Below are 57671 nucleotides of genomic sequence, written 5' to 3' on the forward strand. Positions count from 1 at the left end.
CGGGGCAACGGCCCTGGTGCTCAAGCTCAACGCCGGGCAGGACGCGGCGGCTCTGAAGGACCTGCGGGTGAGCCTCATCTCCTCGTCGGCCTCACCTGGATACATCGCCATGCAAGTGGAGCAGACCGCGTGGTCCAGGGCCCCCGACAGACAGTCCGTGGAGTCGCTGGTGTTCACCTTCGAAGGTGTGCGCGAGGCGGTGCGGCGCATGGCCCGCGCCGTCCCCGAGGACTATGACTCTCGCCCCCAGTCGCGCCTGCGGTTGGGCGTAGCGAGCGCCGCCGTGGTGTGCGCCCTGCTGCTGGCGCTGGTGTGTCTGGTCCCCGAGTCCCGACCTCCGAGCGACCCGGCGCCATCGACGAGCGCTCCGCCTGCACCCATGAGCTACGAGGAGCCCATGGCATCAGATGCGACCGTGGATGTCACGGTTCTTCTCGATGCGCCTGCCGTATTGGTTCAGACTGTTAGCTTGAGCCCCTCCGCCATCACCTATCCGATCCCCAAGAAGCCCTTCCGCAATCAGGCCAAGGTCCCCTGCCTGCCCAGGAAAGGCGAAGTGGAGATCAACGGCGGATGCTGGATCGAGTTGGCGAAACGCCCCCCCTGCTTCGAGGACCAGGCCGAGCACCAAGGCAAGTGCTACATGCCCGTCGCCGAGCGACCAAAGCCCGAGCCGAGTGCCATCCAACCGTGACATCAGGCTTCCCGCGTCGCATGAGCGCGGGGCTAACACGAACCGAGGGAGAGCCACACAGACGGGATAAGCCCGGCCTACTTCGGCGGCATGACGTCGGACACGTAGAGGTACGTCGGGCTCGGGTTGTTGCGACGCTCGACTCGGAACACGTCGGTGGCGAGTCTCCGGGCCTGTTCAGCCGTGGCCAGACCAAAGTCGAAGGTGCGTCGTGGATTGGAAACGAGGAACCCGACCCCCTCATCTAGCCTGATTCGCGCCTCTTGCCCATCCGCCCACCGAAGAAGCAGCGTGCGCGCGTGCGCGACCCCCTCCCTCGTGTCCACTTGCAATTGGAACGACCAGCCCTTGAGCAAGGCAGAAAGCACGGCATCACGCTCCGCCGTGCGCATCCAGTCGTGCTCCACCTGGCGTCCCGGCCTCAGGTTGGAAGACTCCTCGAGACGCGTGGTGCGCAAGAGCACCTGCGTGTTGGAAGTGATGACACCGGGCCGTTCAGCCAGGGCTTGCACCAGTTCCCGCACCAAGCGAACCGTGAGTGGGGAGCGGACGTACCGGTCTGTGTAGGAGACCTCCACGAGGGGCACCTTCTGCTCCAGGCGCGCCTTCAGGGTAGGCGCCTTCCGGCAGACCAAGTCCCAGAGACGCCGGCCGGCGGTGTGTATGGGGCCGTCCAACTCCCCACGGATGGGCAGTTCGTGCAGGCCTCCAGGCATGGCGGGGCGAAGACGTGCCTCGGAAACAATTGTCCCCTGAAGGCTGGGAAGCGACGCCTCCTCCGCAATGTGCACGCAGTGCTCGCCTCCCCCCCCCGTGCCCCAGCGCTCTCCGGGGGCCTGGGCACCACCCGAGGTCCATGCCCAGCGCCAGTGGCGTTTGTCTCCGCCCACCTCTGCGGCCAGCGCCAGCCCGTTCACGGAGGGCAATTGCTTCATGGTGCGAACCTCCACCCTCGCCACGGAAGCCAATCCCGCAAGAGGGCTGAGCACTGACTCACCCAATTGGGACAAGTGGGCCTCCGGCAGGAGGAGACGGATGACCCGCCCTGCCCCCGCCCACTGCAGGAGCCGCGACCGCAGAGGCCACATCACCACATCCCAATCCGCGGGAGTCCCCCCCAGGTAGAGCCGTAGTTCGGTCGCTTCCGCACGCTGCATTTCTCGCGCGAGGGCGTCCTCCAGCAGTTCGTACTCGAGCTGCGTCTTCGCACCAAACACATTCCAGGCGGATGGCAGCTCGAGTCCCTGGAGAAATGTCGGGTCGAGCAGGGACAGGGCCTTGTGCCGATCCAACCGCTCCACATCCCGCTGCGTGTCGTAGCTCAGCAAGCAGGCATGGCACGCGGCATCGCATTGACGAGGGCACTGCAGGATCTTCCGCGCCGCATTCAGAAGCGCCGGCAGGTGGACGCCAGCGTTCGTCGCGTACCCCGCTCCTCCCGAAGCAGTGTCGTACAGGATGATGGAGCGGGTGGGCTCCCCTCCGGCGGCGAGCGCGGGAACAGCAGCCCACCCGAGCTCGCGCTCATTGATGCCCAGCTTCTTCGCCAGGGCCTCGCGCAGGGCAACGGCCACGGACGCGGCCGTGATGTCGTCGATGAGCGGGAGAGCAGTCTGGGTGTCCGCGAGTTGCAACTCGAACACGTCGGTGCGCACGGTGGCACCCAGCCACTGGTGGCGCTTGACGCCGAATTCCCGGAGGTTGCCCTGGCACTGACCATCCTCCAACCGGGCCTTCCCGCCACGCAGCGGCGCGTGACCGCGAATCCCTGGAGGCAACTCCTCCCCATCGCTCTCCTCGGACTCGGTCCGGCCGCAGACCAGGCAGATAGCGAAGCCTTCCGCATGCGTACCACCGTTGCGGAAGAAGAGCTCTCCATCGTGTGCGGAGCGGAAGCGGCCCGCCTCGCTCCGGGGCAGGGCGAGCCAGGCCCCACCGCCGGTGGAAATCCAGGGGGGCCGGGGCGGCACGTATGTCTGGGCCGACAGGTCCGTATGCGTCTTGTAGGCCAGGGGGACGGCGAACCCCGCGGGCTCCAGGTAGGGAATGCGGCGCAGCAACTTCGCGTCAGCGCCGCACGCAGGACATGCCTCGACCTGGGCACTGCTGGAACCGGTGGCCCCACAATGACACCGCCAGGCCGTCCGGAAGGACTGCAGTTCGTTGAACTGCTGGTCCGAGGCCGGGATGTGCCAGTTCAGCGTCACGCCCCCTGAACGGTAGACAAGGCCGTCCACCACCACGTCCGTCCCCGGCGCGTACTCACGCAGCGCCATGGGCAGGTCTCGGGAGGGATATCCGCGACGACGTGTAAGCGGCTGGGCATTTTCCACGCCCGCCCCGTCCGCCTTCTTCTGCTTCCGGGCCTTCTCCTCGCGCTCGAGTTGCTCGCGCGTGGTGTTGACGAACGAAACCACCCCGGTGGGAAATCCGTAACCGGGCAGGAAGCCGAGCGAGGACAGCTCCCCCAACAGGTACTCCCCCTCGACACGGCCCAATTGTCGGGTGAGGGCGAGTTGGGGCGCCGATGCGGCCTGGCCGTCCTCCTTCACCGGACCGCCTGCAAGTTGGAGCTGCTCGGTGAGCGCTTCCCATTCGGAGCGCCAGCGATTGCGCGCGCGCTCCATCTGGTCCGCAGTGCCCGCGAGCAACCGCGGCTCGGGAATGCCTTCCAGGAAGGAGCCAGTGACGACACTTCGGATGCCACTGGTCAGCCACGGATCCGCCAGGGCGCCATCGTTCTGGCGCAGCCAAGCCTCGAAGTGCTCGGCGGGGCTGGAGCCCCCTGGCACCGGGCGGAAGAAGGTTCCCGCCCGAAGCGCCAGGCCGTTGGCCCCCTGGAGCGCAATGAAGCGAGTGAGCGCGAGCGCGTTGATGTGCCGCTGGACGATGGGCTCGCTCTGCAGCGAGACGCGGGGGACGAAGATGGGCGTGACGAAGGGCCACATCGGGTTGCGGAAGACTGCCTCACCGTGTGGGACGGCCTTGCACAGGGTGAGCGTCACGGCTGCGGTTTCCTTGCGCCGGCCCGCGCGGCCCGCGCGCTGCAGGAAGTTGGCGGGCCCGGGGGGAGCGTTGTTCATGGCCACCGCGGACAGGCCGCCGATATCCACCCCCATCTCCATGGTGGTGGAGCAACTCAGGACGTTGATGTCCCCCTGCTTGAAGCGGTCCTCCAGCTCGCGCAACCGCTTACCGCTCTGCTGAGCAGAGTGCTCCGCCGTCTCGAAGTACTCCGCCGAGGCCGCCAACCGGTCGCTGAACTCCGTCCACACGCCCCGCGCTCGAAGCGCCCGGACGCGCTCGTCCCCCTCCAGCCACGCCCGGCGCTCATGCATGGGGATGACCCGATCCGCCGCATCCCTCCCGTTGGGATAAGCGAGCTGCGGCATGAGGATGCGCTCGCACTTCATCTCCTCGGAACGCAACTCTGGAGTGAGGTAGGGCGTGAGGCCATAGAAGGCGGTGTCCAGCACCCGCCGGGTCACCGGACACAGCCACGCCTCGTTCACCGTCGCCAGTTCGGCATGCCGGGCGAGGTTCATCTTGCGGCCGTCCGCGAACTGCTCCAGGAGACCCAGGCGCAGAAGCGTCTGCCAGGCCTCGAGCAACAACTCGTTGATGAAGGCGCGATCCTCATCGGAGTCACGACTCAAGCCGAGCGCATTGGCGAGCAGGAGCGGTAGGCGGGCCCGGGTGTTCTTGGACGCGAGCGGCCAGAGGAAGAAGCGCTCCATCACGGGAGGCCGGGTAGCGTTCGGCCCGAGGAGGAACTTGGGCTTGATGGCCACGCCCATCCAACGGAGGAACTCGTCATCGAGGGTCACCGCCGTCCGGCCGCGGACGATGAAGTCGATGGCCACCTTGAGGAAGTTACGCCACTCCTGGATGGGGAGACTGCGCGCGCGCCAAGCAGCGGGGGCATCACGCGCATCCAGCCGATCCACCGCCGGATAGCGGATGGCCACCAACCCGAGCGTCTCCAGCGAGCTCTGCCGCTTGGGGCGGCGGATGAGCTCGCGGAAGAGCGAGAACCGGGCGAAGTCCTTCGGCTGCATCTCCTCACCCGCGCGCCGCTGCCACGCCGCATACATCCAGTCCTTCACGGCCGTATCCTGGAGCAGCACCTGGACCGCCTCATCCCAGGAGAGCCGGCCCTCCGCAGGAGCGGACAAGCGGTCCAGCTCAAGCTTCTTCTGGTCCAGCATGCCCGCGATGATGGGGTTGGTCGCCGCCAGCGGCTCGAGCGTGGAGACTTCCTTGCGGAGCAGCTCCACGGACGGGCCAGAGCCGGACCGGGCAGCGGCGCGATCCGCTTGGAGCTTGTGGTAGAGCAGTGTCCGGATGCGATTGCGCTCCGCCTCCAACTGCGTTCCGAGCGCAAACTGCGCGCTTCCCTGGCGGCTGTCCGTGAAGGTGATGAGGCGCCGCCCCTCGAAGGGATGCAGGCGCTTCGTGTCGTGGAATACGGGAACGTGTTCGAGCAGCGTCGGAATGGCCACCCCCAGGAAGAAGGGGCCGCCCGCTCGCAGCGCCCGGAAGAGCTGACCCGGTTCCTGCTCGCGCTCGAGACAACGGCCGCAACGCAAGGCGCCGTCAGGAAGCAGGTAGCGAACGACAGCACCCGCAGACGGATCCACCAATGCGCCCGTTGCTGGCTCCAGGTGGCCGGTCCTCAGCTCGCACAGCTCCGCGCGCCCGTAACGGCCGAGGAGCCGGAGGCCGACCGTCGATGCCGCAGACGGGCCCTCCTCCTCGTCGTCATTCTCGAGTTCGCTCTCCACGCTCTCGTCCAGGGCGGCGTCCTCCTGCGACAGCTCGTGCTGGATGAAACGCCGCTGGACATCCTCCCGAGAGCCTACCTCGCGCGCCAGGAGGTACTCCGCGCCACAACCGCCGCAGAGCACCATCTGGAAGACCTTCGCCCCGCACTCACAGTGCTCCCGGCGCTCGAAGTAGATGCGGCCAAATGGCCAGTCCGGGCTGGTAAGCGGACCCTCCCGCTTCGAGCAATCCGACCGGAAGCACGCCCACACCCCACGCTGGGTGCGGTGGAAGAAGTGTGCGCGCAGCGGAAGAAAGGGATTGTCCTCCAGCACCGCCGAGCGCGCCACGTCCAACAGGCGCAACGTCTCCTGCCTGTCCGTCTCGGTCACGTGCTCGACGGGCCGGCCACGCAGCTCAGCAGCCAACTCGGAGAGAGGACGAGCCTGCCCCTTGGCGAGCAGTGCGCGGATGCCGCGAGCCCTCGGAGAGCGGACCAGGGTGCGGAAGCGCTCCGCGGGCTCCTGCGCTCGGAGCGACTCCAGAGCCGGAAGTTCCTCCGACCGCGCGGCATCCGCTTCGGGCAGCGGAGGAACGAAGCGTTTGCCCTCCACGACGTGGACCAACTCCTCGCGAGTGCCCGCAATATCCGCGAGGAAGCGGCGAAGATCCCGGCGCGCGGTATCGCCGTCCGTCCCGCTCAGCGTCGCCGAGGTGGCCACGAAGCGCACGTCCCGAGGCCGGACGCCGAACGCATGCAGGACACGCCGCAAGAGCAGCGCGACCTCCGCAGCCTGCGAACCAATGTAAGTGTGGGCCTCGTCCAGCACCACCCAACGCAGCATCCCCTGGGACTGCTCGAGGATCGGCTGGTCCTCGTGCCGCACCAGCATGTACTCCAGCATGGTGGCATTGGTGACCAGGAGTGGCGGAGGTTCCTTGCGCAAGACGCGGCGACTCAGCACCTCCTCGGGCTTTGATTGCTCGAGCAGGGATTGGGCGTCGTTCGGAGTCTCGCCGTTGTAGAGACAGAAGCGCACCTTGCCCTTGAGTGGCCGCGTCCACCCGGACAGGCGCTCGCGCTGGCTGTTGATGAGCGCGTTGAGCGGGTAAAGGAAGAGAGCGCGCACTCCGGTGAGGCGTCCAGCGGTGCGCGCCTCTCTCAGCAACGAGCTCAGGATGGGAACCAGGAAGCATTCCGTCTTTCCAGAGCCCGTTCCACTCGACACCACGGCGGACTGGACCTGCTCCGCCAGGAGGATCCGCCAAGCCTCCTCCTGGTGCGAGAACGGGTGGCGGTCGCGAGGGAAGCAGACGTCCGGGTTCTCCGCCTCGGCCATGGCCTCCACCAGGGAGGGAGCCAGCAGACTGCCAGAGAGCGTCTGCATGACATGCGGGGAGGTGCGCCACCCGAAGGTAGCCTCCAGCACCGGCTCGGACAGGAAGCCGCCAGCCGTCCCGACCGGGACGTCCAACCGGCGGAAGAGCTCCCGCCGCAGTGGGTCCGAAATGGGCCCCAGCTTGCTGACCACCGCGCGCGCAGCACGGTGCCCGAGTTCCTCCGCCAGCGTGGTGAACAGTTGCGTACCGAGGACCTCGCTCATCACTTCTCCTCGTTGAGGCAGATGGAAGCCACGTAACCGAAAGCGAAAGAGAACCAGCTGGGGTGCAGCTCGCGCAGGGTGCGCAGGGCGAACTGCGTCTCTGCGGGTAGCCTCTGGTCGTAGACCACTGACAGCGCTGCGAGCACGGGGGCATTCAGTAGGGGAAGGGACTCGGCAATGCCCTGCAATGGAGCAAAGATGTACCGCTGCGCGCTAGCGGAGAAACGTCGCAAAGGCGCCTCGAAGGACGATCCGTAGTTCGACACGGACGGCCAGGGGACGTCCGCGTGCACGCGGCGCAGTTGCCGCAACTCATCATCGAGCGCCAACCGGAGGGGCTCGGCCACCGCAGGTGCCGGACCAGGACGCTTCCGCACCAAGGACGGGTCGCGGCCAACAATCCGGCGGCCCTCCCGCGCGGGAGGCATCAACTGCTTCCCCACCCACTGGAGGACCGCCTCCAGCCCGGCGAAGCGGCTCTGTGCCCCCCTGCATACGTCCTCATACCGCTCGCGGAGCATCAGTTCGAGGCTGGCGCGGAGTTCCGGGGTGAAGGCCGACGCCGAACCGAGCCAAGCCCTCGCCGCTTCCAGCCACGCCCGCGCGGGGACGAGCGGCCATTGAAAGGGAAGCTCCTCGAGCCCCACCCAGACGCGGCCGCGGTCCGGCTCCGAAAGGTGGAACAGGGCGAGCGTGGCTGTCCGAGGATGGTCTACCAGTTGCCGGACGGCGTCGAACGTCTCGGGGGGCAGTTGCCCCACACTGCGCAGATACGTGAGGAGCGTAGGCCAGTCGGGATGGTTCGCGTCGCCGCCAAGCGCCTCAAGGGCGGCGTCCAGTTCCGTCTTGCGCCGCTGGGGATGGGAGACACAAACCGCGCGCTGGAGGGGACCGAGTACGGGCGCCCCGCTCTCCTCCCCTCCGGAACGAACGCTCCAGAGCAGTGGGCGTGCGCGGTACCACCCCCCTTCCCGGCCCGTGACAAGCCAGGGGCCTGGAGCCAGGTCCGCGGGCACGCGCCACGTTCGGGGGCCCACTCGCTCCAGCGCGCGCTCAGGTGCCGCGGGATGGATGAGCGGACGGAACTCCACCGAGAGTGCCTCCGGCGCGGCCGCCCCCGCCAAGTCGTCATCCGCCAGCCGCACCACGGACGCCTCCCGGTCCGGAGTCAGCCGCAGGTCATAGCGGCCCACGCGGAGCACCGCGGGGCGCATATCGCTCGCCCCACGGACCCGGAGCCGCAGCTCGTAGAACGCGTCCAGGCCACCGAAGCTCGCGAGCCTCTTCGCCAGCGCGGACTCGAGTTCCCCGAGGTTCAGCTCGAGGGTTCCCGGGGAGATGCTGCGGAGGGGCACCTTGAGGCGAAAGAACGGATCCAGGTGATGGGCCGTCCCGCCTGGAGCCGCATCCAACTCTGCCGAGGCCTGGAGTTGTGAGGTCCTGACCAGCGCACGAACGCGCCCAAGCCGCTCCAGCGGCACGAGGGTCCCATCCTGGAGGGGGCGCGCCGAGGTGTCGGTGAAGCCAACCAACTGCCGTGGAAAAGGCACTTGAAGCGAGCAGGACTGCCCTCCGGGCCAACTCACATCGAGCAGCACATGGTCCGGTGCTTCGCCGTCGCAGCGAAGCAGGACCTCGCTCCCCGTCCCGAGTGTCTGGACGTCCGCGTGAACATGAGGGACGGGTGGCACCTTCACGGCGGCCATTCCGAGCCCACCGATGCGGAGGCGACCCTGACGGGCCCCCTCGGGATGCGATTGCAGCGAGGCCCCGGAAGGCAGGACGAGCGCCCGGGTCTGGAAACGCAGTGCTCCCCCGGAGACATAGCGAAGATGCACGTCGCCCAAACAGGCTCCGTCTACACGCTGCCACGTCTTCGTTCTCGCCGAGCGGTACTCAAGCTCTCCCTTGTCGCGGCGCTGCTCGACTCCCGTGGAGAAGCTCACCCGGAGAGCGGGGACGCCGAGGAACCCGTCCACTCCCGGGAGCAACTCCACAGGCTCCGTCTCCAGGCGGCAGTGCTGCGCCTCGTCCGTGGCGGCGCCTGTGCTCACCTGGCAGGTGCCGACATCCGCGAGCACCACCTCCACGCCTCCATGCACCCGGAAGACCTCACGCTCCAGCACGAGCGGACCGAGGCGCTCCCAATGAGCCCCAGGCCCCCGCATCGTCAGGATTGCGCCCTTGGGAACAGCGACCAGGAGTTCGGGGACACGAAACCGCCCGGAGCCCGTACCCGCCAGACGCCAGGACCCCTCTGCTCTGGCCTGAAGGTCAGGGACGAAGAGCCAGGGCAGCTCGCCGAGCTCCTCGCCCCGAGGCAGGACGTGCCGTCCCAGTTCCTGACCCGAGGACCACGCGGACAACAAAACCGGCCCGATCCACGTATCCCCCGACAGTTGCACGGAAGTGCCGTGGGACGTCTCCACCAGGTACTCGACATCCGAGAGCTGGGTCAACATGGCTAGCGGCAGCCTCGTGCCGTCGCGTGCGAGGGCGATGAGCTGCAGGCGTGCGGGAAGCTCCGCCTGCTTGAGGATATGGGCGAGCCCGGAGAGAGAGAGCCGGCGCGGCAGGGAGACGGCCCGTTCGAGGACGTAGCCCTGCTGCCACGGAAGCAGCCGTGTGGTGACCTTCAGCTCACCCTGACCGGCAACGGGCTCGTGGGCAGCCTGGATCAGACCGCGCAGCAGCATCTCCGCGGTCTTGTGATGCAGATCCAGGGGCAAACGCTCCCTCCAGTCCGGCACTCGAGCGTCAAGGGCTTGGTAGGGGTCCTCCTCGCCCCGGACCTGTCGCTGGAGAAGCACCACCCCGGCGGCAAGCTCGGCGCTGAGCGTGAGCACCGTGTCGTTCTGGAGGGACGTGGGCAGGACATGGCGGGAGCGCTGTGCCAACTCCAGCGCGGGCAGGTTCGGCTCGGGGAAATCTCGCACCTCCTGGATGAGACGAAGAAGGAAGCGCCCCACATGAGTGTCCGGCCGTTCCACGAGCCGGAGCGGCATGCCGCCCTCGAGCGCGAGTGACAGGAGGTACTCCTGACGTCCGCCGCGCTCACGGACGCGCCGATTCCAGAAGCGGAGCCCCCGTTCGGTCAGCTGGGCAAGCTGGGCGTGAGGCACCTCCCCCCCCACTCCCATGGCATCAAGGAGTCCCCTCCAGGTCCAACCCCCTTCGCGGTAGTCACGGCGCCACCACTCCGCGGCACAAAGGCAGAACAGGGCCGCTGTCGCACTGTCCGCGGCGCCATCCAGCCGTCCCCGAAGCCGTTCGCGCAGCAATTGCCGGAGTGCCTCAAACTCGGAGTTCTCGCAGCGATAGCGGAAGAGCAGCCGGCCATCCGGCAACCGCTGTGAAGCCACCCGGCGCCGCTCCAGGAAAGACTTGAGCCAGACGTCGAGGGCAATGGACATGCTGCCTGCTCCGGGCAAGTGAGGACATTTCAGGCGATCATCGGAAAAGAACTCCGTCCGATGAGGGGGCGAGCCCACGAGCGACGCTACCTACGCACCCCGTAGCAGCTCGACTCATGTCACCCAATCTAACATCGGCGACGATCCGGGCCATACCACCCAGGGAGTACGCGGGAAGCGCCCACATCACGGATAGAACCGTGGTCACCCACGAAACAACCGGGGCCGCTGGGAGGAACGCGGCCCCGGTGGGGTACGGCAATGCTGACAGAACTGCCTAGAAGATCTCCTCGAGCCACTCGCGCATGCGGCCCTTGACCTTCTTGTAGACGTTCTCCTCGCGGATCCGGAACATCCGCCGGTCCAGGTGCTTCGCCCCGTACACCACCAGGCCCACGCCCGTCGCGTACATGGGGCTCTTCACCACGTCCACCAGTCCGCCAATCCCGCGCGGCATGCCCCGGCGCACCGGCAGGCCAATCACTTCCTCGGCCAGCTCCGGCATCCCCGCCAGCAGCGTCGAGCCACCCGTGATCACCACGCCCGACGCCAACAGGTCCTCATAACCGCACTTCTGGATCTCCCGGTGCACCAACTGGAAGATCTCCTCCACCCGCGGCTCCAGAATCTCACACAGGATCTGCCGCCCCAGCACCCGCGGCTGCCGGCCGCCCACGCTCGGCACCTCGATGGTCTCGTCCTTGTTCACCATCGACGCCAGCGCGCACCCGAACTTCTGCTTGATCCGCTCGGCCTCGTGCGCCGGGGTGCGCAGGCCAATCGCGATATCGCTCGTCAGGTTGTTGCCGCCCAGCGCGATCACCGCCGTGTGCACGATCGACCCGCCCGAGAAGATGGCGATGTCCGTCGTCCCCCCGCCGATGTCCACCAGGCACACGCCCAGCTCCTTCTCGTCCTCGCCCAGCACCGCCTCGGCCGACGCCAGGGGCTGCAGCACGATGTCCGCCACGTTCAGGCCCGTGCGGTTCGCGCACTTCACGATGTTCTGCGCGCTCGACACCGCTCCCGTGACGATGTGCACCTTCGCCTCCAGGCGCACGCCCGCCATGCCCAGCGGCTCCTTGATGCCGCCCTGGTCATCGATGATGAACTCCTGCGGCAGGACGTGGATGACCTCCCGGTCCAGCGGAATCGCCACCGCCTTCGCGGCGTCGATGACGCGGGCAATGTCCGGCTCGCGGACCTCCTTGTCCTTCACCGCCACAATCCCCTGCGAGTTGAAGCCCTTGATGTGGCCACCGGCGATGCCGGTGTACACGTGGGAGATCTCCGCCCCGGCCATCAGCTCGGCCTCCTCCACCGCGCGGCGGATGGAGGACACGGTCGCCTCGATGTTGACCACCACGCCCTTGCGGAGGCCCTTCGACGGGTGCGTGCCGATGCCGATGATGTCGATCCCGTTGTCGGTCAGCTCGCCGACGATGGCGCAGATCTTCGTCGTGCCGATGTCGAGGCCGACGATGATCTCCCCGGACTTCTGCTTCGCCATGACAACCCTCCCAGGCCCCCCACTCTCGTGAAAGGGGCTCGTTCCCTACTGCGAGGCCCCGCTCCTCTCGGACGCGGGGCTCGAAAGCTTCACCGCCACCCAGCCGGGCCGCGCCCGGTTCTCCAGGTGGATGATCTCCGCGGACAGGCCGCGGGCACGCAGCTCCTCGCGCACGCGCGAGAGCCTCTGAAGTTTGGCGTCCGTGTCCCCCTCCCCCAACCGCGCCTCCGTCCCGTCCGCCAGCACCAGCACCAGCCCCTCCGCCCCCACCCGCACCTCGCTCAGCCGCTCGCGCTTGACGGGCTCGGTGGCCGCGTAGGCCCTCGCCACCTCCAGCGCCTGGCGGAAGCGCTCGCGCGTCTTCCCCTCGTCCGCCAGGTACCCCTCCCGGTCCATGCCGGAGATGAGCGGCAGATCCAGCTTGTCGCCGGGCTGCAGCCGCTTGAAGGGCTCGCCGTCCTCGTCCACCAGGTACAGGTCCCCCAGCACCGCCAGCGCGGCCGGCACGTGCTCGGACACCTCCACGGACACGCTCGAGGGGAAGTGGCGCCGCACCTCCACCGTCCGCACCCAGGGGTGGGCGGCCATGGTGCGCTCCAGCATCTCCACGTCCAGCGCCCACAGGTTCTGCCCCACCGTCAGCCCGGACAGCTTGAGCAGCTCGCCCGGCGCGGCCCGCTCCAGCCCGCTGAAGATGGTCTCCTTCAAGAGGAACGTGGGCGAGGTGAGCGCCCAGCGGCGCAGCTCGATGCCGCCCCACACCAAGGCGCATGTCAGACCGGTCAGTAGAATCGCCTTGAGCACGCCGGGTCCGTGCGAGCGCACGGCTCCCTTCACCGCCTCCTTCGTCTGGGCGGCATCCTGGCGACGACGATTCTTGGACTTACCGAAAGCCATGGTGTGCGTCGGCGCATGCTGCGCCGGGTTGGATCTCCACGCCAGTTTTTCGCTACAGCCACGTCGCTGTAGCGCCCGGGAGCCCTGAAGGGGCCCCGTACGTCCACTTCCACTCTGGGGAGGGGGGCCCTCTCAGGCCTTGAGGCAAGCGCCTTGCAGGAGGCGCTCGCACAGGCCCGGGAAGTCGATGCCCCGGCCCGCGGCGATCTTCGGCAGCAGGCTGGACTCGGTCATTCCGGGCAGCGTGTTGATCTCCAGCAGGAAGACCTCACCGGACGGCGTCAGGATGACGTCCGAGCGGGAGCCTCCACTGCACTCGAGCGCGCGATGGGCGGCAAGGCAGACCTGGTTCACGCGCTCATACTGATCCGGCGGGAGGGGGGCGGGGAAGAGGTACTGTGTCGTTCCGCCGGACTGGTACTTGGCCTGGTAGTCGTAGAACTCCCGGGCGGCCACCACCTCGATGACGCCGAGGGCCTCGTTGTCCAGGACGCCGCCCTGCACCTCGCGGCCCTTGATGTACTGCTCCACGAGGATGGAGCCGGCCAGCTTGGAGGCGTCCTCGACGGCGGCGAGGTACTCGTCACGGCTCTTGCAGATGTGGACGCCCACGCTGCTGCCCTCGCGGGAGGGCTTGACGACGACGGGGAGGCCGAAGGGGAGCGAGTCCACGGCGGCGCGGGCCTCGTCGCCGGAGCGGAAGGCGCGGTACGGGGGGGTGGGGATGCCGTGGGCGATGAAGACCTGCTTGGCGAAGACCTTGTCCATGCCCAGGGACGAGGCCATGACGCCGCTGCCCGTGTAGGGGATGAACATGCACTCGAGCAGGCCCTGGACGCAGCCGTCCTCGCCGTAGCGGCCGTGGAGGGCGATGAAGGCGACCTCGACCTTCTCGGCGGCGAGGCGCGCGGGCAGGTCCTTGCCCACGTCGATCTCCACCACGTCGTAGCCCAGGCCGCGCAGGGCCTTGGAGACGGCGGCGCCGGTGCGCAGGGACACCTCGCGCTCGGAGGAGAGGCCCCCGAACAACACACCCACCCGCTTCCGCTTCAGCTCGTCCTTGGAGAAGCCGCTCATGGCTGGAAGACCCCTACACGCTTGACTTCGGGTTGGAGCTCGACACCCCGCTCCTCGCGCACGCGAGTCTGCATCAGGGTGAGGAGCGAGAGCACGTCGTGGGCGGTGGCCCCGCCCAGGTTGACGATCCAGTTGGCGTGCAGGGTGGACACCTGCGCGCGGCCGATGATGTGGCCCTTGAGGTTCACCGACTCGATGAGGCGCCCGGCGAAGTCGCCCGGCGGATTGGCGAAGACGCTGCCGAAGTTGGGCTGGCTCAGCGGCTGGCTCCGCTTGCGGTAGGCGAGGTCCTCGTCCATGGCCTTCTTGGAGGCCTCGAGGTCGCCTTTCGGGAGCAGGAAGCGGATGCGCGTCACCACGCCGCCCCTGGGCAGCTCCGTGTGGCGGTAGCCGTGGGGAATCTGGGACTTGGGAATCCACCCCACCCCGTCCGCGGTGGCGACCTCCACCGCCTCCACCACGCGGTAGCACTCGCCATTCTTGGTGCCCGCGTTCATGGTGACGGCGCCGCCCAGGGTGCCGGGGATGCCCGCGAGGAACTCCGCCCCCACCAGGCCGTTGGCCCGCATCTGGTTGCAGAGCCGGACGATGGCCGCGCCCGCGCCGAGGGTGAGTCTCCCCTCCTCCGCGCCCACGTCGGCCAGCTCGGGGAACAGATCGCCCGGGAGCTTCACGGTGACGCCGGGGATGCCGCCATCGCCCACGAGGGTGTTGGCACCGCCGCCGAGCACGGTGAGGGGCACGCCCTCCTCGCGCAGGAAGCGCAGCAGGGCCACCAGGGCGTCCGGAGAGCGCGGGCGGACGAGCGCCTCGGCCGGGCCGCCCACGCGCACGCTGGTGAGGGGCGCGAGCGGCGCACCCGCCGTCACGTCAACGCCGGACAGGCGCCCCAGCCGCTCGGGCAAGGACGATGAGGAGAATCCCGCCGCCATGCCCTAGTCGCCCTTCGCCGTGCCGTGTTGCTTGAGGAGCTCGACGAGCTCGGGGCCCACCTGGGTGATGTCGCCCGCGCCCAGGGTGAGGACGATGTCGCCCTCGCGCAGCCGGGGCAGCAGCGTCTTGGCCAGGTCGGTGCGCTTCTCCACGAAGGTGACGTCGCGGTGGCCGTGGGCGCGGACGGCGTCGGCCAGGGCGTCGCCGGTGGCGCCGGGGATGCGATCCTCGCCCGCGGCGTAGACGCTGGTGACGAAGACGACGTCCGCGTCGTTGAAGGAGGTGGCGAACTCGTTCAGCAAGTCATGCGTGCGCGTGTAGCGGTGGGGCTGGAAGGCCACCACGGTGCGCCGGCCGAAGGCGCGCCGGGCGCCCGCGAGCGTGGCCTGCACCTCGGTGGGGTGGTGCCCGTAGTCGTCCACCACGGTGACGCCGGCCACCTCGCCGCGCACGGTGAAGCGCCGCTGCACGCCGCCGAACTCGGACAGGGCGCTGCGCACCACGTCCAGGGGAATGTCCATCTCCTCGGCCACGGCGATGACGGCCAGGGCGTTGAGGGCGTTGTGCGCGCCCACCATGCGCACGCGGAACTCACCGAGCGGCTCGTCGCGCCGGAAGGCCTCGAAGCGGGTGGTGAAGCCCTCCAGCCGGATGCCCTCCAGCCGGTAGTCCGCCATGTGCGAGCTGCCGTAGGTGACGAAGCGCTTCTCCAGGCGCGGCAGCAGGGACTGGACGTTGGGGTTGTCCAGGCACAGCACGTTGAGGCCGTAGAAGGGCACGCGGTTGCAGAAGGCCGTGAAGGCGTCCTTCAGCTTGTCCAGCGTGCCGTAGTGGTCCATGTGCTCCGGGTCGATGTTGGTGACCACGGTGATGGACGGGTGCAGGTGCAGGAAGCTGCCGTCGCTCTCGTCGGCCTCCACCACCATCAGCTCGCTCTGGCCCAGGCGGGCGTTGGAGTCGAGCACGTTCACCTTGCCGCCCACCACGGCCGTGGGATCCAGGCCCGCGGCGGACAGGACGGTGGCGACCATGGAGGTGGTTGTGGTTTTGCCATGGCTGCCGGCGACGGCGACGGCGTACTTGAGCCGCATCAGCTCGGCGAGCATCTCCGCGCGGGGGATGACGGGAATCTTCCGCTGGCGCGCGGTGACGACCTCGGGGTTGTCCTTGCGCACCGCCGAGGAGATGACGACGACGTCCGCGTGGACGAGGTTCTCCGCGCGGTGGCCCTCGAAGATGGTGGCGCCCATGCCCTGCAGGCGGCGGGTGATGTCACTGGCCTTGAGGTCCGAGCCGGACACCTTGTAGCCCTGGTTGAGCAGCACCTCGGCGATGCCGCTCATGCCGATGCCGCCGATGCCCACGAAGTGCACGTACGCGGCGTGGCGCGTCTTGAAGAGGCTCGCGGGCCTGGCGGGGCGGGTGTTCGTCACGGATGTCATCTCCTCAGACCTGCTTCTCGTTGCCGCCCGGCTGCGTCTCGCCACCGCCGGGAGGCTTCTCGCCGCCGTTGGACTTCTTGGGCTTCTTCGGGTTGGGGTCCTCGCCGCGGGCCTCGGCCCGGCCGTAGGGCCCATACGTCTTCACCATCAGGTCCACGAGCACGTCCGCCAGCTCCTTGGCGGCCTCGGGGCGCCCCAGCAGGCCCGCCTTCTTCTCCATCTGGCGGCGCGCCTCGGGGTTGTCCTTGAGGCGGCGGATCTCCGTGGCCAGCTGCTGCCCGGTCAGCTCCGACTCGCGGAACATGAGGGCCGCGCCCGCCTTCACCAGCGCATGGGCATTCACCTCCTGGTGATTGTCCGTGGCGAAGGGGAACGGGATGAGGATGCTGGCCTTCTTGGCCACCGTCAGCTCGGACAGCGTGGTGGCGCCCGCCCGGCAGACGACGAGCTCCGCCTTGGCGTAGGCGCTGGACATGTCCTCGATGTACTCCACCACCTGGGCCTGGCCGTCGAAGCCCTTGTCCGCGTAGCCCTTGCGCACCGTCTCCAGGTCGTTCTTGCCCGTCTGGTGGATGATGTGGAGCTGGTCCTTGATGTCCTGGAGGTGGTCCAGCGCGTCGATCATCCGCTGGTTGATGCCGCGGGCGCCGAGGCTGCCGCCGAAGACGAGCAGGGCGAACTTCTCGTGCGCCACGCGCGAGCGCAGGAAGTTCTCCATCAGCTTGCGGCGGATGGGGTTGCCCACGAGCTGCACCTTGCGCGAGGGGAAGAAGCGGGCGGCGTCCTCGAAGGCGGTGAAGACGACGCGCACGAACTTCCCGAGCACCTTGTTGGTGAGCCCCGGCAGGGCGTTCTGCTCCTGCACGGCGGTGGGGATGCCCATCAGCGCCGCGGCGAGCACCACCGGGCCGCTGGCGTAGCCGCCCACGCCCACCACCACGTCCGGCTTCTGGCGCTGGAGGATGCGGATGGACTCGATGAAGGCCATGGGCAGCGCGAGCAGGCCCTTGATGAGGCCCACCAGGCCCTTGCCCTTGAGGCCCTGCGCCCGGATGGTCTCCAGCGGGTAGCCCTCACGGGGAACCACGCGGGCCTCGAGGCCCCGCTCGGTGCCCACGAAGACCACCTTGTTGGCGTGATGGCGCGTGACCACCTCTTCGGCCAGGGCAATGCCCGGGTAGAGATGACCGCCCGTACCGCCTCCCGCGATGAGCACCTTCACGCCGCCACCTCCCTCATGTCACCGCCGGAGCGCAGGGTCCGGTTGCCAGCACCTTCCGCGCTGGCACTGAGCGAGAGCAATACACCGGCCGCCCCCATGAGCACCACCAGCGAGGTGCCTCCGTAGGACACGAAGGGAAGCGTCAGTCCTTTAGTGGGCAACAGCCCCATGGCCACGCACATATTGACCGTGGCCTGGAAGGCGATGATGGAGGTGAGGCCCAGGCCCAGGTACGTGCCGAACGCCTCCGGCGCCGCGAGGCTCGCGCGGATGCCGCGCCAGATGACGATGCCGTAGAGCGACACCAGCAGCACCACTCCGACGAGCCCCAGCTCCTCGCCGATGATGGCGAAGATGAAGTCCGTATGGGCCTCGGGGAGGAAGAAGAGCTTCTGCCGGCCATCTCCCAGCCCCAGGCCGGTGAGGCCGCCCGAGCCGATGGACATGAGGGACTCGGCCACCTGGTAGCCGATGTCGTGGCGGTGGGCCCAGGGGTCCAGGAAGGCCAACACGCGCTTCATGCGGTAGGGGCTGGTGGCCACGGCCGCGTACGCCAGGGGCAGCGCCAGCAGCACCGAGCCCACCAGGTAGCTCAGCTTCGTGCCCGCGGCGAACAGGAGCGCGAAGAGCAGGAACACCAGGAGCACCGAGCTGCCGAAGTCCGGTTGCAACATGCACAGGCCCACCAGCAGGCCGCACAGCATCAGGTGCGGGAGGAAGCCCACGGAGAAGCTCGCCACCTTCTCGCGCTTCTTGGCCAGCGAGTAGGAGAGGTAGACGACCCAGGCGAACTTGGCCACCTCGGCGGGCTGCAGGCCGAAGCCCGGGAAGCGGATCCACCGCCGCGCGCCGCCCGCCGTGGTGCCGACGCCCGGGATGAGCACCAGCACCAACAGCACCAGCGTCACCAGCAGCAGCGGGTACGCGAGCCGCGCCAGCCGGCGCCAGCCCAGCTTCATCCCCACCGCCATCGCCACCACGCCCATGCCGGCCGCCATCAGCTGCCGGTTGAGGAAGTAGAGGCTGTCACCCAGCTTGTCCTGGGCCATGACGGCGCTCGCCGAGTACACCATCACCAGGCCGAGCGAGACGAGCGACAACACGGCGCACAGGAGCAGCGGGTCGAACCGCACCGGGGCGGAGGACGGAGCGGCGATGGCCTTCATGGGCTCAGAGCTCCCTCACGAGGCGTTTGAACGTGTCGCCCCGGTGCTCGAAGTTCTGGAATTGATCGTAGGAAGCGCATGCGGGCGACAAAAGTACAGTGTCGCCGGATCCTGCCAGGGCCTTGGCCCGCCGTACAGCTTCCGCGAGCGTTTCGCAGGCGTATACGGGACAGCTGCCCTCGTACGCCTGGGCGATCGTCCCGGCGTCCTGGCCGATGGTGAGCACGCCCTTCACCTTGCCGCGGCCCTCGTCGACCATGGGCTGGTAGGGAGCGCCCTTGCCCTTGCCACCGGCGATGAGGAGCACGTCCTTCTGGAAGGCGCGCAGGGCCACCAGCACCGAGTCCACGTTGGTGGCCTTGGAGTCGTTCACCCACTCCACGCCATCCAGCACGCGCACGCTCTCCAACCGGTGGGGGAGGCCCGGGTAGCTGTCCAGTCCGGCCTGCACCGCCTCGTGCGCCACGCCGGCCAACCGCGCCAGCAGCGCCGCCGCCATGGCGTTCTGCGCGTTGTGGGCCCCGCGCAGCGCGCGGTTGGTGAGGGAGAAGGACTCGCCCTTGTCCCCTGCCCCCTCGAAACGGAAGCCGCCGGGCTGCACCACCGCCATGCCCGCGAGCTTCGGCGCCGCGGCCACCGGACGCCCGGTGAGGCTGAAGCCGTAGACGGGCACCTTCGCCGCCTCGGCCAGCCGCAGCACGTGCGCGTCGTCCGCGTTCACCACGACGAAGTCACCCTGCGCCTGGTTGCGGAAGATGCGGGCCTTGGCCTCGCCGTAGGCCTCGTGGCTCGCGTACCGGTCGATGTGGTCCGGCGTGAGGTTGAGGAGGGTGGAGCCCCGGGGCCGCAGGGTGTCGATGCCCTCGAGCTGGAAGCTGGAGAGCTCCACCACCAGCGCGTCCCAGTCACCGGGGGACAGGGCCGCCTCGGCCAGCGGGCGCCCGAGGTTGCCACCCACGAAGGTGCGCCGGCCGCTGCGCGAGAAGAGCTCCCCGGTGAGCGCCGTGGTGGTGCTCTTCCCGTTGGTGCCGGTGATGCCGATGAGCGGCAGGTTCGAGAGGTAGCGCCAGGCCAGCTCCACCTCGCCCCAGACGGGCACGCCCGCGGCGCGAGCCTTCTGGATGTCCGGCAGCGCCAGCGGCACGCCCGGGCTCACCACCACGAGCTGCTGCGACTCCAGCAGCCCCGGCGGCGTGGGGCCGGTGACGAGCGTCACACCCTGCGCCTTCAGCTCGCGCGCCGTGTCGCCCAGGGCCTCCTCGGTGCGAGCGTCCAGCGCCGTCACCCGCGCGCCCTTCGCCTGCAGCAGGCGGATGGCGGCCAGCCCGCTCTTGGCGAGCCCATACACCACTACCTTCCGGTCCTTCAGGTCGGGCGTCATGCGCGCCACCCCTCCACACTGCCTACCGAAGCTTGAGCGACAGAATCGCCACGCCTCCACAGAGGATGGCGACGATCCAGAAGCGGACGATGATCTTCGGCTCGGCCATGCCCTTCAGCTCGAAGTGATGGTGCACGGGCGCCATCTTGAAGACACGTTTGCCGGTGAGCTTGAAGGACGTCACCTGGATCATCACGCTGAGGATCTCCGCGAAGAAGACCCCGTGGATGATGGCGGACACCACCTCGTTCTTGGACAGCACCGCCAGCCCGCCCAGGGCACCGCCCAGCGCGAGCGAGCCGATGTCCCCCATGAAGACGGAGGCCGGGTAGGCGTTGAACCAGAGGAACGAGATGCCGGCACCCACGATGCTGGCGCAGAAGACGGCCAGCTCCGCGCCGCCGGGCACCTCGGGGACGCCGAGGTAGCGCCACAGGGGCACACCCACCAGCCGCGTCACGCCGTTCACCGTCTCCACGTCGGCGATGCGCGTCAACGAGCCCGCCACGTAGCAGAGGATGGCGAAGGTGGAGGCCGCGATGATGGTGGGCATGATGGCCAGGCCGTCCAGACCGTCCGTCAGGTTGACGGCGTTGGAGGTGCCCACCACGACGATCCACGCGAAGAAGACGTAGAACCAGCCGAAGTCCGGGTTGAACCAGCGCGTGGGCACGAAGGGCAGCGTGAGCTTCGTGTCGATGAGCAGCCTGGGCCCGGTGAAGGCGCCATCCGGCCCCGTCCACGCGCACATGATCCCGAAGACGGCCACCAGGTAGAAGACCGTCTGGAGGACGATCTTGTACCGGCCGGCGAGCCCCTTGGAGTTGCGCTTGGACAGCTTGAGCCAGTCGTCCAGGAAGCCGATGAAGCCGTAGCCCATCGTGAGCACCAGCGCCGCCCACACCGCGCGGCTCTTCAGGTCCGCGAACATGAAGGTGCCGAACGCGATGCACATGAGGATGAGCGCGCCACCCATGGTGGGCGTGCCCTTCTTCTTCTGGTGCGTGTCCGGGGTGTCCTCGCGCACGTTGCTCTGCCCGTGCTGCTTGAGGCGAAGCCGGGCGATGAGCCGCGGGCCCACGAACATGCCCAGCAGCAGCGAGGCCACCGCCGCCGCGACGATGCGGAAGGTGGGGTAGCGCAGGAAGTTGAGCAGCCGCGCGCCTTCCGTGCCCTGAATCCACTCGTAGATGAGGAGCAGCACCTAGTGGCTACCTCCAGGCGCGGCGGCACCCGTGAGGCCCGCCACGACCCGCTCGAGCCGCATGCCACGGCTCGCCTTGACCAGCACCACGTCGCCCGCCTTCAACCGCGGCTGCAGCCAGGCCAGCAGCGGCTCCACCTCGGTGAAGTGCGCCGCCTTGTCACCCAGCCCCGCCGCCTCGTAACCCTTGCGCGAGCGCGGCCCGAAGAAGGCCACCAGCTCCGCCTTGCCCGCCGCCAGCGTGCCCAGCGCCGTGTGCTCCTCCAGCTCGCCGGGCCCCAGCTCCAACATGTCCCCGAGCACCGCCACCTTCCGGCCACCGGGCTGCACCAGCGAGCGCAGCGTATCCAGCGCCGCCGCCATGGAGGCCGGGTTGGCGTTGTAGCAGTCGTCCACCACGGTGATGCCGTGCAGGCCGTCCACCACGTTGAGCCGGCGCGCATACGGCCTCGCCGCCTCCAGGCCCTTCACGCACTCCTCGGGGGAGTACCCGAGCGCCACCGCCAGCGCGAAGGCCCCCGTGGCGTTGAGGGCGTTGTGCTCGCCGATGAAGGACAGCTTCACCGGCCAGTCCTTCCCCTGGTAGTGCACCGTGACGGCCAGACCCTCGCGGCCTCGCGGCGTGACGCCCGCCAGCCGCACGTCCGCGTGGGCGGCCCGGCCGAAGGTGAGCTTCTTCGCCCGGCTGCGCGCCGCCTGCGGCGGAATCAGCGGGTCATCCACGTTCACCACGGCCACGGCCTCGGGCGGGAGCTCGCGGAACATCTCGCCCTCCGCCTCGGCCACGCCCTCGATGCTGCCCAGTCCCTCCAGGTGCTCGGGCTGGATGATGGTGATGACGGCCGCGTCCGGCTTCGACACGCGGGTGAGCCGCTCCATCTCCCCGGGACGGTTCATCCCCATCTCCACCACGGCCGCCACGTGCGAGGGCTCCAGGCGGAACAGCGTCAGGGGCACCCCCACCTCGTTGTTGAGGTTGCCCTCCGTCTTCAGCGCGGGACCCCGGACGGCCAGGATGGCGCCCACCATCTCCTTGGTGGTCGTCTTCCCGTTGGAGCCACCCACCGCGCCCACCGGAATCCGGAAGCGCTCGCGGTGCGCGCGCCCCAGCCCTCCGAGCGCCGCCAGGGTGTCCTCCACCTCATAGAGAGCCAGGCCCTCCGGGAGTGGGGGAAGCGCCCTGCCCTTCTTCACCACGGCGCCGGCCGCCCCACCCCTGACGGCCTGCGCGAGGAAGTCGTGTGCATCGAAGCGCTCGCCCTGCAGCGCCACGAAGAGGCACCCGGGCACCAGGGCCCGCGTATCGGTGCAGACGGCCGGGAACTCCGCCGCGGGCGTACCGCCGCGACGGGTGGCCCCGGTCGCCTGCACCACCTGCTCGTCCGAGAATCGTACGGGCATAGAGAGGGTCCGCGCTCTCCGTCAGGTGCGGATGGCGAGCGCCCGGGCCGCCACTTCGCGGTCATCGAAGGCGCGCTTCTCGGTACCGATGATCTGGTACGTCTCGTGGCCCTTGCCGGCGATGAGGACCACGTCGTCCTCCTTCGCCAGGGAGATGGCCGTCTCGATGGCGGCCTTGCGGTCCGCGTCCACGAGGTACCCCTTCTCCCCGCTCTTCGCCTTGCCCGCGGAGATGCGGCGCATGCCGCTCTTCTCCAGGCCCGGCGTCACCTGCGAGATGATGTCCTCGGGATTCTCGGTGCGCGGGTTGTCGCTCGTCACGACAGCCAGGTCCGCGGCCTCGGCGGCCGCCGTGCCCATGAGCGGACGCTTGCCCTGGTCCCGGTCCCCACCGCAGCCGAACACCACGATGACGCGGCCCTTGGCCATGGCCCGCGCCGCCTCGAGCGCGCGCTTGAGCGCGTCATCCGTGTGCGCGTAGTCCACCAGCACCGCCGGAGCCTGCGCGGGGCCGTGGTTCTCCACCCGCTCCATGCGGCCGGGCACGCCACCCATGCGCTCGATGCCCAGCTGCACGTCCTTGCGCCGCGCGAAGCCCGCGCCCAGCGCGAGGCCCGCCGCCGCGAGGATGTTCTCCAGGTTGTGCGGCCCCAGCAGCCGGCTCTTCACCGGGATGTCACCGGCCGGCGTCTTCAGCACGCCCTTGATGCCCTGCAGGCTGAAGGACGCGTCCGTGGCGGAGATCTCCCCGTTGCCCAGGCGGCTGAACTTCCACGCCATGCGCTTCTGGCCGCGCAGCTCGTTGTAGATGCGGGTGCCGTAGGTGTCGTCGCCGTTGACCACCGCCACGCCCGTCTGGGACAGGTTCTCCACGAAGAGCTTCCGCTTGGCCTGGAAGTACTCCTCGATGTCCTTGTGGTAGTCGAGATGGTCGCGCGTCAGGTTGGTGAAGGCGGCGGCCTTGAAGGTGATGCCGTGCACGCGCTCCTGCAGCAGCGCATGGCTGGACACCTCCATCACCACCGTCTCGATGCCCGCGTCCACCATCTCCTTGAGGATGCGGTGCAACTCCAGCGGGTCCGGCGTGGTGTGGGCCGTGGGGTGGAACTGGCCCCCCACCTTGTAACCCAGCGTGCCGATGACCCCCGTCGAGGAGTAGGCCGCGGTGGCCATGGCCTCGAGCAGATAGGTGGTGGTCGTCTTCCCGTTGGTACCCGTGACCCCCAGCATGGTGAGCTTGTCGGCGGGCCGGCCATGGTAATTGGCCGCGATGAGTGCCAGCGCCTTGCGGGCGTTGGACACCTTGAAGAAGGGCACCTGCGAGGACAGGGACTTCTCCGACACCACCGCCACGGCCCCGCGGGACACGGCCTCACCCACGAACTGGGCGCCGTCCTCCTTCGTACCCGGCACGGCGACGAACAAGTCGCCCGGCTTCACCTTGCGAGAGTCCTGCGACACCCCCGTCACATCGGCCGGGGTCCGGCCGCCCGAGGTCTGCTCGGCACCACACCCTGCAAGGACATCCGTCAGCTTCATCGTTTCCCCTTCACATGCAGCCGCAGCGAGGCTGAGCTGTCCCGCGGCCTCATTGCCGCGCCGCCAGCTCCAGCGTCACTCGCGCACCCTTCTCCACCAGCGCACCGGCGGCGGGACTCTGCGAAACAACGCGTCCACTACCTAACAATCGAGGCTCCAGGGCCGAGGAGAGCAGCTTCGTCACCGCCTCGCGCCCCGCCTGACCAACGACATCCGGAACGCGGACGGAGCCAGGCTCCACGTTCTCGGTGACAGCCTCCGACACCACGGGCCGGGCCGTCTCCGCGCTCGCGGGAGGGGGCTGGGCGGCCGCCACCGGCATGGCGGTGGGCGGCAGCGGCACCTCTCGAGAGGGAGGGACGGCCAGGTGGGCCATGGCGGCGGTAGCGATTTCCTTGAAAGCGGGGGCGGCCACGCTTCCCCCGTACACGTCCGTCTTGGGCTCGTCCACAATCACGAGAATGACGGCGCGAGGATTCTCGGCCGGTACCACGCCCACGAAGGAGGCGAGCCGCTTGTCGGAATACCCCCGGGCCACCGGATCCGCCTTCTGGGCGGTGCCCGTCTTGCCAGCCACCCGGTAATCCTCCATGGCGGCCTTGGGAGCGGTCCCCTCCTTGGTCACCACGCTCTCGAGCATGGAGACGACCTTCTTCGCCGTCGCCGCGGAGACGGCCTGGCGCACCTCGGTGGGCCGGTTCTCCAGCAGCACCACCCCGTCCGGGTCTACTACCTTGGAGACGAGGTAGGGGCGCATCAGCACGCCATTGTTGGCCAGCGCGCCCCAGGCGGCGGCCATCTGCACGGCGGTGGCGCTCATGCCCTGCCCGAAGGACTGTGTGGCCAGCGACACTTCCGCCTTGGGGAACGGGATGGAGCCCCGTCCCTCTCCGGGCAGCGCCAGCCCGGTGCGCTCGCCGAAGCCGAAGTCCCGGTAGGCCTTCACCATCCGCTCGCGGCCCAGCTGCTGGGCAATCTTGGAGGAGCAGATGTTGGAGGACTCGCGCAGCACCAGCTGCGGGGTGAGCCAGCCCAGCGGGTGGGTGTCGTGGATGGTGTGCCGGCCGATGGTCCACGCGCCGTTCTCGCAGAAGAACAGGTCGTCCTGCTTGATGACCTTTTCATCCAACGCGCTGGCCACGACGAAGGCCTTCATCGTCGAGCCGGGCTCGAAGACGTCGAGCGCGGCGCGGTTGCGCATGCTGGCACGCGCCTCCTTCTCGGGGGCGTTGGGATTGAAGCGCGGGTGGTTGGCGATGGCGAGGATCTCCCCCGTCTTCGGCTCCAACACGATGGCCATGCCGGCCACCGCCTTGGCGTCCTCCACCGCGCGGCTCAGGGCGCGCTCGGCGACGAACTGGAGGTGCCGGTCGATGGTGAGGGTGACGGAGGCGCCCTGGCGCTCGATGGTGTCCGGAGCGCCGGAGACGAGCAGCTTGCGGCCCTTCGCATCGCGGAAGCCGGACAGGCGCGAGTTCTGGCCGGACAGCTCGTCCTCGAAAGCCAGCTCCAGGCCCTCGAGGCCGTGGCCGTCCAGGCCCACCATGCCCACCACGTGCGCGCCCAGCTCCTTCTGCGGGTAGAAACGCTTGGGCTCCTTGGTGAAGCCGAAGCCGGGCAGCCCGAGGGCCTTCACCGCCTCCACCTCGCGGGGCGTCACCTGACGCTTCACCCAGGCGAAGCGCCTGGCGCGGGTGAGCCGGGCCTGCAGGTCCTCCACGTCCAGCTTCAGCACCTTGGCGAGCAAGCGCGAGGCCTGCTTCACATCGGGCAGCATGGAGGGGTCCACCCAGATGGAGTCCACCTCCACGCTCTGGGCGAACGGGGTGCCACGGCGGTCGAAGATGTCACCCCGGCGGGCGGGGATCTCTATCTGGCGGACGTACTGGTCCTGGGCGAGCCCGCGCAGCTTGTCGCGCTCGAACACCTGGAGTTGCACGGCGCGGCCGAAGGCGGCCATCAGCAGCAGGACGAAGAAGCAGGCCATCAGCTTCACGCGAAGCCGCAGCCACTTCTGGTTGGGCTCGGGCGCCCGCGCTGATTTGAAGTCCCTCACGGCCAGTCCCCTCAGTGCGGTGCACCGCGCTCGGCCACGCGGACGCTCCGGGCGTCACGGGCCTCCACGCGGGCGTTGCGCTTCTTGCCCGGCATCTCCGCCGGCAGCGCGATGACGAGCGAGCCCGCGGGCATGGACATGCCGAGCTTCTCACGCGCCAGCTTCTCGAGCCGCGCCGGGTTCTTCAGCGTGGCGAGCTCCAGCTTCAGCCGATCATTCTCCCGGATGAGGGCACGCTCCTCGGCCTCGGCCTTGGAGAGGCGGTAGCCCATGTCCACCACCAGCACGCGGCTCGTCACGTGGACGAAGCCCACGGCGGCGAAGAGGGCGAAGAGGAACACCGCGGGCAGCAGGTGCAGCAGCACCTGGCCCACCGACACTCCACTCCCACTGCCACGGGACACGGGCTTGATGCGGCTCATCGGATCTTCTCCACCACGCGCAGGTGCGCGCTCCGGGCACGGGGGTTGGCGGCAATCTCCTCGTCCGAGGGGGCAATGGCCTTGCGCGACACCAGGGCGAAATCTCCCTGGCCGCCACAGACGCACACCGGAAACCCGGGAGGGCACTTGCAGCTGCCCACCATGTCCCGGAAGGTCTCCTTCACCTTGCGGTCCTCGAGCGAGTGGAACGAGATGACGGCGGCGCGGCCCCCCACCTTCAGCAGCCGGGGCAGCGCGGCGAGCAGCGACTCCAGGGACTCCAGCTCCTGGTTCACCGCCATGCGCAGCGCCTGGAAGGTGCGGGTGGCCACGTGGATCTTGTTGGGCCAGGCCTTGCGGGGCACGGCGCGCTTGACGGCCTCGGCGGCCTCCAGGGTGCGCGTGGGCAGCGCGCGCTTCAGCTCCCGGGCGATGGGCCGGGCGAAGGGCTCCTCGCCGTACTCCTCGAGGATGTGGCGCAGCTGCGCCTCGTCCTCCTCGGCGATCAGCTCGGCGGCGGTGCAGCCCGTGTCACCCATGCGCATGTCCAGCGGGCCCTCCTTCTGGAAGGAGAAGCCGCGCTCGGCCACGTCGAGCTGGGGCGAGGACACGCCCAGGTCCACCAGCACGCCATCCACCGGCAGCAGGTCCGAGGCCACCTCGAGCAGGTCCCCGAAGTTGCCCTGCCGGGCGCTGAAGGCGGGGTACGCGGCGAGCCGGGCGCGGGCGGCCTGGAGCGCGACCGGATCCCGGTCCACCCCCAGGACGGTCGCACCCCGGGCGAGAAGCGCCTCGGAGTGACCCCCACCACCCAGTGTGCCGTCGATGATCACCTTCCCCGCTCCCGGTCGAAGGACGTCCACCGATTCACTCAGGAGGACGGTCTGATGGCTGAAGTCAGCCAAGGGGCGCCTAGACGAACGGGGCCCGCGCGAGCGCGAAGGCGGCCCGGGCATCGTTCATATGCGGGTAGAGCTCGAAGACATCGTGAGCCCCCGCGGCCCGGAGGATCGCGGCCAGGTAGGGAGACAGCCCGGACAGCTTGATGTCTCCGCCGGCCTTGCGGAAGGCCTCGGCACGGGCCACCAGGGGCTTCACGCCGCGGTAGTCCAGGTGCCGCACCTCGGCGAGATCCAACACCACGTTGCGCAGGCCCCGCTGCATGCGAAGCCCGAGCTGCTCGCAGAGCTGGGTGAGGTCCTTCTCCAGAAGCTCCCCCTCGAGCATGAGGGTCTCCACGCGCCCACTGGAGACCGCGCGGATGCCCTGTGCTTCGGCTGCCTGGTTCATGACACCACCTTCCCGGGTTTCCCGCTTCCCGTCGAAAATTCAGCCCACTACTGGCGCAGCTCGGTGAGCACGCGCATGACGTCCGCGCTGGAGGCTTCCTTGCGGGCCTCCTCCTGGGCTCTGGCCCAGCCCTCGCGGCTCCACAGTTCGATCACCTTCACCATCCCCGCCCACACCACGTCCTTGTCCAACCCCGCGTGGGAGCGCAGCGACGGCGGAATCAGCACGCGCCCGAGCTTGTCGAGCGGGCACTCCTGGGCGCTGGCCACGTAGAGCCGCATGAGCGTCTTCACCCCTGGCTCCATCGGGTTACGTTTGGCGAGCGCCGCCTCGAGCTGCTCCCACTCGCGCACCGGGTAGGCATGGAGACAGGGGTCCAACGCCGTCGTGATGATGAGGCGCTCGTCGTACGAGCCCACGAGCGTCTCGCGCAGCCGGGCCGGGAGGCTGGTGCGCCCCTTCGCGTCGATCTGGTGCTCATAGACGCCTCGGAACACGCGAAGAAGTCCACCTTGTCAGCCCGGCCGATCCACATTACGCCACCCCTTCCCACTCCGATCCACTTGGGCGGCGGAAAATACGCGCGGCCCCCTACCCGGTCAAGAAATGCAACAGGCGCGTACAGGCCCGTGTCACACGGGGGAAACATGGACGAGAGGGGCCCGACTCTGCATAACTGCCGCCGCTGAGCGCCTGTGCAGGGCCGCTCACGCCTCGCGTCCTGGCCGGGGGAGCGGGGCCCTCACTCGAAAACGTAAGGTGGACACATGACCCGCTTGACTCGTCTGACGATGCTCGCCGCGATGACCCTGGGCCTGGTGGCCTGCGGAGGCGGCGCGAAGCTGGGGGGTGGTGAGAAGGGGGCGGCGCAGGCCGCGTTCCAGGCCTCCCAGCCGGTGGGTCGCAACGGCAACACGTCCGCGAACGCCCTGGTGCGCCAGGCCCTGGCCAGCGGCGCCCTCACGGTCTCCGACTCCCACCCCTGCTACAAGGGCGGAGAGGTGAAATGGAGCGTGGATCTGACCAACTCCGGCCAGACCGGCACCTTCAACTACGACGTCACCTACGACGGCTGCAACGAGGACGGGAAGAACGAGTACAACGGCAAGATGGTGTACGCGATGCGCTTCGACCTGCACCCGGACTTCACCGGCTTGTCGGTCATCACCACGATGAAGGGCCGGCTGACCATCGAGGGGGAGATCTCCGACTACATCGAGGCGGACGTGGCGCTGACCATGGCGCTCACCGCCACCTCGGCGCACTCCGGCAACGTGACGATGGTGCTCGACGGCAGCATCAAGACGTCGGAGGGCAGCCACGTGTACACCCAGGACACCCTCTCCATCGTTGCTGGCGAGCTGCCGAAGGCCTAGTTGCCCGCCCGCTGTCGCTTTTCCGAGGCCGGACTTCCAAACTGGAGGCCCGGCCTTGCCACGCCATTCCAGGGGAGTACCGCTGCCATGAGCCAGACCGCGACGAACCGAGCCCAGGGCGAGGTACGCCTCAAGGTGGCCTACAAGAAGCCCGAGGCGCTGCTGAGCGAGTACACGCGCAGCATCGGCCGGGGAGGCGTGACGCTGCAGACGCAGAAGAGCCTGCCGGTGGGAACGCGCTTCGTCTTCGAGATGCACAACCCCGGGGTGGCCACGCCCGTGGAGGTGGTGGGCGAGGTGGTGCGGGTGACACCGCAGCCTAACGGGCGCCACATGATCACCGTGAAGTACGACCCGGGGCAGGATCGGGGCGGACTGGACGCGGTGCTGCAGCGCATCTTCGATCTGCAGGAGTTCGAGAAGCTGCGCCGCTACCCGCGCATCCCGCTGCACCTGCCGGCGATGGAGGAGGAGACGCCCTTCGCGCCGCCCTTCTTCGTGCGCGACCTGTCGCGGGGAGGCGTGGGGCTGGAGGTAGAGGCGCCCGCGCTGCCGGCCGCGGTGAAGGTGGGCATGCCCTTCATGCTGGAGATGGACCTGGCGCTGGGTCCGATGATGCTGCACGGCGAGATCGCGTGGACGTCGGCGGGAGGGCCCGAGGTGCTGCCCACGTTCGGCGTCACCTTCGGCACCCTGAGCCCGGAGTCGGCGGAGCGGCTGGAGAAGCTGCTGTCGCTCGAGTCCATGCCGCCTCCGCCCTGGCGCGCCCGCGTCTGCTTCGGCATGGACGCGGTGATGCGCATGCCGTGAGCGGTAACGCTCCTCCGGGCCCTACACCGCGGACAACGGATAGCCGCTGGCCTTCTCCACGGCCTGGAGGATCGTCTCGCGCAGCTCCACCGGATCGTACGGCGTGAAGAGCTCCAGCCGAGCCACCTTCGCCAGGTGCTCCTTGAGCGTGTCACCCTTCACGGTGGCACACAGCGCGCGCCGGGTCCGGGCGTAGGACTGGACGTTGGCCTCGGTGGCGTACTGCCGCGCCATCGCCACCCGCACCGCGTCCAGCTTCCCGTCCACCGCCGCCTGCCTCGTGCGCGTCACCATCGAGTCCAGCGCGTACGCGTCCATCACGATGTCCGCCACCGTCGCCAGCACCTCCTGGCGCTGCTCGATCTCCGCCCCGAACGTCTCCGCCGCCACCTTCAACGCATAAATCGCCAGCCGCTTGAGGTTCTCCGCCGCCTGCTCCTCCGCGGCCAGCTCGTCCTGCACCCGCGCCTTCGGCAGCCGCCCCGCCCCCAGGTCCTCGTCCACCGCCTGCGCCACCTCGAAGAGCGGCAGCGTGCCCTTCATCGTGCGCTTGAGCAGCATCCCCGCGATGAGCATCCGGTTGATCTCATTGGTGCCCTCGAAGATGCGGTTGATGCGCGCATCCCGGTACGCCCGCTCCACCGGGTACTCCTCGATGTAGCCCGCGCCGCCGTGGATCTGCACCGCGTCATCCGCCACGTACCCGAGCGCCTCCGAGCCGTACACCTTCATGATGGAGGACTCGATGGCGTACTCCTCGATGGCCGCGATGAGGCGCGCCGGGTAGTCGGCCGCCGACTTGTCCGCCCCCGCCAGCACCGCGTCCACCAGGCCCGATGTGCGGTACGTCATGCTCTCCACCGCGTGGATGAGCGTGGTCATCCGCGCCAGCTTCTCCCGGGTGAGCGGGAAGCTCACGATGGCCGTCTGGAACTGCTTGCGCTCCTGCGCGAAGAGCAGCGCGTTGCGCAGCTGCAGCTTCATGCCACCGAGCACCCCCGCCCCCAGCTTCAACCGGCCATAGTTGAGGATGTTGAAGGCGATCTTGTGCCCCTTGCCCACCTCGCCGAGCAGGTTCTCGCGGGGAATCCGCGCGTCCTCGAAGTAGAGCGGGCACGTGGAGGAGCCACGGATGCCCATCTTGTGCTCCTCGGGCCCCACGGTGAAGCCGGGCGTGCCGCGCTCCACGATGAAGCCGGTGAACTTGTCGCCGTCCACCTTGGCGAACACCACGAACACGTCCGCGAACGCCGCGTTGGTGATGTAGAGCTTCGAGCCGTTGAGGCTCCACTCCTTGCCGTCCGGAGACAGCACGGCCTTCGTCTTGGCCCCGAGCGCATCCGAGCCACTGCCCTGCTCCGTGAGGGCGTAGGCAGCCACCAGCTCACCGGTGGCCAGCTTCGGCAGGTACTTCTGCTTCTGGGCCTCGTTGCCGAACCAGACGATGGGGAGCGTGCCGATGCCCGTGTGCGCCCCGAAGGACACGGACCAGGAGCCCTGCAGGCTCATGGCCTCGGCGATGAGCAGTGAGGTGGTCTTGTCCAGGCCCAGGCCGCCGTAGGCCTCGGGGATGTCGATCATCAACAGGCCGAGCTCGCCAGCCCGGCGCAGCAGGTCGCGCAGCAGCGCGTTGTCCTTGGCCTCGATCTTCTCGGCCTGGGGGAGCACCTGCTCGGTGGAGAACTGGAGCGCCGTCTTCAGGTAGAGGCGCTGCTCCTCGGTGAACAACTCGGGCGTGGTGATGCGCACCGAGCCCACATCGTTGAACAGGAAGGCACCCCCGACGGGGACCGCACCGGAACGGGGCTGCTCGAGCACTGCTGCCATTCGGAATCCTCCAGGAGGTCGCCTCCTCGCTCGGGAGGCAGTTGTGCCACCGCGCCGGGCAAGATATGGCGCGGTGCATCAGGGCGGTAGTAGCCACAGGCCCGCCCCTTCTCAACCGAGTTGGACTCGCGGAGGAAGTGACGCCATGAAGCTGCGCTGGAACGTGCTGGGAGCCGTGCTGCTGGGAGTGGGACTCGTGGGCTGTGGCGCGACGGTGGGCGACGCCTGCACCACGGACGCCGACTGTGGCGACAAGGGCTTCTGCATCAACAATCAGACCTTCACGCCGGGAGGCTACTGCTCGCAGTCCTGCGTGCCCGGCAAGGACGAGACCTGCCCCACGGGCAGCAGCTGTGTGAGCCAGGGCTACGCGGAGGACGTGTCCGCCTGCTTCCTGAAGTGCCGCTCGAACGATGACTGCCGCACGGGCTACAAGTGCGAGGGCGGTTTCCGGGGCAATCCCGGCTCCGTCTGCGTGGCCACGAACTGAGCGCCCCCGAGGCCGTGCGCCCCGAGCCGCGCGGCCTCCCCTGTACGCTGCCCTACGAGCCAGCCGCGGGCCACGCGCCACGGCTGCTCATCCCCGGAGACGGGCCGGAGATCTCTGCTAGGAAACGCGGGCATGAAGAAACTCGTGCCGCTCCTCGCCCTGGCCTTCACCGCCTGCAAACCCGCCACCCTCGACCGGGACCTGAAGGACATCCCCGGACTGACCTTCCACGCCCTCTACGACGGCGCGGGTGACGAGACCGTCCTGCTCCAGTACGACAGCCCCGCGGGCTCTTCGTGCTACCGCATCCCCACGGACACCACCCTCACCGTCAACGGAGAGGTCTTCACCCTGGAGAAGCGGGGCGAGTCCTACGACACCCCCAGTGGCTTCTTCGATTGCGAATTCCCCCGGTTCAAGGGCCCCGCGAGTCCGACCGAGGAGTCCCTGACGGACTACGTCCTCACGGATGGCAAGTCGACCCTGCGCGCCGCCTTCAAGCAGCTCCACGCCACGCGCAGCATGCGGGTCAAGGTGAATGGCACGGAGCAGACCTCGCTCCGCAACGGGTCGGCCGTGGACATCGAGTGGTTGCCGGTGAGCGACGTCCTGGAGAGCGCGCAGGTCGCCTTCCGGCTGGACGGGACGCCGGAGGGAGAGGAAGACACCTATACGATGCAGGGCGTCCGTCTGGACGCCAACCACATCCGCTTCATCCTGGACGTGCGGAAGACCGGCGACTTCACGCTCCGCGTCACCGCCAGGGGTCAGGCGGGACTGGAGTCCTGCGAGGGCTTCACGAAATGCGAGGCGGACTTCGTCGCCGAGCTGCGGGTCCCCATGCCCATCGAGTAGCGGCCCGGGCCCTACTGTCCCGCCGGAGCCCCGGCCACGGCGGGCGCCCGGGGCGTCGGGTAGATGAAGCACAGCGTCTCGAAGTAGGGCTCGCCGGGCGCCGCGTACACCCCACCGAGCGCCCGCGCCGCCTGCGCCAGCTCCGTGCCGAACGAGGGCACGAGGCAGATGTCCTCGGAGGTGGTGAAGCGCCCCTTCAACCTCCCGAGCCCCTTGCGCAGCGTGGCGATGTCCTGCCTTCCACCGCGCACGGGGACCGAAGGCCCGTTGGCGTCCGGGCCCGGCAGCTTCCCCACGCTGGTGGTGAGCTCGAAGCCGTCCTGCCGCTGGATGATGCGCAGCTTGCCGGGAGCGGCCTCGGCCAGCCACGCCTGGAAGCCCTGCTCGTCGCGCAGCACCAGCGGGTAGGCGACCGGGGCGTCCGGGTGGAGCAGCCACACCTCGCGCGCGGACTCACGCAGGACGGCGAGCAGCTCGGAGGTCTGCGCGAGGAACGTGTCCGCGTCCGGCACGAGCAGCACGCCCTGCTCCTTCACCCGCTCGCGCAGCCGGGCCTGGTCCTCGGGTTTGGAGGGCACGAACCGCTCCCCGCCGAGCCGCACGGCCTCTCCCGCCAGCTCCACCCGCAACACCTTCCCGGGCACGGGCTCGCCATACACCTCGGCCGGAGCCACCTGGAAGCGCGCGTCCTCCTCCGCGACGAGCGCCGGGAGCGGCGCCGGCTTGAGCGACGAGAGCGGCTCGGCCGGCTTCTCCTCCGTGCACCCCATGGCCAGCACCACCACCGGCCCCAGCACCCACCTCAGCCTCATGGCGCGTCCTTCTCCACACGCGCCGCCGGGGCAAACGCGGCGGTGACGCACTCCTGCCGGGCGAGTCCCGCCTGCGCGGCATGCAGCGCGGCCGTGCTCGCGTCCTTGAAGAGCACCATGTCGTGGAAGCGGCTGGCATCCGCGGTGGAGGCGTTCACCAGGAGGAACCTCGGGCAAGTGTTGAGCGGCGCATGATACCCGGAGCCCACGCGCCAGAGGGCTCCCGGCGCTTCGGACCTGTGGCGTCCTGTAGCGGAAAAAGACCCTCCCCATCCCTCCGGGCCCCGGGGCGCCCGCCCGGCTGGACGCCCGGATCTCCTGGGACCGGACATCCGCCCCTCGTAAGTCGTGGCATCCGTTGAGGGTTGATGCTACGACCTCTCACTGCTCTCGCGTCTCATGAGGGGGACATGCCAGAAGGCTCCGCGTCACTCCAGCTCGCGGTTGGCGACCGGGTGGTCTACCCGAATCAAGGGGTCTGCCGCGTCTCGGCCATCGATGTGAAGGAGGTGGCTGGTCAGAAGCTCACCTTCGTCACCATGCACCGGGAAGAGGATGGGGCGAAGGTGATGGTGCCCCAGACCAAGGTGATCTCCATCGGCGTCCGCAAGGTGGCGGGCCCCGAGGACGTCAAACAGGTCTTCGAGTTCCTGCGCTCCGACAGCGACAAGGCGGACCTGGACTGGAAGATGCGCGCGCGCACCAACCAGGACCGCATGGCCCAGGGTGGCCTCATCGGCATGGCCGAGGTGGTCAAGGGCCTGCAGGTGCTCAGCGAGCTGCGCCCGCTGCCCACCAAGGAGCGTGAGCTGTACGACAACGCTCGCCACCTGCTGGTGTCGGAAATCGCCGCCGCGCTCAACACCTCGGACTGCAACGCCGAGGACGCCATCGACCTGGTGCTCTTCCCGCCCGGCCGCGAGCGTCCCAAGCGCACCGCCGCCGAGTTCGCGCCCCGTCCTGGGGAGGGCGACGAGGATCTCGGCCTGGACGCCGACCTGCTCGGGCTCGACAGCGAGCTGGACCTGCCTCCGGACGAGGAGGAGGCTCCGCAAGAGGAAGAGGAGTCCTCCGAGGAAGCCGGCGAGGAGGACGAGGAGGGCGAGGAGAAGCCCCGCAAGAAGGCCGCCGCCATGCCCGCCGAGGGTGGCGCCGACGCCGCGCCCAAGAAGCGGGGCCGTCCGCCCAAGCCCAAGCCGGAGGGCGCCGAGGCCGCCGCGCCCAAGAAGCGGGGCCGTCCGCCCAAGCCCAAGCCGGAGGGCGCCGAGGCTCCCGCGCCGAAGAAGCGCGGCCGCCCGCCCAAGGCCAGGCCCGCCGAGGGTGCCGAGGCCGCCGCGCCCGCGCCCAAGAAGCGCGGCCGCCCGCCCAAGGCCAAGCCTCCCGAGACCGAGGAGGCAGAGGACCAGGATGCCGACCTCGATGACGACATCGAGGCCGATGATGAGTGAGACCCGTCTTTCGAGGTGACGCCCCGTGATTCGCGTCGTGACGCTGGACTCCTTCGACGAAAAGCAGATCGCGAAGCTCTGCCAGACGCTCTATACGGCGTTTGGCGTGGGCAGCGAGCACTCCGGCCAGAAGGAGGTGCCCGCGGGCATGTCCGACCCGCTGGATGCCGAGAAGCTGCTCACGGAGATGAAGGGCATCCGGGCCTATGAGGACGACAAGGTCCTCTTCATCACCTCGCGCAAGCTGAAGGAGCGCGAGCTGGCCGGAGGCAAGGGGCCCACCCCGGGCTTCGCCTGGTACAACAAGAGCCGGGCCATCATCAGCACCCACGGGTACAAGGACCTCGAGACGTCCTTCAAGCCCGTGGCCCGCAACGCGCTGCAGCAGATTGGCCACCTGTGGGGCCTGCACCACTGCCTGGATCCGCGCTGCTCCATGTATCCACCCTGGACGCCTTCGTTCTCCGCGGGTGAGCCCACCTTCTGCACCTTCTGCCGCGACAAGAGCGAGCAGAAGCTCCGCCTTGCGAAGTCCTAGGTCCCTCCCGCGCGCCCTTCCCCTGGTGGAGCTGGGGGGGTTGCTGCTCGTCGCGCTCGTCTGCCTCGTCTTCCAGCTCCGCCTGCCCGGCCGCCTCGTCTCCGAGGCGGACTACCGCGAGGTGGAGGGCTGGCTGCGTGCCGAGGCCCGTCCCGGCGACGCGGTGCTGCTCTTCCCGTGGTGGACCGAGCGCGCCCGGCTCTACATGCCGCCGGAGCTGCCGGTGTACGGGTACCTCGGCTCGGACAAGGACGACCTGAGCGCGCACCCGCGCATCTGGGTGCTGGGCCAGCCGGAGCTGCCTCGGGCCGGGGAAGCGGACTTCCGGGCCGCATTCCTGCCCGGGCGCACCGCCGTGGGAGCACCGCGTCGCGCGGGAAACCTGGAGCTGACGCTGTACGAGAACGGCCGCTACCGGCCCCGGCGCTTCGTGGCGTCGGAGGCGTACGCGAAGGCCCACGTCTACCTGGAGGCCCAGGACGGGACGAGGACCGACTGCCCCTTCGACGGACGGGTGCACCGTTGCCCCGGGCCGCCGCACCTGTACGTGGCGCCCGAGTGGCATGAAATCCACTTCGAGCCGCGCCGCTGCCTGTGGATGCACGCGCCGGGCGGGACACAGCGGCTGGTGGCCGAGTTCGCCGGAGTGCCCGCGGGCACGGAGCTGCGGCTGGAGGGCGGCCTCATCTCCGAGTTCGCCTCGAACCACGACGCGCAGCTGAGCACCGCGTATTACGGCGTGGAGGACGCGGCCACCCGCGAGCCGTTGCTGGAGATTGCGCAACCGCCGGGCCTGGAGGGCCTGCAGAAGGCATGGCGCGCGCTGCCGCCGGGCGAGCCCCGCACGGTGAAGGTGTGGGTGCGGGCGCAGAATCCGGAGCGGCGGCAGGTGTGCCTGGACGTGTTCGCGCTCGGAGACGGGGCGGTGGTTTCCAGGGAGGGCACATGACGGCGGGCCGGGCCGCGACGCGGGACGAGCGCTGGCTGGCGCTGGGGCTGTGGGTGCTGGGCTTCGTGGCGCTGTGGGTCACCGAGTCGGCGGTGGGCTTCACGCGCGACGAGAGCGTCTACTTCTACGCGGGCGAGGGCTATGCCCGCTGGTTCCAACAGCTCTTCCACGAGCCCGCGCGGGCGCTCACGGACGCGGCCATCGTGCGCGCGTGGGACTACAACCACGAGCACCCGGCGCTGATGAAGGAGCTGTTCGGGCTCTCGCACCTGCTCTTCCACGAGACGCTCGGGTGGCTGCGCCCGGCGGCGGCCTTCCGGCTCCCGGCCTTCGCGCTGTCGGCGCTGGTGCCCGCCCTCACCTTCCTGCTGGGCAGCGCGGTGTATGGCCGCACCGCGGGACTGTTCGCCGCCCTCTCCTTCCTGCTCGTCCCGCGCCAGTACTTCAACGCGGAGCTGGCCTGCTTCGACATGCCCATCGCGGCCATGTGGCTGCTGGTGGTGTACGCCTTCTGGCGCGCACTGGAGGACCGGAACTGGGGCGTGCTGTGCGGCGTCTTCTTCGGCCTGGCGCTGTGCACCAAGCACAACGCGCTCTTCCTGCCCTTCATCCTCGCGCCCTTCGCGCTGTGGCGCGCGTGGACCACCACCGTGGACAAGCCGGAGGCGCGTGTCTGGTTGTGGCGCGTGCTGGGGCTCTTCGTCGCGGTGGCGGTGCTGTATGGGCTGCTGGTGGTGAGCCTCGGGCTCGAGGACTTCCAGCGGAAGTTCTTCCTGCTCAGCCCGCACACGCTGCTCTTCGCGGTGCTGGCGGTGGGCGCCCTGGGGATGCTGCACCTGCAGAACGAGGTGCACCCGCCCTCGGCGCTCGCCCTGCTGCCGCTGGCCACCATGGCGGTGTTCGGGCCCATTATCTTCTACCTGCACTGGCCCTACCTGTGGCACGCGCCGGTGGACCGGACGGCCTGGTACCTGAACTTCCACGCCACCCACAACCACTACACCTGGTTCTACCTGGGGAAGCTGCTGCGCGAGCCGCCCTTCCCGCTCGAGTACGTGGTGGTGAAGACGGCGCTCACCGTGCCCACCAGCCTCTTCGTGCCGATGGTGACGGGATGGCTGGCGCTCGCCGGCCGCGCGGTGCTGAGCCGCTTCGAGCGCACGAAGTCCCTGGTGCGCGTGCCCTCGATAGCCGAGTGCCTCATTGGCCTCAACGCGGTGGCGTCCCTCCTCATCATCAGCCACCCGCGGGTGCCGCACTTCGGAGGGGTGAAGCACTGGCTGCCGTCCATGCCCTTCCTGGGGATTCTGGCGGGCGTGGCGGTGACGCGGGGCTGCGAGGCGTGGGTGGAGCGGCTGCGCGTGCGCTGGCCGAGGCTCTCCCTGGCGGCGGTGGCGGCGCCCGTCTTCGCGCTGCTGATGCTGCCGGCGCTGCTCGGGCTGGTGCGCGTGTTCCCATACGGGACGAGCTTCTACTCGGAGCTGGCGGGAGGCCTGCCGGGCGCGGCGTCGCTGGGGATGCAGCGCCAGTTCTGGTCGAGCAACGTGACGGCGGTGCTGCCGTGGATCAACGAGCACGCACCGCGCAACGGGCGCGTCTTCCTGCACGAGGTGCACGGCCTGTCGTTCCGCGACTACCAGAACAACGGGATGCTGCGGAGCGACCTGCGGCCGGGTGGGCCCTTCGACTCGGACGTGGCGGCGTACCAGTACCACCAGGAGTTCCGTGAGCACGAGTTCAACGTCTGGCAGGCCTACGGGACTCGGACGCCGAGTACGGGTCTGTACCTGGACGAGACGCCGCAAATCGTCGTCTACCAGCGCCGTTGAGCGATGACGCGGCGCGTAGGCGCGCGGTGGCGATTTCACTGACTGTTCAAGGCGAGACGGCGGGTAGCCCCCCGGGGCAGGACGCATGAGTTCCGGGTTAGGCTCGGGTCACGACCATGGTGGATGTCTTCTGGAGGGGCACATGACTCGGTGGATGAAGGCCGTAGCGGTGGTGGCACTGGGCGCGGTGGGCTGTACGCAGGAGCAGAAGCCGGCGGTGGCCAGACGCGCGGAGCTCAAGGCGGTGAGCGGCTCCACGATGGAGATCGTCCCGGCGCCGGGGCAGTACCCCTACTGCATGCTCTTCACGGTGTCGGAGAAGGGCATCATCCGGCAGCTGACGATGACGCGGGAGAACCGGTCCATCAAATGCGAGGCCGGCAAGCGCATCTACAACTCGAGCTTCCGGGTGCCGGTGGAGGAGGGAAAGGTCAAGGCGTACATCCTCTTCTCGGACCAGCGCATCCAGGCGGGTTCGGTGGCGCAGCAGCTGTATGACCTGAGGGACAAGCCGCGGTTGACGGCGATGGACTTCCGGCTGCCGGGCTCGGTGTCGGTGGAGATGCTGGAGTTCACGCCGAAGCCGGGAGGCGAGCCGGTGACGGGAGCGGTGGTGGGCACCACGGACATCGAGGGAGCCGCCGAAGGCAGCCAGACCGAGGAGGCCGATGTGGAGGATCCGGGGCAGGACGTGGCACCGCCGAAGATGACGCCGCCGCCGAATGGTGGAGGCAGCGGCACGGCGACGGCCACGGACGCCGTGAAGTAACGCCGTCCACCCCTCAGCAGTTCCAATCGCCCCACTCGCCCCAACATCCCCTCTCCCTTCGGGAGAGGGACGGGGTGAGGGTATCCGGGCCCGTCCTCCCCGCTGTGACAAGGAGAGGGCCCGGAGCCTGACTAGAACGACTCGCGGAGCATCGCGAGCAGGTCCTGCTGGGTGCACGGGCGCGGGTTGGCGCGGTGCGAGGCATCCACGAAGGCCTTCTCGGAGATGCGGACCAGGTCCTGCTCCTTCACGCCCGCGTCACGCAAGCGCGAGGGAATGCCAATCACGGCGTTCAACTTGCGCACGCGCTCGATGGCATTGCCCGCGAGCACCTCTTCCCGAGCATTCGAGGTATCCCCCATGGCGAGCGCCACGCGAGCCAGGCGCGCGGTGCTGACGGGGCGGTTGAACTCCATCACCACGGGCAGGACGATGGCGTTGGCCAGGCCATGGTGCACGCCGGAGATGGGCGTGAGGGCATGCGCCAGCGCGTGGCAGGCCCCGAGCCCCTTCTGGAAGGCCATGGCGCCCTCCATGGCGGCCACCATCATGTCGGTGCGGGCTGTGAGATCACGCCCGTCCTCGAACGCCCTGGGCAGCGAGCGGGCCACGCGGGAGATGCCGTCGATGGCCACCGCGTCCGCGAGCGGGTGGAAGCCGTTGGACAGGTAGGCCTCCAGGCAGTGGGTGAAGGCATCCATGCCCGTGGCCGCGGTGGGCCCGGGAGGCAGGCCGAGCGTCAGCTCGGGATCGCAGATGGCCGCCTTGGGCATGAGGAACGGGCTGAAGATGACCGTCTTGCGCCCGGTGTCCGAGAGCGTCGCCACGCCCGAGCGGCTCACCTCCGAGCCCGTGCCCGCGGTGGTCGGGATGGCGATCAGCGGCGGCATGTTGTCGCGCACGTACTGGTCCCCGCCCGTGGCGTCGTCATAACGCGACAAGGGCGGCTCGTGCGTGGTGAGCACCTGCACCAGCTTCGCCGCGTCCAGCGGACTGCCACCGCCAATCGCGATGATGCCGTCGCACTTGTTGGCCCGGTAGGCCTCCAGGCCCGCGAAGGCATCCCGCTCGGTGGGGTCGGGCTTCACCTCCTCGAAGGTGGCGAAGCCGACCCCGGCCTCCGTGAGGACACCGTACAGGCGCTGAGCCAGTCCGGCCTTCACCACGCCCGCGTCGGTCACCACCAGGGGGCGCTTCATGTTCAGCCGCGCCACCTGTGCGGGAAGCCGCTGCAGGGCTCCGGCCCCGAGGACGATCTTCGTGGGCCAGGACAGCTCGGTGATGCGCGGCTCGCTCGGCATGTCGAACGGTTTCATCGATATCTCCTAGATCAGCTCCATGTAGCGCTCGAGCTCCCAGTTCGTGACGGCGCGCTCGTACCGCCGCGCTTCCCAGTCACGCGTGCGCACGTAGTGGTCCACGAACTCCTCGCCGAGGATCTGCCGGGCCCGCTTCGATTCCTTCAGGAGCGTCACGGCCTCGCGGAGCGAGCGCGGCAGCACCGGCGCCTCGGCCGAGTACCCGTTGCCCGCGCACGGCTCGGGGGGCTCCACCTCGTTCTCGATGCCCCACAGGCCCGCCGCGAGGCTCGCCGCCATGCCGATGTACGCGTTCATGTCCGCGGCCGTCTGGCGGTACTCGATGCGCATGGACTTGGGGCTGTCGCCGATGACGCGCACCGCGGTGGTGCGGTTCTCCTTGCCCCAGGTGGCCGACACGGGCGCCCACGTGTTCTCCACGCTGCGCTTGTACGTGTTCACCGTGGGCCAGTAGAGCGCGGTGAACTCGGGCATCAGCTCCAGCAGGCCGCCGATGTAGTGCCGCATCGTCGTGCTCATGCCGTCGCGGGCATCGGGGTCGTGGAAGGTGTTCTCGTGCGTCTTCAGCGACCACAGCGACTGGTGGATGTGGCCCGAGCACCCCGGCAGCTTCTCGTTCACCTTCGCCATGAAGCAGGCGGTGAGCCCGTGGCGCGAGCAGATCTCCTTCACCACCGTCTTGAAGAGCGCCGCCTTGTCCGCGGCCTTCTCCAGGTCGTCGTAACGGATGGCGGCCTCGAAGACGCCCGGGCCCGTCTCCGTGTGGAAGCCCTCCAGCTCCAGCCCGAAGTCCCGGCACCCGTCCATGATGGCGTGCACCAGCGGCGCGTTCATCGAGGTGCGCAGCCACGAGTAGCCGAACATGCCCGGCGTCAGCGGCGTCAGATGCTCGTAGCCCTTCTCCTTCAGCGACTGTGGCGTCTCCTTGAAGATGAAGAACTCGTACTCGGCGCCGAACTTCGGCTGGAAGCCCATCTCCCGGGCGCGCGCGCTGATCTTCTGCAGGAGCTGACGCGGACTGGGCTCGAAGGGCGAGCCGTCCGGGTTGACGAAGTCGAGGAGGAAGGCGGCGGTGTCCGGCTCCCAGGGGATGATGCGGCCGGTGGACATGTCCACCCGGGCCTGCCCGTCCGGGTAGCCCGTGTGCCAGCCCGTCACGCGCGTGTTGTCGAGCAGCTCGTCGGTGATGTCCCAGCCGAACACCACGTCACAGAAGCCGAGCCCGCCCTTGCACGCGGAGAGGAACTTCTCCACGGACACGTACTTGCCGCGCCAGACGCCGTCCACGTCCACTCCGCCGATCTTCACCTGGCGGACGCCGTTGTCCTCGAGCCACTTGTGCAGCACGTCGATGTCGGACGGCTCGCGCAGGGGCCTGACATTGCCGCGATCCTTGTCCTTGGAGCGCGCGCGCCTGCCCGCTGGCTGCGGCAGGGTGATGACCTTCGCCTTGGAACGGTTCGCCATTGGCCTCTTCCCTCTCCTTCGCCCGACGCCCATGACCGCGCCCGGCCTTTCCTCAAATCTCCGAAGGCAGCTTCGTCCACACCGCCTTCGTCTGGAGGTAACCCTCCAGGGCGTGATGCGACAGGTCCCGGCCCCAACCGGACTCCTTGTAGCCACCGAAGGGCGCGGCATCGTCGAACTCGTTGTAGCAATTGATCCACACCACGCCGCTCTTCACCCGGCGCGCCATGGCGTGCGCCTTGGCCACGTCCCTCGTCCAGATGGAGGCCGCCAGGCCGTATTGTGTGCCGTTGGCGATCTCCAGCGCCTGGGCCTCATCCTTGAAGCGCAGGCAGGCGAGCACCGGGCCGAAGATCTCCTCCTGCGCAATCCGCATGTGCGGCTGCACGTCGCCGAAGATCGTGGGCTTCACGAAGTTGCCCCGGGCCTTGGCGCCCTCGGTGTCGCGCGAGCCGCCGGCCAGTACCTTCGCGCCCTGCTGCTTGCCGCTCTCGATGTAGCCGAGGATGGTCTCCAGCTGCTTCGCGCTCACCTGCGCGCCCATCTCGGTGCTCTCGTCGAGCGGGTTGCCCACCTTCATCCTGCTCGCGCGCTCGGCCAGCCGGGACACGAAGGCGTCATAGGCCTGCTCGTGCACCAGCACGCGGCTGCCCGCGTTGCAGATCTCCCCCTTGTTGCTGAAGATGCCCCAGAAGCACGCCTCCACGGCCTTCTCGAAGTCCGCGTCCGGCAGGATGATCTGCGGGCTCTTGCCGCCCAGCTCCAGCGTCAGCTTCTTGAGGTTGCTCGCCGCCGAGGCCTGCAGCAGCCGCCGCGCCGTGCGGCCCGAGCCGGTGAAGGAGATCTTGTCGATGTCCGGGTGGCGGGCCATGGCCTCGCCGGTGGGGTCGCCGTAGCCCGTCACCACGTTGAGCACGCCGGGAGGAATCCCCGCCTCCAGGGCGAGCTGCCCCAGCCGCATCGCCGTGAGCGGAGTGATTTCGGAGGGCTTGAGCACCACCGTGCACCCGGCCGCCAGCGCGGGGCCGAGCTTCCAGCACGCCAGACAGGTGGGGTAGTTCCACGGCACGATGGCGCCCACCACGCCCACCGGCTCCTTCAGACAGTAGGTGAGGAAGGGCCCGTCCACCGGCAGCACCTCGCCGCGGATCTTGTTGGCCCAGTCGGCGAAGTAGGACAGCGTCGCGGCGCCCGGCCCCACGTCGCCGCGCATGGCCTCGCGCAGCGTCTTGCCGTTCTCCAGGGACTCGAGCAGCGCGAGCGACTCGCGGTTCTGCCACAGCAGCTCGGAGAAGCGGCGGATGATGCGGCCGCGCTCGCTGGCGTTCATCCGCCCCCAGGGGCCGGACTCGAAGGCCCGCCGAGCGGCCTTCACCGCCTTGTCCACATCCGCCGCCGTGGCGGAGGGCACGTCGCAGATCTTCTCACCCGTGGCGGGGTTCACCACGGGAAGGGTTCCTCCCTCCACGGGGTCCACATGCTGGCCATCGATGAGCAGCTTGAGCGCCGGAAGCTGGGGAGAGAGCGAGCGAGCGTCGGTCATGAAGATTCCTCGGGAGCCCGGGCGCGCACCGGTGGCACGTGCGGGCGTCAACAACAGGAAGCGGCAGCCGAAGCTAGGGACCGCCATCCGAGGCGGCAACCCGGCCCACCGAGAGGCGAGATGAAGAACGTTCTTCTTTTGAAAGCTGGTGACGCGGCCCACGCCGTGAAGCTGAGCGTCGGTGATTACGAGCACTGGTTCGTCGAGTCGCTGGGGCGCGGAGGCTGCCGGTTCGACATCCTCCACGTACACCGGGGCGCCCGGTTGCCGGACAGCGCGGAGGGCTACGACGCGGTGATGATGACGGGCTCACCGGCGTCGGTGACGCAGCCGGAGCCGTGGATGGAGCGCTCGGCGGCGTTCATGGTGGACGCGGCGGCCCACGGCATCCCGGTGCTCGGGGTGTGCTTCGGGCACCAGTTGCTCGCGTACGCCCACGGGGCGCGTGTGGTGCGCAACACCCACGGGCGGGAGATTGGCACCGTGGAGGTGGCCCTGAGCGAGGCGGGCCGCGAGGACCCGCTCTTCCACGGCCTGCCCGAGCGCATCACCGTCCAGGCCACCCACGAGGACATCGTCGAGCACCCACCCCAGGGGGCGACGGTGCTGGCGGGCAACGCGAACACGGCCGTGCAGGCCCTGGCCTTCGGGCCGCTCATCCGGGGTGTGCAGTTCCACCCGGAGGTCCACCCGGCGGCCATGCGGGCACTGATTCTCGCCCGCGCGGAGAAGTTGGAGGTCGAAGCAACGAGCCGGGGCCATGCGCCCGGGGAGCGGGTGAACCGGCTGCTGGCGGGGCTCGCTCCCACGCCGGCCGGGCAGCGAATCCTGAGCAATTTCGTGGAGCGGTTCACCTCAGGGCGGGGCTGGGGTAGGTAGACGGTATGGCCTCGCGCTGGGACTACCTCTTCGAGTCGAAGCCCGTCCCCCTCATGGACCACATGCTGGAGGAGGTGGCGAAGCTGCTCGCCAAGGACCTCCAGCAATGGCCGCCGCCCGTCCAGGAGATCGATCTGGATGTGGGAGGCCAGTTCGCGCCGCTCTTCACCGAGCCGCCCCCGCGCCCCGTCCGGGCCGTCTACGACGAGGCGCTCCGGCTGTCGCGCTGGGAGCTGGCCCGGGAGTTGGAGGCGTACGACGACTACATGCGCAACAAGCGCTACCTGGAGCGGGGGCTGGCGCCCACGGACCGGCTGGTGCTGCTGTTTCTCAACCGGTGGATGGTGGACCACATGCTGGGCCTGGGCGAGGCCACGGAGGGGCGCGTCAACCGGCGGCTGATGTTGCAGTGCCTCGACCGCCTGGAAGCTCGCCTGAGGTTGGTTCAGACGCCCTTCTCTTGAGACCCGCCCTCCCCTCTGCGATAAGCCCGCCCATGCTGCAGCCTCACGAGTTGAATCTCCCGGCGGAGCAACGCCGCAAGCGCCTCTACATCCTGGCGGGGTTGTGGCTGACCGTCGTGGCGGTGCTGGTGCTGTTCCACTCGGTGCTGCTGCCCTTCGCGAGCGCCGCGCTGATTGCGTACCTGGTGCACCCGCTGGTGACGCGCATCAGCCACATGCAGGTGCGCGGGCGGAACATCCCCCGCTGGGTGGCCATCCTGCTCATCTACGCCCTGTTCTTCCTGGTGGCGTATCTGTTCTTCATCACGATGGTGCCGCAGCTCTACCGGGAGCTGGCGCGCATCAGCCGGGATGGGGTGGCCTTCCTCAACTCGCTCACGCCCGAGCGCATCCACCTGCTGGCCGACCGCGCCGAGGACTGGCTGCGCGCCAATGGGATTCCGGTGGCCATCGCCACGCCCGAGGACATCCGCAGCGGCGTGCCCACCACGGGCCTGTCGGTGAACCTGGAGAAGACGATCCAGGACACGGCCATGAGCCTGTCGGCCCTGGGGCGCGAGCACCTGGGGGACATCGTCACGGTGTCGCGCAACATCATCACGTCGGTGGTGGCCGGCGTGTTCATGATGTTCTTCATGCTGATGGTGGCGGCGTTCTTCTCCATCGATGCGCAGGCCATCGTGCGCTACTTCACCACGCTGGTGCCGGTGGAGTACGCGAGCGACGCGAACCTGCTGCTCGAGCGGATTGATCGCTCGCTGTCCGGCGTGGTGCGTGGGCAGGTGACCATCTGCATGGTCAACGGCGTGCTGACGGGGATTGGCCTGGTGCTGTTCGGGGTGAAGTTCGCGTTCCTGCTGGCCACGGTGGCCACGGTGTTCAGCCTCATCCCCATCTTCGGGACGATCCTGAGCTCGGTGCCCATCGTGCTGATCGCGCTGGCGGATGGGTTCCAGAAGGGGTTCGCCATCCTGCTGTGGATCATCGGCATCCACGCGCTGGAGGCGTACTTCCTCAACCCGAAGATCATGGGCTCGGCGGCGCGCATCCACCCGGTCATCGTGGCCTTCAGCCTGATTGCCGGAGAGAAGATGTTCGGGCTGGTGGGGGCGCTGTTCGCGGTGCCCGTGGCCTCCATCGTGGTGGCCTGCTTCGACTACGCCCGTCTCAAGGCCCAGCCCCGGCTGGGCGAGGTGCCCGTGCACCTGGAGCCGCCGAAGTAGCCAATATCCCCTCTCCCGACGCGGGTTCCAACCCGTTCACCCCCTCTGGCTCACGGGTTGGAGAACGGACCCATGTACCCTCACCCCGACCCTCTCCCGGAGGGCGAGGGAGGAGTGGGGAACCCGGGTTCCGCTGGTGACGGGAAGTGTTGCGGCGGGCTCAACCCTGGCAGGCGGCCTCGCAGCGCGAGTTCCGGCAGAAGACGTAGCAGCGCCCGCAGTCGAGCCCATCCGCCGGGCAGTTGTTGGTGCACCGCACGTTGCTGCAGTCGGGCCCGTCCTGCACGTGGGTGGGGTTGGTGCCCAGCCCACAGCAGGCGTTCCCCGTGCAATCCGAGTCCTGGTAGCAGATGCGATTGGACAACGGCGCGGGGTTGCCGCCGGAGTCCGGGTCGATCGGCTCGCACCCGGTGGCCAATCCGAGCACCGCCCCCAGCACGAGGGCGGACAGAGACACAGAACGGGTGCGGCGCATCGAGCGACTCCCTCCCGGGGACTACCGGTTCATCGAGCCAAGGAACTCCGTGTTCGACGCGGTCGAACGCATGTGCTTGAGCACGAACTCCATCGCGTCGATCGGCGTGAACGGGTGCAGCACCTGACGGAGCGCCGTGATCCGGATGAGGTCCGCGGCGGGCAGCAGCAGCTCTTCCTTGCGCGTACCGGACTTGTTGATGTCCAGCGTCGGGAAGATGCGCTTCTCCATCAGCTTGCGGTCCAGGACGATTTCCGAGTTACCGGTGCCCTTGAACTCCTCGAAGATGACCTCGTCCATGCGGCTGCCGGTGTCGATGAGCGCGGTGCCGATGATGGTGAGGCTGCCGCCCTCCTCGATGTTGCGCGCGGCGCCGAAGAAGCGCTTGGGCTTGTGCAGCGCGTTGGCGTCCACACCGCCGGAGAGAATCTTGCCCGAGGCCGGCACCACCGTGTTGTAGGCGCGCGCCAGACGGGTGATGGAGTCCAGGAGGATGCACACGTCGTACTTCTGCTCGACCAGGCGCTTGGCCTTGTCGATGACCATCTCCGCCACCTGCACGTGACGCGTGGCCGGCTCGTCGAAGGTGGAGCTCACCACCTCGCCGCGCACGTTGCGCTCCATGTCCGTCACTTCCTCGGGGCGCTCGTCCACCAGGAGAACAATCAGGTACACGTCCGGGTGGTTCTTCGAGATGGCGTGCGCGATGTTCTGCAGCAGCACCGTCTTACCGGCCTTCGGGGGCGCGACAATCAGGCAGCGCTGGCCCAGGCCGATGGGGCAGAACATGTCGATGATGCGCGTGGTCATCTCCGAGCCCTCGTGCTCCAGCTTGAGCTTGCGGGTCGGATAGAGCGGCGTGAGGTTGTCGAAGAGGATGCGCTCGCGGGCCGCCTCGGACAGCGGATCCGTGAAGTTGACCCGGTCCACCTTCTGCAGCGCGAAGAAGCGCTCGCCCTCGCGCGGCTGGCGGATGGGGCCCGTCACCGTGTCGCCCGGCCGCAGGTTGAAGCGGCGCACCTGCGACGGCGACACGTAGATGTCGTCCGGGCTCGGCTGGTAGTCGCTGTCCGCGCTGCGCAGGAAGCCGAAGCCGTCGCTGAGCAGCTCCATCACGCCCTCGGCGTGCACCTCGAACTTCTTGTCCGCGATGCCCGACAGCAGCGAGAAGATGAGATCCTGCTTCTTCAGGCCCTGGTAGCCCTCGACACCGAAGTCGTGGGCCATCTTCGCCAGGTCGGTGATCTTCATCCGCTTCAGGTCATTGAGCTTGATGACCTGCATGGGAGCGCCGTCGCGCGTCACCTCGGTGACCACGGGCGTCTCGGCCGGCTCGGGAGCCGCGGGCTGCGCGGCGGGCTCCTCGTCGTGCACGGCGTGGGCGCGGACCTCCTGGTACTCCTCGTCTCTGAGGGGGTGGGAGGGCATCGGCGTCAGCACCGGGCGCGGCGTCTCGGCCACGGCGGGAGACTCGGACTCGGTCTCGGTGTCGGTGTCCTCCTCCCGACGGCTCGTCGCCCGGCGGCGCGCCGGCTTGTCGGTGTCGTCCCGGTCCGCGGTCTTCGCCCGCGTCGTGCGACGCTTGGGCTTGTCCTCGACTTCGACGGGAACCAGGAGCTTCTCTTTGGGGGAACGGGCTTTGGCCATGATGTGGGGGGATTGCTGCTTGGCTGGGGCGCCCTGGGGTACGCGGTAGGCGAAACACCCTCAGAGCGGCACTCGGGCTCCCTTCTTGCCGGGACCTCGCGAGTGGTGGAACCTTGCGCTGGGAAGAGATGGGGCTTGGAGGTGGGACAACAACCCTCATGAGCCGCTGCAAGAGGTTATTGACCACCTCCGGAGCTGTCAAGGCATCCTCGCTTCCTGCCCAGTCAGGCAGCCGACGCCCCGAATTTTTTCAGTCCAGCCGCCGAGCCTTCATCCTTGAACTCCTCGAAGACCGCCGACGCCGCCCGAATCGAGCAACTCCGCCGCGAGCTCGCCCACCACAACCACCGCTACTACGTGCTGGACTCGCCGGAGATCAGCGACGCGGAATACGACCGGCTCATCCGCGAGCTGCAGGAGCTGGAGGCCCGGCACCCGGACCTCATCACGGTGGACTCGCCGACCCAGCGGGTGGGCGGAGCGCCCGCCGAGAAGTTCGAGAAGGTGGTCCACCGCGCTCCGATGCTCTCGTTGGCCAACGTCTTCGGCGACGAAGAGCTTTCCGATTTCGACGAGCGGATCCGCCGTCAGACGGGCCTTTCGCAGGTCGCCTACGTCTGCGAGCCCAAGCTCGATGGCCTGGCCATCACCCTGCTCTACGAGCAGGGCCGCTTCGTCCGGGGCGCCACGCGCGGTGACGGCACCGAGGGCGAGGACGTGAGCGCCAACCTGCGCACCATCCGCGGCCTGCCCATGGAGCTGCTGCCCCAGGACGGGGTGAAGGTGCCCGGCTCGCTCGAGGTGCGCGGCGAGGTCTTCATCTCCAAGAAGGACTTCAAGAAGCTCAACGACGCGCGCGAGCAGGAGGGCGAGCCGCTCTTCGCCAACCCGCGCAACGCCGCCGCCGGCAGCCTGCGCCAGTTGGACCCGCGCATCACCGCCTCGCGCCCGCTCTCCGTCTACCTGTACGAGTGCGTGCCCGGCGAGGGCGTGCCGGCCTTCCGCTCGCACGCGGAGAAGCTTGAGTACCTCAAGTCGCTCGGGCTGCCGGTGAACCGGTACGTGCGCGTGCCGGGGGTGGACGGGGTGCGCGAGCAGTACCGCGCCTCCGTCGACGGCCGCCATGCCCTGCCCTTCGAGGTGGACGGCATGGTGGTGAAGGTGGACGAGGAGGACCTGCGCCAGCGGCTGGGACAGATTTCGAAGAGCCCGCGCTGGGCGGTGGCCTACAAGTTCCCGCCCGAGGAGGAGGCGACCCTGGTGGAGGACATCCAGGTGTACGTGGGCCGCACGGGCGCGCTCACGCCGGTGGCGCACCTCAAGCCGGTGAAGGTGGGCGGCGTCACCGTGAGCCGCGCCACCCTGCACAACGAGGACGAGCTGCGCCGCAAGGACGTGCGCAAGGGCGACACCGTCTTCATCCGCCGCGCCGGGGACGTCATCCCCGAAATCGTGAAGGTGGTGGAGTCCAAGCGGCCCGAGGGCGCCCAGCCCTTCGTCTTCCCCACCGAGTGCCCCGTCTGCCACGCGGCGGCCGTCCGGGATGACGAGGGCACCATCATCCGCTGCACGGGCGCCACCTGCCCCGCGCAGCTGGTGGAGAAGGTGCGCCACTTCGCCTCGCGCACGGCCATGGACGTGGACGGCCTGGGCGAGAAGCTGGCCGCGCAGCTGGTGGAGACGGGGCTGGTGAAGAGCTTCGCGGACCTCTACCACCTCACCAGGGGCCGGCTGCTCGAGCTGGAGCGCATGGGCGAGAAGAGCGCGGACAACCTGCTGTCCAACATCGAGCGCTCCAAGCAGACGACGCAGCCGCGCTTCCTCTACGCGCTCGGCATCCGCCACGTGGGCGAGGCCACCGCCAAGACGCTCGCCGAGGCCTTCCCGGACGTGCGCCAGCTCTTCGACGCCAGCCTGGAGGACATCACCCGCGTCAAGGACGTGGGCCCCACCATGGCCCAGGTCATCCACTCCTTCTTCCGCGAGCCGCGGAACCGCGAGGCCATCGAGGCCCTGCTGGCCGCGGGCGTCACGCCGGCCGCGCCCCGGGTGGTCAAGGGCGGCGTCTTCGCCGGCAAGACGGTGGTCCTCACCGGCGGCATGAGCGGGATGAGCCGCGACCAGGCCAAGGAGGAAATCGAACGCCGGGGGGGCAAGGTGTCGGGAAGTGTCTCGCGCAAGACTGACATGGTGGTGGCGGGCGAGGACGCCGGTAGCAAGCTGAAGAAGGCCCAGGAACTCGGGGTAAGAATCCTGGACGAGCAGGCGTTCCTCCAGCTTTTGCAGTCCGACGCCAGAGGGTAGAAGGGCGGGCACCATGGACAGGCGGCGAGCAAGCCTCCGGATTCGAGGCAAGGTGCAAGGGGTGTTCTACAGGGAGAGCGCCCGCACCGAGGCGTTGCGTCTCGGCCTGACGGGATGGGTACGCAACCTCTCCGACGGGTCCGTGGAGGCCATCGTGGAGGGAGCACCGGAGGTCATCGAGTCGTTCGTCACCTGGTGCCATCGTGGCCCCACGCAGGCCCGGGTGACGGATGTGGAGCGCGCCGATTCCGAGGCGCGTGGGGAGTTCAGCACCTTCACCGTGGAGCGTAGCTCATGACTCCCTATGCGCTGGCTTCTCTGCCGGCCATGCTGGGTATCAAGTCCGGCAGCAAGGTTTCCGTCATCAACCCCCCGCGGGGGTTCGTCCAGCGGCTCAACCCGCTGCCCGAGGGGGTGGAGTTCCTCATCACCGCCCAGACGGGCCTGGACGTCATCCTCTTCTTCACCCAGGACGCGCACGAGCTCGTCCAGCGCCTGCCGGCCCTCTCGCGCGCCATGGCGCTCACCGGGGGCATCTGGGTGTGCTGGCCCAGCGGCGAGGGGATTAAAACGTCCCTCTCCGAGGACTTCATCCGCCAGGCCGCGTTGGACATCGGCATGGTGGACAACAAGATCTGCATCATCGACAGCACCTGGACGGGCCTGCGCCTGGTGCGCCGCCCCCGGGGAAGGCTGGACAAGCCGGAGAACCGGAAGAAGGCGCCCACCGCCCAGGCCTAGGGGCGGCCGGGCGAGCTGCTGGAAGGCGGACATTTTCCATGTCTCGCCTTTACAGGTCGTATCAGGCGTGAAAACCTTTTGGCGTTTTCGGGCCTTGGGACGTTCCACCAGGGGTGGGGCGTTCGGGGTCCAAGTGGATTTTTGATTTTTGAGACGGGTGCGTTCCCAGGACACCAGGGGGCGCCGCTGCACCGGGTCTCTATCGCCCCCCCAAGGCGCCCGCGGATGGGCACCGACCGGGTGTGGAAGGAAGAGGACGGGCGGTAGGCGTGCCAGGGGACTCCGGAACGCTCGATTGGAAGTGAGTCCCCGCCCGGCAGGGTGCCGGTAGCCGCGGGGCCAACATGAACTCGGAGGAGCAGGCCCTGGTCCCCTCAACCCTCACCCGCTCGGAGACAGCCGGAGGAGCCCCCGCACAGGGGCCGTCCAGCGTCCGCGCGCGCCGAGGGCCTGGGGCCGCCTCTCCCCTCGCAGCGCGCTCGGAAGCGGGAGACGCCGTCGCCTCCCGTCCGCCGGAGCTCACGCATCCGCGCGCGCGCCCAGGATTCATCAATGAGCAGCATCCTCGTCATCAACGCGGCGGGCCGGGAGACCCGTGTGGCCCTCGTCGAGACCGGGCACATCGCGGAGTTCTACCTCGAGCGTAAGAAGGACAAGGGAATCGTCGGAAACATCTACAAGGGCCGCGTCGTCCGGGTGCTCCCGGGCATGCAGGCGGCCTTCGTGGATATCGGCCTGGAGAAGGCCGCGTTCCTGTACGTCAGCGACGTCGTCTACGACCCGGACTTCGCGCGCGCCCAGTTCGAGCTGACCGAGGGCGAGCACGACGACGCCCCGGAAGTGCCCGAGGAGTCCGAGGCCATGGCCGCCGAGGCCGCCCATGATGAGTCGGGCGCCGAGGTGGACGCCGAGGTGCACGAGCACGCCGCTCCCGGTGGCGAGGCGCCCCCCGCCGTCGAGGAGCCCGAGCACCACGCCGAGGAGCACCGCGCCGAGGAGCCCGCCCCCGTGGCCGCTCCCGCCGAGCCGGTGGCCGCGGCGGCTCCATCCGAGCCGGTGGCCGCCGCCGAGCCCGTGGCCGTGGCCGCCCCCGCCGAGCCGGTGAACGTCTCGCAGGCCTCGATGGCGCCGGTGGAGTCCTCGCCCGTGAGCGTGGAGGCCCAGGTGGCTCCGGCCGCGGAGGCCGTCGCGGCGATGCCCGCCACCGAGGGCTCCGTGGCCCTGGCGCTGGCTCCCGAGCCGTCCACCGTCCCCGGTGAGCAGGCCGCCGTGGCCCCCGCCGCCCCGGCCGAGGCCCCCGCGCAGCGTCCCGAGACGGCCGCCGGTGAGCGCCGGGCTCCGCGTGAGAACCGCGAGGCCGCTCGCGAGGCCCGTGAGGCCCGCCGCGAGCAGAAGGACCGCGAGCGCGAGAAGGACAAGGCCCGCAAGCAGCGCGAGGAGCAGCAGCGCAAGCGCGAGGAGGAGAAGTCCAAGCCTCGCAAGACGGCCAAGATCGAGGAGCTGCTGAAGGTGGGCCAGGAGGTCGTGGTCCAGATCTCCAAGGATCCCATCGGCACCAAGGGCGCGCGCCTCACCTCGCACATCTCCATCCCGGGCCGCCACCTGGTGTTCATGCCCACGGTGGACCACGTGGGCATCAGCCGCCGCATCTCCAACGAGAAGGAGCGCAAGCGCCTGCGGGAGATTGTCGACCGGCTGCGTCCGCCCGGGACGGGCTTCATCGTGCGCACGGTGGCCGAGAACGTGCCGCAGGAGAAGCTCGAGACCGACATCCGCTTCCTCATCGAGGTGTGGAACCAGGTGGTGCGCCGCAACGAGAAGCGCGGTGGCCCCGGCCTGCTGCACCCCGACCTGGACCTCATCCTGCGCGCCACGCGCGACCTCTTCGCCCACGATGTGGAGAAGCTGGTGGTCGATGACCGCGAGGAGTACGAGCGCATCCTCGGCTTCGTGAACGCGCAGGACCCGGCGCTCAAGGACCGGGTGGTGCTCCACGAGTCGGACGAGCCCATCTTCGACGCGTACGGGATTGAACACGAGCTGCAGCGCGCCACCCAGCGCAAGGTGTGGCTCAAGAGCGGCGGCTACCTGATCATCGACCAGGCCGAGGCGCTCACCGCCATCGACGTCAACTCGGGCCGCTACGTCGGCAAGAAGAGCCTCGAGGAGACGATCACCAAGATCAACGTCGAGGCGGCCAAGGAGATCGTCTACCAGCTGCGGCTGCGCAACATCGGCGGCATCATCATCTGCGACTTCATCGACATGGAGAAGCCGCAGAACCGGGACAAGGTCTTCAAGTCGCTGCAGGAGGCGCTGGGCCGGGACAAGGCCAAGACGAACGTGCTGCGCATCTCCGAGCTGGGCCTGGTGGAGATGACGCGCAAGCGCGTGCGCGAGTCCATCGGCCGCGTGCTGCACGAGGATTGCCCGTACTGCGACGGCAAGGGCTTCGTGAAGACGGCGACCACGGTGGCCTACGAGATCTTCGGGGAGATCCGCCGCGAGGCGCCGGGCTACAAGGACCCGACGCTGGTCATCAACTGCAACGCCGAGGTGGCGCGGCTGCTCCAGGGCGAGGAGCGGCAGGAGCTGCGGCACCTGATGGACCGCTACAACAAGTCCATCCAGGTGAAGGCGCAGCAGAACTACCACCGCGAGCAGTACGACATCTACGGCCGCAGCGCGCAGGGCGGGGACCACAAGGTGGCCTCGTCGCCGGGCTCGGGTGACGGCGAGCTGTCCATGCAGCGGCGGCCCGAGAGCGGCGGTGGCGAGCGGAGCCTGCGCGAGGGTGGCCGTGACCGCGATCGTGACCGGGGTGGTGGCCGTGACCGGGGTGAGCGCGGCGAGCGCGGTGACCGGGGTGGTGGTGGTGGTGGCCGTGACCGCAACGAGCGGGGCGAGCGTGGCGACCGTGGAGAGCGCGGGGAGCGGAGTGGTGGTGGCCGTGACCGCGACCGTGACCGGGGAGACCGGGGCGGTGGTGGCCGCGACCGGGACCGGGACCGCAACCGGGGCGAGCAGCAGCGCCGACCCGAGCAGCGTGAAGGACGTGGCCAGCAGCAGGGACAGGCAGGCGAGCAGCCGAACGCGGGTGGCACGCCTCCGAAGCCGCCGAGCGGCAATGGCGGCAACGAGTCCGGCGGCAACACCTGAGCCCAACCTCCCCTCTCCCCTCGGGAGAGGGACGGGGTGAGGGTGCCGGGCCCACCGTGGAGCACCACCGTGGGCCCCGAGCCCCCTCCCCCTGGCCGAGCCGCCCTGGCATTGGCTAGCCTTCGCCTCCCCCGGATGCGGCCCTTCACCCCTCTCTTCCTCAAGCGACTGCGCACCAACGCGCTGCAGTGGGCCCGGCGCACCTGGGCTCCGCTGGAGCGAACGCGCATGGGCCGCTTCGCCACGGACACGTTCGTGGCGGTGCGCGGCCTCGCCCGAGGCTTCCAGGGCGAGAACATCCGCCTGCGGGCCGCGGCGCTCACCTACATCAGCGTCTTCTCCCTGGTGCCGCTGCTGACGGTGGTGGTGGCCCTGCTGGGCGCCTACCACCAACAGGCGGTCCAGCATCGCCTGCGCGAGTTCATCTTCGCGGTGATGGCTCCGGGCGTGCGCGAGGAGTCGGCGGCCTTCCTCGAGGGCTTCCTGGAGCCGGGACACACGACGGCGATTGGAAGCGCGGGCTTCCTCGGACTGCTCTTCTCGGCGGGCTCGCTGCTGCACAACATCGACGTCTCGCTGAACGAAATCTGGGGCGTGAAGAACCACCGCTCGTGGGTGGTGCGCGGGCTCATCTACGCGGGGCTGCTGTTGCTGGGGCCGCTGATGCTGGCCATCTCGCTCACGGGGACGGGCGTGGTCCGCTCCTTCCTGGAGGGCACCCACGCGCCGCTCGTCGTGGACCTCTTCGAGCTGCTGTTCGGCGCCCTGTCTCCGCTCGTCGCGGCGGGTGGGCTCACCCTGCTCTACTACGTGACGCCCAACACCCACCTGCGCCTGCGCTCGGCGCTCTCGGGAGGGCTGGTGGCGGGGGCGGCCTGGAGCGTGGCGCGGCATGTGTACACGGGCGTCGCCGCGTACAGCTTCCGCCACAACCCGCTCTACGCCTCGCTGGGCGCCCTGCCCATGTTCCTCGCGTGGCTGTACGTGGACTGGCTCCTCTTCCTCATCGGCGCCCGCCTCTCCTACGCGGTGGAGCACGCCACGTTCCGGGACTCGCTGTGGGCCTTCGGGGCCCACCCGCGCGCCCGGGAGCTGGTGGCGGCCCGGGTGGCCCAGGAGGCCACGCTCGTCTGGTTCGACGGAGGAACGCCCCCGCTCCCCCGCGACCTGGCCCTGCGCCTCCGGGTCGCCGAGGCGCTCGTCGACGAGGTGGTGGACCACCTGGAGGAGGCGGGTCTGCTCGAGCGCCACCGCAATGGAGGCCTCCTGCCAGCCCGTGCTCCGGCCGAGCTGACCCTGGCCGACCTGACGCTCGCCGTCCACGGTGTCTACAACCCTGTCGAGCCGGGAACCCACACCACCCCACGCGCCGCCGGTTTCGAGGTCCTGAACGCCTTCTTCCGGGAGTCGGACCGGGCGGGACTCGACGTGCTGCGTCGGACGCGGTGGGTGGACCTCGCCATCCTGGTGCGCCCGGGGCTCGCTGAAGCCCAGCAGGCGGCCACGGCGGCGACCCCGTCCCTGGCACCGTCTCCGAGCGAGACGACGGCCGGAAGCGGAAATCCGTAACGTTTCTAGGAGGTTGGCGGACCTCGCGCCTTGCGCGCCCCACCGGTTCTGTTATCGTTTCGGAATTCGACCACGGGCCAAGCGCCCTGTTTCCGAGGGGTTACGCGGTTTGCGGGAGCGTGCGATGCTGAAGTCCGATCTGATCAACGTCCTCGTCGGCAAGAAGGGGATGACGCAGAAACAGGCCGAGGCCACAGTCGAGACGATCTTCGAGTCCATGAAGGAGGCGCTCTGCCGCGGGGAGAACATCGAGATCCGCGGGCTGGGCGCCTTCCATGTGAAGAACTACCAGGGCTATCAGGGCCGCAATCCGAAGACGGGGCAGATCATCCCGGTGAAGCCCAAGCGGGGCCTGTTGTTCCGCACGGGCAAGGAGCTGCGCGACCGGGTCAACCGGCCGGCCCCCCAGACGCCGCAGTCGGACATCTCGTTCGACCCCAAGAGCGGCAGCGGCACCTACTAACCTCCGCTCACCGCCCCAGGGCCACGGGCGACAGCCGCCCCAGTGGGCGAATCTGCAGGTTCATGTCCAGCTCGCCATAGGTGAGCACCGCGACGTCCGGAAAGGCGCCCTCGCACAGCTTGCGCAGGGTGCGCCGGACGTCGGGAGCCGTGAGCAGCACCGTCTGCCCACCTGAGGCGATGTGCTTCACCCCCTCGAGAATCTCCGCCACCCGCTCGGGCGAGGGCGCTGGCCCGCGGGGCCCACCGGAGCGCAGCGTCTCCTCGATCTCCGGATCCACCAGGTAGGCGAAGAGCGGCCCGGACGGGGCGAACTTGTGGCTGAGGTAGCGGGACAGTGCCTGACGGCAGCGCTCGGCCAGGGCCGTGGCATCACCCTCGGTCGTGGGAGCCACCAGCGCCTCGAGGATGGCGCGCATGTTCCGGATGCTCACCTGCTCCTCCACGAGCTTGCGCAACACCTCGGTGAGCAGCGGCAGCGGGACCTTCTGGAGCGCCTCCTTCACCAACGTGGGGGCCTGGGCCTCGAGCCCATCCAACAGCCCCTGCACCTCCTGGATGCCGAGGAACCCCGCCGACCGTGCGCGAATGATGCTCCGCAGGTGCTCGGCGATGAGCTCCCCGGCGCTCCGAAGCGGCACCTGCGCCAGCTCCAGGCGTGCGCGCGCTTCCGCGGACACGCGGCTGATGGGCTTGCCGGT

Annotated in this window: 46 protein-coding genes (1 of these 46 running past the window's edge); 19 read left to right on the forward strand and 27 right to left on the reverse strand. The window is 69.0% G+C overall.

All coding sequences use genetic code 11. From position 1 onward, the window contains the following. Window positions 1–694 (forward strand): hypothetical protein (locus VFZ09_RS02160; protein WP_414640664.1); only part of this gene is annotated, 694 nt, incomplete at its 5' end. 77 nt (window positions 695–771) lie between these two features. On the opposite strand, the gene VFZ09_RS02165 is transcribed toward VFZ09_RS02160, so the two are convergent. From VFZ09_RS02165 to mraZ, 18 genes are all read right to left on the reverse strand, one after another. Then, window positions 772–7062: a DEAD/DEAH box helicase gene (locus VFZ09_RS02165; protein ID WP_329725765.1), complete on the reverse strand. Its 6291-nt coding sequence runs from the start codon at window positions 7060–7062 to the stop codon at window positions 772–774. Continuing rightward, window positions 7062–10475 carry an STY4851/ECs_5259 family protein gene (locus tag VFZ09_RS02170; protein WP_329725766.1) on the reverse strand — a complete coding sequence of 1138 codons (3414 nt, stop codon included), beginning with the start codon at window positions 10473–10475 and terminating at the stop codon, window positions 7062–7064. The genes VFZ09_RS02165 and VFZ09_RS02170 overlap by 1 nt, the downstream gene beginning before the upstream one ends. Window positions 10476–10752: 277 nt before the next feature. Beyond that, entirely contained in the window at window positions 10753–11985 is a 1233-nt protein-coding gene (gene ftsA, locus VFZ09_RS02175) for a cell division protein FtsA (protein WP_047859677.1), read from the reverse strand. Between the two features lie 45 nt (window positions 11986–12030). Next, entirely contained in the window at window positions 12031–12882 is an 852-nt protein-coding gene (locus VFZ09_RS02180) for a cell division protein FtsQ/DivIB (protein WP_329725767.1), read from the reverse strand. A 132-nt stretch (window positions 12883–13014) separates the two neighbouring features. Further along, window positions 13015–13959 carry a D-alanine--D-alanine ligase gene (locus VFZ09_RS02185; RefSeq protein ID WP_329725768.1) on the reverse strand — a complete coding sequence of 315 codons (945 nt, stop codon included), beginning with the start codon at window positions 13957–13959 and terminating at the stop codon, window positions 13015–13017. Continuing rightward, complete coding sequence (murB, locus tag VFZ09_RS02190) at window positions 13956–14891, reverse strand: UDP-N-acetylmuramate dehydrogenase (protein WP_329725769.1); 936 nt, start codon at window positions 14889–14891, stop codon at window positions 13956–13958. The genes VFZ09_RS02185 and murB overlap by 4 nt, the downstream gene beginning before the upstream one ends. A gap of 3 nt (window positions 14892–14894) precedes the next feature. Next, window positions 14895–16325, reverse strand: a complete 1431-nt coding sequence (murC, locus tag VFZ09_RS02195; RefSeq protein WP_414640665.1) for a UDP-N-acetylmuramate--L-alanine ligase — start codon at window positions 16323–16325, stop codon at window positions 14895–14897. A gap of 13 nt (window positions 16326–16338) precedes the next feature. Beyond that, window positions 16339–17556 (reverse strand): undecaprenyldiphospho-muramoylpentapeptide beta-N-acetylglucosaminyltransferase, encoded by a 1218-nt coding sequence (gene murG / locus VFZ09_RS02200; protein ID WP_329725771.1) that lies wholly within the window; start codon window positions 17554–17556, stop codon window positions 16339–16341. After that, window positions 17553–18722, reverse strand: a complete 1170-nt coding sequence (ftsW, locus tag VFZ09_RS02205; RefSeq protein ID WP_329725772.1) for a putative lipid II flippase FtsW — start codon at window positions 18720–18722, stop codon at window positions 17553–17555. The genes murG and ftsW overlap by 4 nt, the downstream gene beginning before the upstream one ends. 4 nt (window positions 18723–18726) lie before the next feature. Further along, the gene (murD, locus tag VFZ09_RS02210) at window positions 18727–20103 is read right to left on the reverse strand and encodes a UDP-N-acetylmuramoyl-L-alanine--D-glutamate ligase (RefSeq protein ID WP_329725773.1); all 1377 of its coding nucleotides are present in this window, start codon (window positions 20101–20103) and stop codon (window positions 18727–18729) included. A 22-nt stretch (window positions 20104–20125) separates the two neighbouring features. Then, window positions 20126–21307 carry a phospho-N-acetylmuramoyl-pentapeptide-transferase gene (mraY, locus tag VFZ09_RS02215; protein ID WP_329725774.1) on the reverse strand — a complete coding sequence of 394 codons (1182 nt, stop codon included), beginning with the start codon at window positions 21305–21307 and terminating at the stop codon, window positions 20126–20128. Further along, window positions 21308–22708: a UDP-N-acetylmuramoyl-tripeptide--D-alanyl-D-alanine ligase gene (locus tag VFZ09_RS02220; RefSeq protein ID WP_329725775.1), complete on the reverse strand. Its 1401-nt coding sequence runs from the start codon at window positions 22706–22708 to the stop codon at window positions 21308–21310. A gap of 21 nt (window positions 22709–22729) precedes the next feature. Continuing rightward, window positions 22730–24247 carry a UDP-N-acetylmuramoyl-L-alanyl-D-glutamate--2,6-diaminopimelate ligase gene (locus VFZ09_RS02225; protein ID WP_329725776.1) on the reverse strand — a complete coding sequence of 506 codons (1518 nt, stop codon included), beginning with the start codon at window positions 24245–24247 and terminating at the stop codon, window positions 22730–22732. 49 nt (window positions 24248–24296) lie between these two features. After that, a complete protein-coding gene (locus tag VFZ09_RS02230) occupies window positions 24297–26303 on the reverse strand; it encodes a penicillin-binding protein (RefSeq protein ID WP_329725777.1) in 2007 nt (668 codons plus the stop codon). A gap of 11 nt (window positions 26304–26314) precedes the next feature. Further along, window positions 26315–26725 (reverse strand): cell division protein FtsL, encoded by a 411-nt coding sequence (gene ftsL / locus VFZ09_RS02235; RefSeq protein WP_329725778.1) that lies wholly within the window; start codon window positions 26723–26725, stop codon window positions 26315–26317. Further along, window positions 26722–27681 carry a 16S rRNA (cytosine(1402)-N(4))-methyltransferase RsmH gene (gene rsmH / locus VFZ09_RS02240; RefSeq protein WP_329725779.1) on the reverse strand — a complete coding sequence of 320 codons (960 nt, stop codon included), beginning with the start codon at window positions 27679–27681 and terminating at the stop codon, window positions 26722–26724. Before rsmH ends, ftsL begins: the two co-directional genes overlap by 4 nt. Beyond that, a complete protein-coding gene (locus tag VFZ09_RS02245) occupies window positions 27638–28015 on the reverse strand; it encodes an STAS domain-containing protein (RefSeq protein WP_329725780.1) in 378 nt (125 codons plus the stop codon). The genes rsmH and VFZ09_RS02245 overlap by 44 nt, the downstream gene beginning before the upstream one ends. Window positions 28016–28062: 47 nt before the next feature. Next, window positions 28063–28512 carry a division/cell wall cluster transcriptional repressor MraZ gene (mraZ, locus tag VFZ09_RS02250; RefSeq protein ID WP_329725781.1) on the reverse strand — a complete coding sequence of 150 codons (450 nt, stop codon included), beginning with the start codon at window positions 28510–28512 and terminating at the stop codon, window positions 28063–28065. Window positions 28513–28782: 270 nt separating this feature from the next. Here mraZ and VFZ09_RS02255 point away from each other — a divergent pair, with 270 nt between their 5' ends. Together VFZ09_RS02255 and VFZ09_RS02260 are read left to right on the forward strand one after the other, a co-directional pair. Then, window positions 28783–29391, forward strand: coding sequence for a hypothetical protein (locus VFZ09_RS02255; protein WP_329725782.1), 609 nt, complete (start codon window positions 28783–28785; stop codon window positions 29389–29391). Between the two features lie 87 nt (window positions 29392–29478). Continuing rightward, window positions 29479–30201, forward strand: coding sequence for a PilZ domain-containing protein (locus tag VFZ09_RS02260; protein ID WP_329725783.1), 723 nt, complete (start codon window positions 29479–29481; stop codon window positions 30199–30201). Window positions 30202–30222: 21 nt separating this feature from the next. Here VFZ09_RS02260 and VFZ09_RS02265 read toward each other — a convergent pair whose 3' ends face one another. Next, window positions 30223–32028 (reverse strand): acyl-CoA dehydrogenase family protein, encoded by a 1806-nt coding sequence (locus VFZ09_RS02265; protein ID WP_329725784.1) that lies wholly within the window; start codon window positions 32026–32028, stop codon window positions 30223–30225. Between the two features lie 145 nt (window positions 32029–32173). Between VFZ09_RS02265 and VFZ09_RS02270 the strand changes: the two genes are divergently transcribed. Further along, a complete protein-coding gene (locus VFZ09_RS02270; RefSeq protein WP_329725785.1) occupies window positions 32174–32518 on the forward strand; it encodes a hypothetical protein in 345 nt (114 codons plus the stop codon). Window positions 32519–32650: 132 nt separating this feature from the next. Beyond that, window positions 32651–33373: a hypothetical protein gene (locus VFZ09_RS02275; protein WP_329725786.1), complete on the forward strand. Its 723-nt coding sequence runs from the start codon at window positions 32651–32653 to the stop codon at window positions 33371–33373. A gap of 11 nt (window positions 33374–33384) precedes the next feature. Here VFZ09_RS02275 and VFZ09_RS02280 read toward each other — a convergent pair whose 3' ends face one another. Next, window positions 33385–34185 (reverse strand): hypothetical protein, encoded by an 801-nt coding sequence (locus VFZ09_RS02280; RefSeq protein ID WP_329725787.1) that lies wholly within the window; start codon window positions 34183–34185, stop codon window positions 33385–33387. Then, window positions 34182–34343, reverse strand: coding sequence for a hypothetical protein (locus VFZ09_RS02285; protein ID WP_329725788.1), 162 nt, complete (start codon window positions 34341–34343; stop codon window positions 34182–34184). The genes VFZ09_RS02280 and VFZ09_RS02285 overlap by 4 nt, the downstream gene beginning before the upstream one ends. Before the next feature lie 252 nt (window positions 34344–34595). Here VFZ09_RS02285 and VFZ09_RS02290 point away from each other — a divergent pair, with 252 nt between their 5' ends. The 5 genes from VFZ09_RS02290 to VFZ09_RS02310 all read left to right on the forward strand — a co-directional run bounded on the left by VFZ09_RS02290 (window position 34596) and on the right by VFZ09_RS02310 (window position 39718). Then, window positions 34596–35633 carry a CarD family transcriptional regulator gene (locus tag VFZ09_RS02290; RefSeq protein ID WP_329725789.1) on the forward strand — a complete coding sequence of 346 codons (1038 nt, stop codon included), beginning with the start codon at window positions 34596–34598 and terminating at the stop codon, window positions 35631–35633. 25 nt (window positions 35634–35658) lie between these two features. Continuing rightward, complete coding sequence (locus VFZ09_RS02295) at window positions 35659–36171, forward strand: hypothetical protein (protein ID WP_329725790.1); 513 nt, start codon at window positions 35659–35661, stop codon at window positions 36169–36171. Continuing rightward, window positions 36158–37120 (forward strand): hypothetical protein, encoded by a 963-nt coding sequence (locus tag VFZ09_RS02300; RefSeq protein ID WP_329725791.1) that lies wholly within the window; start codon window positions 36158–36160, stop codon window positions 37118–37120. Before VFZ09_RS02295 ends, VFZ09_RS02300 begins: the two co-directional genes overlap by 14 nt. Then, window positions 37117–38949: an ArnT family glycosyltransferase gene (locus VFZ09_RS02305; RefSeq protein ID WP_329725792.1), complete on the forward strand. Its 1833-nt coding sequence runs from the start codon at window positions 37117–37119 to the stop codon at window positions 38947–38949. The genes VFZ09_RS02300 and VFZ09_RS02305 overlap by 4 nt, the downstream gene beginning before the upstream one ends. A gap of 142 nt (window positions 38950–39091) precedes the next feature. Then, window positions 39092–39718, forward strand: coding sequence for a hypothetical protein (locus VFZ09_RS02310; protein WP_329725793.1), 627 nt, complete (start codon window positions 39092–39094; stop codon window positions 39716–39718). A 131-nt stretch (window positions 39719–39849) separates the two neighbouring features. Here the strand turns inward: VFZ09_RS02310 and VFZ09_RS02315 are convergent, their stop codons facing one another. From VFZ09_RS02315 to VFZ09_RS02325, 3 genes are read right to left on the reverse strand one after another with little or no spacing between them, the layout of a single operon-like run. Beyond that, window positions 39850–41034 (reverse strand): iron-containing alcohol dehydrogenase, encoded by a 1185-nt coding sequence (locus tag VFZ09_RS02315; protein ID WP_329725794.1) that lies wholly within the window; start codon window positions 41032–41034, stop codon window positions 39850–39852. A gap of 9 nt (window positions 41035–41043) precedes the next feature. Then, the gene (locus VFZ09_RS02320) at window positions 41044–42504 is read right to left on the reverse strand and encodes a glutamine synthetase family protein (protein ID WP_329725795.1); all 1461 of its coding nucleotides are present in this window, start codon (window positions 42502–42504) and stop codon (window positions 41044–41046) included. A 52-nt stretch (window positions 42505–42556) separates the two neighbouring features. Then, window positions 42557–44047, reverse strand: a complete 1491-nt coding sequence (locus tag VFZ09_RS02325; RefSeq protein WP_329725796.1) for an aldehyde dehydrogenase family protein — start codon at window positions 44045–44047, stop codon at window positions 42557–42559. Between the two features lie 120 nt (window positions 44048–44167). Between VFZ09_RS02325 and VFZ09_RS02330 the strand changes: the two genes are divergently transcribed. The 3 genes from VFZ09_RS02330 to VFZ09_RS02340 are packed head-to-tail and all read left to right on the forward strand — an operon-like array spanning window position 44168 to window position 46613. After that, entirely contained in the window at window positions 44168–44926 is a 759-nt protein-coding gene (locus VFZ09_RS02330) for a glutamine amidotransferase (RefSeq protein WP_329725797.1), read from the forward strand. Between the two features lie 5 nt (window positions 44927–44931). Next, complete coding sequence (locus tag VFZ09_RS02335) at window positions 44932–45390, forward strand: hypothetical protein (RefSeq protein ID WP_329725798.1); 459 nt, start codon at window positions 44932–44934, stop codon at window positions 45388–45390. A 32-nt stretch (window positions 45391–45422) separates the two neighbouring features. Next, window positions 45423–46613, forward strand: a complete 1191-nt coding sequence (locus tag VFZ09_RS02340) for an AI-2E family transporter (protein WP_329725799.1) — start codon at window positions 45423–45425, stop codon at window positions 46611–46613. 160 nt (window positions 46614–46773) lie between these two features. Here the strand turns inward: VFZ09_RS02340 and VFZ09_RS02345 are convergent, their stop codons facing one another. Both VFZ09_RS02345 and rho read right to left on the reverse strand, forming a co-directional pair. Further along, on the reverse strand, window positions 46774–47088 hold the full coding sequence (locus VFZ09_RS02345; protein ID WP_329725800.1) for a hypothetical protein: 315 nt from the start codon (window positions 47086–47088) through the stop codon (window positions 46774–46776). A 21-nt stretch (window positions 47089–47109) separates the two neighbouring features. Further along, a complete protein-coding gene (gene rho / locus VFZ09_RS02350; protein ID WP_329725801.1) occupies window positions 47110–48735 on the reverse strand; it encodes a transcription termination factor Rho in 1626 nt (541 codons plus the stop codon). Window positions 48736–49011: 276 nt separating this feature from the next. Here rho and ligA point away from each other — a divergent pair, with 276 nt between their 5' ends. The 6 genes from ligA to VFZ09_RS02380 all read left to right on the forward strand — a co-directional run bounded on the left by ligA (window position 49012) and on the right by VFZ09_RS02380 (window position 56971). After that, entirely contained in the window at window positions 49012–51039 is a 2028-nt protein-coding gene (gene ligA, locus VFZ09_RS02355) for an NAD-dependent DNA ligase LigA (protein ID WP_329725802.1), read from the forward strand. A gap of 13 nt (window positions 51040–51052) precedes the next feature. Then, the gene (locus tag VFZ09_RS02360) at window positions 51053–51337 is read left to right on the forward strand and encodes an acylphosphatase (RefSeq protein ID WP_329725803.1); all 285 of its coding nucleotides are present in this window, start codon (window positions 51053–51055) and stop codon (window positions 51335–51337) included. Continuing rightward, entirely contained in the window at window positions 51334–51780 is a 447-nt protein-coding gene (locus tag VFZ09_RS02365; protein WP_047859710.1) for a DUF3052 family protein, read from the forward strand. The genes VFZ09_RS02360 and VFZ09_RS02365 overlap by 4 nt, the downstream gene beginning before the upstream one ends. 552 nt (window positions 51781–52332) lie before the next feature. Then, on the forward strand, window positions 52333–54939 hold the full coding sequence (locus VFZ09_RS02370) for an Rne/Rng family ribonuclease (RefSeq protein ID WP_329725804.1): 2607 nt from the start codon (window positions 52333–52335) through the stop codon (window positions 54937–54939). Window positions 54940–55050: 111 nt separating this feature from the next. Next, entirely contained in the window at window positions 55051–56508 is a 1458-nt protein-coding gene (locus tag VFZ09_RS02375; RefSeq protein ID WP_329725805.1) for a YhjD/YihY/BrkB family envelope integrity protein, read from the forward strand. A 124-nt stretch (window positions 56509–56632) separates the two neighbouring features. Then, entirely contained in the window at window positions 56633–56971 is a 339-nt protein-coding gene (locus VFZ09_RS02380; RefSeq protein WP_329725806.1) for an HU family DNA-binding protein, read from the forward strand. A 7-nt stretch (window positions 56972–56978) separates the two neighbouring features. Here the strand turns inward: VFZ09_RS02380 and sctV are convergent, their stop codons facing one another. Then, on the reverse strand, window positions 56979–57671 hold the 3' end of the coding sequence (gene sctV, locus VFZ09_RS02385) for a type III secretion system export apparatus subunit SctV (protein WP_329725807.1). It continues 1395 nt past the right edge of the window; the window shows 693 of its 2088 coding nt (coding positions 1396–2088); the start codon falls outside the window, past its right edge — the gene reads right to left on this strand; it ends in the stop codon at window positions 56979–56981.

This window comes from Archangium sp. (assembly GCF_036277355.1).
Classification (GTDB): Bacteria; Myxococcota; Myxococcia; order Myxococcales; family Myxococcaceae; genus Archangium.

What these genes read in the sequence shown, in the direction of transcription:
- ftsW (WP_329725772.1), bottom strand. Translation starts at nt 18,722, where the DNA reads ATGAAGGCCATCGCCGCTCCGTCCTCCGCCCCGGTGCGGTTCGACCCG.
- VFZ09_RS02325 (WP_329725796.1), bottom strand. Translation starts at nt 44,047, where the DNA reads ATGACCGACGCTCGCTCGCTCTCTCCCCAGCTTCCGGCGCTCAAGCTG.
- VFZ09_RS02275 (WP_329725786.1), top strand. Translation starts at nt 32,651, where the DNA reads ATGAAGAAACTCGTGCCGCTCCTCGCCCTGGCCTTCACCGCCTGCAAA.
- VFZ09_RS02180 (WP_329725767.1), bottom strand. Translation starts at nt 12,882, where the DNA reads ATGGCTTTCGGTAAGTCCAAGAATCGTCGTCGCCAGGATGCCGCCCAG.
- VFZ09_RS02335 (WP_329725798.1), top strand. Translation starts at nt 44,932, where the DNA reads ATGGCCTCGCGCTGGGACTACCTCTTCGAGTCGAAGCCCGTCCCCCTC.
- VFZ09_RS02260 (WP_329725783.1), top strand. Translation starts at nt 29,479, where the DNA reads ATGAGCCAGACCGCGACGAACCGAGCCCAGGGCGAGGTACGCCTCAAG.
- VFZ09_RS02345 (WP_329725800.1), bottom strand. Translation starts at nt 47,088, where the DNA reads ATGCGCCGCACCCGTTCTGTGTCTCTGTCCGCCCTCGTGCTGGGGGCG.
- VFZ09_RS02270 (WP_329725785.1), top strand. Translation starts at nt 32,174, where the DNA reads ATGAAGCTGCGCTGGAACGTGCTGGGAGCCGTGCTGCTGGGAGTGGGA.
- VFZ09_RS02305 (WP_329725792.1), top strand. Translation starts at nt 37,117, where the DNA reads ATGACGGCGGGCCGGGCCGCGACGCGGGACGAGCGCTGGCTGGCGCTG.
- VFZ09_RS02170 (WP_329725766.1), bottom strand. Translation starts at nt 10,475, where the DNA reads ATGTCCATTGCCCTCGACGTCTGGCTCAAGTCTTTCCTGGAGCGGCGC.
- rho (WP_329725801.1), bottom strand. Translation starts at nt 48,735, where the DNA reads ATGGCCAAAGCCCGTTCCCCCAAAGAGAAGCTCCTGGTTCCCGTCGAA.
- VFZ09_RS02220 (WP_329725775.1), bottom strand. Translation starts at nt 22,708, where the DNA reads ATGCCCGTACGATTCTCGGACGAGCAGGTGGTGCAGGCGACCGGGGCC.
- VFZ09_RS02290 (WP_329725789.1), top strand. Translation starts at nt 34,596, where the DNA reads ATGCCAGAAGGCTCCGCGTCACTCCAGCTCGCGGTTGGCGACCGGGTG.
- VFZ09_RS02245 (WP_329725780.1), bottom strand. Translation starts at nt 28,015, where the DNA reads ATGAACCAGGCAGCCGAAGCACAGGGCATCCGCGCGGTCTCCAGTGGG.
- VFZ09_RS02360 (WP_329725803.1), top strand. Translation starts at nt 51,053, where the DNA reads ATGGACAGGCGGCGAGCAAGCCTCCGGATTCGAGGCAAGGTGCAAGGG.
- VFZ09_RS02380 (WP_329725806.1), top strand. Translation starts at nt 56,633, where the DNA reads ATGCTGAAGTCCGATCTGATCAACGTCCTCGTCGGCAAGAAGGGGATG.
- rsmH (WP_329725779.1), bottom strand. Translation starts at nt 27,681, where the DNA reads ATGCCCGGGCCGCCTTCGCGCTCGCGCGGGCCCCGTTCGTCTAGGCGC.
- murD (WP_329725773.1), bottom strand. Translation starts at nt 20,103, where the DNA reads ATGACGCCCGACCTGAAGGACCGGAAGGTAGTGGTGTATGGGCTCGCC.
- VFZ09_RS02280 (WP_329725787.1), bottom strand. Translation starts at nt 34,185, where the DNA reads ATGAGGCTGAGGTGGGTGCTGGGGCCGGTGGTGGTGCTGGCCATGGGG.
- murB (WP_329725769.1), bottom strand. Translation starts at nt 14,891, where the DNA reads ATGGCGGCGGGATTCTCCTCATCGTCCTTGCCCGAGCGGCTGGGGCGC.
- VFZ09_RS02315 (WP_329725794.1), bottom strand. Translation starts at nt 41,034, where the DNA reads ATGAAACCGTTCGACATGCCGAGCGAGCCGCGCATCACCGAGCTGTCC.
- VFZ09_RS02310 (WP_329725793.1), top strand. Translation starts at nt 39,092, where the DNA reads ATGACTCGGTGGATGAAGGCCGTAGCGGTGGTGGCACTGGGCGCGGTG.
- VFZ09_RS02370 (WP_329725804.1), top strand. Translation starts at nt 52,333, where the DNA reads ATGAGCAGCATCCTCGTCATCAACGCGGCGGGCCGGGAGACCCGTGTG.
- VFZ09_RS02320 (WP_329725795.1), bottom strand. Translation starts at nt 42,504, where the DNA reads ATGGCGAACCGTTCCAAGGCGAAGGTCATCACCCTGCCGCAGCCAGCG.
- VFZ09_RS02365 (WP_047859710.1), top strand. Translation starts at nt 51,334, where the DNA reads ATGACTCCCTATGCGCTGGCTTCTCTGCCGGCCATGCTGGGTATCAAG.
- VFZ09_RS02340 (WP_329725799.1), top strand. Translation starts at nt 45,423, where the DNA reads ATGCTGCAGCCTCACGAGTTGAATCTCCCGGCGGAGCAACGCCGCAAG.
- VFZ09_RS02225 (WP_329725776.1), bottom strand. Translation starts at nt 24,247, where the DNA reads ATGAAGCTGACGGATGTCCTTGCAGGGTGTGGTGCCGAGCAGACCTCG.
- VFZ09_RS02265 (WP_329725784.1), bottom strand. Translation starts at nt 32,028, where the DNA reads ATGGCAGCAGTGCTCGAGCAGCCCCGTTCCGGTGCGGTCCCCGTCGGG.
- VFZ09_RS02185 (WP_329725768.1), bottom strand. Translation starts at nt 13,959, where the DNA reads ATGAGCGGCTTCTCCAAGGACGAGCTGAAGCGGAAGCGGGTGGGTGTG.
- VFZ09_RS02255 (WP_329725782.1), top strand. Translation starts at nt 28,783, where the DNA reads ATGACCCGCTTGACTCGTCTGACGATGCTCGCCGCGATGACCCTGGGC.
- VFZ09_RS02330 (WP_329725797.1), top strand. Translation starts at nt 44,168, where the DNA reads ATGAAGAACGTTCTTCTTTTGAAAGCTGGTGACGCGGCCCACGCCGTG.
- VFZ09_RS02165 (WP_329725765.1), bottom strand. Translation starts at nt 7,062, where the DNA reads ATGAGCGAGGTCCTCGGTACGCAACTGTTCACCACGCTGGCGGAGGAA.
- ftsA (WP_047859677.1), bottom strand. Translation starts at nt 11,985, where the DNA reads ATGGCGAAGCAGAAGTCCGGGGAGATCATCGTCGGCCTCGACATCGGC.
- ftsL (WP_329725778.1), bottom strand. Translation starts at nt 26,725, where the DNA reads ATGAGCCGCATCAAGCCCGTGTCCCGTGGCAGTGGGAGTGGAGTGTCG.